Annotated in this window: 51 protein-coding genes and 2 tRNA genes (1 of these 53 running past the window's edge); 35 read left to right on the top strand and 18 right to left on the bottom strand. The window is 67.0% G+C overall.

What is annotated here, in order from left to right; genetic code table 11:
• Positions 1 to 85: the start of a DUF3089 domain-containing protein gene (locus tag AC07UH_RS14540; protein WP_495180818.1), read on the bottom strand. It extends 1,025 nt beyond the left edge of the window; the window shows 85 of its 1,110 coding nt (coding positions 1-85); its start codon is at positions 83 to 85; the stop codon falls past the left edge of the window.
• 131 nt (positions 86 to 216) lie between these two features.
• Between AC07UH_RS14540 and gatC the strand changes: the two genes are divergently transcribed.
• The 7 genes from gatC (at position 217) to AC07UH_RS14505 (ending at position 5,169) form a co-directional block, all read left to right on the top strand.
• Positions 217 to 519: an Asp-tRNA(Asn)/Glu-tRNA(Gln) amidotransferase subunit GatC gene (gene gatC, locus AC07UH_RS14535; RefSeq protein ID WP_495180817.1), complete on the top strand. Its 303-nt coding sequence runs from the start codon at positions 217 to 219 to the stop codon at positions 517 to 519.
• Positions 519 to 2,000: an Asp-tRNA(Asn)/Glu-tRNA(Gln) amidotransferase subunit GatA gene (gene gatA, locus AC07UH_RS14530; protein ID WP_495180816.1), complete on the top strand. Its 1,482-nt coding sequence runs from the start codon at positions 519 to 521 to the stop codon at positions 1,998 to 2,000. The genes gatC and gatA overlap by 1 nt, the downstream gene beginning before the upstream one ends.
• 82 nt (positions 2,001 to 2,082) lie before the next feature.
• Positions 2,083 to 2,343, top strand: a complete 261-nt coding sequence (locus AC07UH_RS14525; protein ID WP_495189880.1) for an AbrB/MazE/SpoVT family DNA-binding domain-containing protein — start codon at positions 2,083 to 2,085, stop codon at positions 2,341 to 2,343.
• Positions 2,340 to 2,750, top strand: coding sequence for a type II toxin-antitoxin system VapC family toxin (locus AC07UH_RS14520; RefSeq protein ID WP_495180815.1), 411 nt, complete (start codon positions 2,340 to 2,342; stop codon positions 2,748 to 2,750). Before AC07UH_RS14525 ends, AC07UH_RS14520 begins: the two co-directional genes overlap by 4 nt.
• Entirely contained in the window at positions 2,747 to 4,216 is a 1,470-nt protein-coding gene (gatB, locus tag AC07UH_RS14515; RefSeq protein ID WP_495180814.1) for an Asp-tRNA(Asn)/Glu-tRNA(Gln) amidotransferase subunit GatB, read from the top strand. The genes AC07UH_RS14520 and gatB overlap by 4 nt, the downstream gene beginning before the upstream one ends.
• 10 nt (positions 4,217 to 4,226) lie before the next feature.
• Positions 4,227 to 4,511, top strand: a complete 285-nt coding sequence (locus AC07UH_RS14510) for a barstar family protein (protein WP_495180813.1) — start codon at positions 4,227 to 4,229, stop codon at positions 4,509 to 4,511.
• Positions 4,512 to 4,527: 16 nt separating this feature from the next.
• A complete protein-coding gene (locus AC07UH_RS14505; protein WP_495180812.1) occupies positions 4,528 to 5,169 on the top strand; it encodes a peptidylprolyl isomerase in 642 nt (213 codons plus the stop codon).
• Positions 5,170 to 5,594: 425 nt separating this feature from the next.
• Here the strand turns inward: AC07UH_RS14505 and AC07UH_RS14500 are convergent, their stop codons facing one another.
• A complete protein-coding gene (locus AC07UH_RS14500) occupies positions 5,595 to 5,819 on the bottom strand; it encodes a hypothetical protein (protein ID WP_038661840.1) in 225 nt (74 codons plus the stop codon).
• A gap of 2 nt (positions 5,820 to 5,821) precedes the next feature.
• A complete protein-coding gene (locus tag AC07UH_RS14495) occupies positions 5,822 to 5,983 on the bottom strand; it encodes a hypothetical protein (protein ID WP_495180811.1) in 162 nt (53 codons plus the stop codon).
• 111 nt (positions 5,984 to 6,094) lie between these two features.
• Here AC07UH_RS14495 and AC07UH_RS14490 point away from each other — a divergent pair.
• The 7 genes from AC07UH_RS14490 (at position 6,095) to AC07UH_RS14460 (ending at position 13,055) form a co-directional block, all read left to right on the top strand.
• Positions 6,095 to 6,179 (top strand) — tRNA-Leu (locus AC07UH_RS14490).
• A gap of 72 nt (positions 6,180 to 6,251) precedes the next feature.
• The gene (tig, locus tag AC07UH_RS14485) at positions 6,252 to 7,913 is read left to right on the top strand and encodes a trigger factor (RefSeq protein ID WP_495180810.1); all 1,662 of its coding nucleotides are present in this window, start codon (positions 6,252 to 6,254) and stop codon (positions 7,911 to 7,913) included.
• Positions 7,914 to 8,184: 271 nt separating this feature from the next.
• Complete coding sequence (locus AC07UH_RS14480; RefSeq protein ID WP_495180809.1) at positions 8,185 to 9,117, top strand: glycosyltransferase family 2 protein; 933 nt, start codon at positions 8,185 to 8,187, stop codon at positions 9,115 to 9,117.
• Positions 9,118 to 9,173: 56 nt separating this feature from the next.
• Positions 9,174 to 9,863, top strand: coding sequence for an ATP-dependent Clp protease proteolytic subunit (locus AC07UH_RS14475; RefSeq protein WP_495180808.1), 690 nt, complete (start codon positions 9,174 to 9,176; stop codon positions 9,861 to 9,863).
• Positions 9,864 to 9,983: 120 nt separating this feature from the next.
• Positions 9,984 to 11,255 carry an ATP-dependent Clp protease ATP-binding subunit ClpX gene (gene clpX / locus AC07UH_RS14470; RefSeq protein WP_037533125.1) on the top strand — a complete coding sequence of 424 codons (1,272 nt, stop codon included), beginning with the start codon at positions 9,984 to 9,986 and terminating at the stop codon, positions 11,253 to 11,255.
• 538 nt (positions 11,256 to 11,793) lie between these two features.
• Positions 11,794 to 12,330 carry a hypothetical protein gene (locus AC07UH_RS14465; protein ID WP_137899664.1) on the top strand — a complete coding sequence of 179 codons (537 nt, stop codon included), beginning with the start codon at positions 11,794 to 11,796 and terminating at the stop codon, positions 12,328 to 12,330.
• Between the two features lie 137 nt (positions 12,331 to 12,467).
• The gene (locus AC07UH_RS14460) at positions 12,468 to 13,055 is read left to right on the top strand and encodes a hypothetical protein (protein ID WP_495180807.1); all 588 of its coding nucleotides are present in this window, start codon (positions 12,468 to 12,470) and stop codon (positions 13,053 to 13,055) included.
• A 42-nt stretch (positions 13,056 to 13,097) separates the two neighbouring features.
• Here the strand turns inward: AC07UH_RS14460 and AC07UH_RS14455 are convergent, their stop codons facing one another.
• A complete protein-coding gene (locus AC07UH_RS14455) occupies positions 13,098 to 13,958 on the bottom strand; it encodes a manganese catalase family protein (protein WP_495180806.1) in 861 nt (286 codons plus the stop codon).
• 268 nt (positions 13,959 to 14,226) lie between these two features.
• On the opposite strand from AC07UH_RS14455, the gene AC07UH_RS14450 reads away from it, so the two are divergent.
• Positions 14,227 to 15,315 (top strand): calcium:cation antiporter, encoded by a 1,089-nt coding sequence (locus AC07UH_RS14450; RefSeq protein WP_495180805.1) that lies wholly within the window; start codon positions 14,227 to 14,229, stop codon positions 15,313 to 15,315.
• A gap of 279 nt (positions 15,316 to 15,594) precedes the next feature.
• On the opposite strand, the gene AC07UH_RS14445 is transcribed toward AC07UH_RS14450, so the two are convergent.
• Positions 15,595 to 15,831 (bottom strand): hypothetical protein, encoded by a 237-nt coding sequence (locus AC07UH_RS14445; RefSeq protein ID WP_495180804.1) that lies wholly within the window; start codon positions 15,829 to 15,831, stop codon positions 15,595 to 15,597.
• Between the two features lie 14 nt (positions 15,832 to 15,845).
• Positions 15,846 to 17,549 (bottom strand): M1 family metallopeptidase, encoded by a 1,704-nt coding sequence (locus AC07UH_RS14440; RefSeq protein ID WP_495180803.1) that lies wholly within the window; start codon positions 17,547 to 17,549, stop codon positions 15,846 to 15,848.
• A gap of 150 nt (positions 17,550 to 17,699) precedes the next feature.
• Here AC07UH_RS14440 and lon point away from each other — a divergent pair, with 150 nt between their 5' ends.
• The 6 genes from lon to AC07UH_RS14410 all read left to right on the top strand — a co-directional run bounded on the left by lon (position 17,700) and on the right by AC07UH_RS14410 (position 26,149).
• Entirely contained in the window at positions 17,700 to 20,093 is a 2,394-nt protein-coding gene (gene lon / locus AC07UH_RS14435) for an endopeptidase La (RefSeq protein WP_495180802.1), read from the top strand.
• Between the two features lie 151 nt (positions 20,094 to 20,244).
• Positions 20,245 to 20,517, top strand: a complete 273-nt coding sequence (locus tag AC07UH_RS14430) for an HU family DNA-binding protein (RefSeq protein WP_038661816.1) — start codon at positions 20,245 to 20,247, stop codon at positions 20,515 to 20,517.
• A gap of 51 nt (positions 20,518 to 20,568) precedes the next feature.
• A tRNA-Val gene (locus AC07UH_RS14425) sits at positions 20,569 to 20,643 on the top strand.
• 169 nt (positions 20,644 to 20,812) lie between these two features.
• Positions 20,813 to 21,145, top strand: a complete 333-nt coding sequence (locus tag AC07UH_RS14420; RefSeq protein WP_137899658.1) for a hypothetical protein — start codon at positions 20,813 to 20,815, stop codon at positions 21,143 to 21,145.
• A gap of 421 nt (positions 21,146 to 21,566) precedes the next feature.
• Complete coding sequence (locus AC07UH_RS14415; protein WP_495180801.1) at positions 21,567 to 23,198, top strand: beta-helix domain-containing protein; 1,632 nt, start codon at positions 21,567 to 21,569, stop codon at positions 23,196 to 23,198.
• Positions 23,199 to 23,305: 107 nt separating this feature from the next.
• On the top strand, positions 23,306 to 26,149 hold the full coding sequence (locus tag AC07UH_RS14410) for a TonB-dependent receptor domain-containing protein (protein WP_038661808.1): 2,844 nt from the start codon (positions 23,306 to 23,308) through the stop codon (positions 26,147 to 26,149).
• Positions 26,150 to 26,310: 161 nt separating this feature from the next.
• On the opposite strand, the gene AC07UH_RS14405 is transcribed toward AC07UH_RS14410, so the two are convergent.
• A complete protein-coding gene (locus AC07UH_RS14405) occupies positions 26,311 to 26,967 on the bottom strand; it encodes a prolyl hydroxylase family protein (RefSeq protein WP_495180800.1) in 657 nt (218 codons plus the stop codon).
• 80 nt (positions 26,968 to 27,047) lie between these two features.
• On the opposite strand from AC07UH_RS14405, the gene AC07UH_RS14400 reads away from it, so the two are divergent.
• Genes AC07UH_RS14400 through AC07UH_RS14385 form a run of 4 tightly spaced genes read left to right on the top strand, consistent with a single transcriptional unit; the run spans position 27,048 to position 31,723 of the window.
• Complete coding sequence (locus tag AC07UH_RS14400; protein ID WP_495180799.1) at positions 27,048 to 27,974, top strand: bifunctional riboflavin kinase/FAD synthetase; 927 nt, start codon at positions 27,048 to 27,050, stop codon at positions 27,972 to 27,974.
• Between the two features lie 57 nt (positions 27,975 to 28,031).
• A complete protein-coding gene (ileS, locus tag AC07UH_RS14395) occupies positions 28,032 to 30,818 on the top strand; it encodes an isoleucine--tRNA ligase (protein ID WP_495180798.1) in 2,787 nt (928 codons plus the stop codon).
• Positions 30,811 to 31,320 (top strand): signal peptidase II, encoded by a 510-nt coding sequence (lspA, locus tag AC07UH_RS14390; protein WP_038666936.1) that lies wholly within the window; start codon positions 30,811 to 30,813, stop codon positions 31,318 to 31,320. Before ileS ends, lspA begins: the two co-directional genes overlap by 8 nt.
• Complete coding sequence (locus tag AC07UH_RS14385; RefSeq protein ID WP_137899769.1) at positions 31,313 to 31,723, top strand: DUF3035 domain-containing protein; 411 nt, start codon at positions 31,313 to 31,315, stop codon at positions 31,721 to 31,723. Before lspA ends, AC07UH_RS14385 begins: the two co-directional genes overlap by 8 nt.
• 147 nt (positions 31,724 to 31,870) lie before the next feature.
• On the opposite strand, the gene metC is transcribed toward AC07UH_RS14385, so the two are convergent.
• The 3 genes from metC to AC07UH_RS14370 all read right to left on the bottom strand — a co-directional run bounded on the left by metC (position 31,871) and on the right by AC07UH_RS14370 (position 35,526).
• Positions 31,871 to 33,073: a cystathionine beta-lyase gene (gene metC, locus AC07UH_RS14380; protein WP_495180797.1), complete on the bottom strand. Its 1,203-nt coding sequence runs from the start codon at positions 33,071 to 33,073 to the stop codon at positions 31,871 to 31,873.
• On the bottom strand, positions 33,063 to 33,917 hold the full coding sequence (gene sseA, locus AC07UH_RS14375; RefSeq protein ID WP_495180796.1) for a 3-mercaptopyruvate sulfurtransferase: 855 nt from the start codon (positions 33,915 to 33,917) through the stop codon (positions 33,063 to 33,065). Before sseA ends, metC begins: the two co-directional genes overlap by 11 nt.
• A gap of 64 nt (positions 33,918 to 33,981) precedes the next feature.
• Positions 33,982 to 35,526, bottom strand: a complete 1,545-nt coding sequence (locus tag AC07UH_RS14370; RefSeq protein ID WP_495180795.1) for a cryptochrome/photolyase family protein — start codon at positions 35,524 to 35,526, stop codon at positions 33,982 to 33,984.
• A gap of 29 nt (positions 35,527 to 35,555) precedes the next feature.
• On the opposite strand from AC07UH_RS14370, the gene queF reads away from it, so the two are divergent.
• The 3 genes from queF (at position 35,556) to AC07UH_RS14355 (ending at position 39,735) form a co-directional block, all read left to right on the top strand.
• Positions 35,556 to 36,002 carry a preQ(1) synthase gene (gene queF / locus AC07UH_RS14365; RefSeq protein WP_495180794.1) on the top strand — a complete coding sequence of 149 codons (447 nt, stop codon included), beginning with the start codon at positions 35,556 to 35,558 and terminating at the stop codon, positions 36,000 to 36,002.
• Between the two features lie 123 nt (positions 36,003 to 36,125).
• Positions 36,126 to 38,396, top strand: a complete 2,271-nt coding sequence (locus AC07UH_RS14360) for a glycosyltransferase family 4 protein (RefSeq protein ID WP_495180793.1) — start codon at positions 36,126 to 36,128, stop codon at positions 38,394 to 38,396.
• A gap of 55 nt (positions 38,397 to 38,451) precedes the next feature.
• The gene (locus tag AC07UH_RS14355) at positions 38,452 to 39,735 is read left to right on the top strand and encodes a glycoside hydrolase family 130 protein (RefSeq protein WP_495180792.1); all 1,284 of its coding nucleotides are present in this window, start codon (positions 38,452 to 38,454) and stop codon (positions 39,733 to 39,735) included.
• Positions 39,736 to 39,889: 154 nt separating this feature from the next.
• Here AC07UH_RS14355 and AC07UH_RS14350 read toward each other — a convergent pair whose 3' ends face one another.
• Entirely contained in the window at positions 39,890 to 40,078 is a 189-nt protein-coding gene (locus tag AC07UH_RS14350; RefSeq protein ID WP_038661776.1) for a hypothetical protein, read from the bottom strand.
• 113 nt (positions 40,079 to 40,191) lie between these two features.
• Complete coding sequence (locus AC07UH_RS14345; RefSeq protein ID WP_495180791.1) at positions 40,192 to 42,159, bottom strand: OPT family oligopeptide transporter; 1,968 nt, start codon at positions 42,157 to 42,159, stop codon at positions 40,192 to 40,194.
• A gap of 140 nt (positions 42,160 to 42,299) precedes the next feature.
• Here AC07UH_RS14345 and AC07UH_RS14340 point away from each other — a divergent pair, with 140 nt between their 5' ends.
• A complete protein-coding gene (locus AC07UH_RS14340; protein WP_495180790.1) occupies positions 42,300 to 43,595 on the top strand; it encodes a homoserine dehydrogenase in 1,296 nt (431 codons plus the stop codon).
• Positions 43,596 to 43,874: 279 nt separating this feature from the next.
• Here the strand turns inward: AC07UH_RS14340 and AC07UH_RS14335 are convergent, their stop codons facing one another.
• The 4 genes from AC07UH_RS14335 to AC07UH_RS14320 are packed head-to-tail and all read right to left on the bottom strand — an operon-like array spanning position 43,875 to position 46,067.
• Positions 43,875 to 44,270: a hypothetical protein gene (locus tag AC07UH_RS14335; protein ID WP_495180789.1), complete on the bottom strand. Its 396-nt coding sequence runs from the start codon at positions 44,268 to 44,270 to the stop codon at positions 43,875 to 43,877.
• Positions 44,267 to 44,614 (bottom strand): hypothetical protein, encoded by a 348-nt coding sequence (locus AC07UH_RS14330; protein ID WP_495180788.1) that lies wholly within the window; start codon positions 44,612 to 44,614, stop codon positions 44,267 to 44,269. Before AC07UH_RS14330 ends, AC07UH_RS14335 begins: the two co-directional genes overlap by 4 nt.
• A gap of 57 nt (positions 44,615 to 44,671) precedes the next feature.
• Entirely contained in the window at positions 44,672 to 45,103 is a 432-nt protein-coding gene (locus AC07UH_RS14325; RefSeq protein ID WP_495180787.1) for a CoA-binding protein, read from the bottom strand.
• A 10-nt stretch (positions 45,104 to 45,113) separates the two neighbouring features.
• Positions 45,114 to 46,067, bottom strand: coding sequence for an Mrp/NBP35 family ATP-binding protein (locus tag AC07UH_RS14320; protein WP_137899759.1), 954 nt, complete (start codon positions 46,065 to 46,067; stop codon positions 45,114 to 45,116).
• Between the two features lie 70 nt (positions 46,068 to 46,137).
• On the opposite strand from AC07UH_RS14320, the gene hflK reads away from it, so the two are divergent.
• The 5 genes from hflK to AC07UH_RS14295 all read left to right on the top strand — a co-directional run bounded on the left by hflK (position 46,138) and on the right by AC07UH_RS14295 (position 52,962).
• The gene (gene hflK, locus AC07UH_RS14315) at positions 46,138 to 47,262 is read left to right on the top strand and encodes an FtsH protease activity modulator HflK (RefSeq protein ID WP_495180786.1); all 1,125 of its coding nucleotides are present in this window, start codon (positions 46,138 to 46,140) and stop codon (positions 47,260 to 47,262) included.
• Positions 47,259 to 48,134, top strand: coding sequence for a protease modulator HflC (gene hflC, locus AC07UH_RS14310; protein ID WP_038661752.1), 876 nt, complete (start codon positions 47,259 to 47,261; stop codon positions 48,132 to 48,134). Before hflK ends, hflC begins: the two co-directional genes overlap by 4 nt.
• A gap of 116 nt (positions 48,135 to 48,250) precedes the next feature.
• A complete protein-coding gene (locus AC07UH_RS14305) occupies positions 48,251 to 49,807 on the top strand; it encodes a Do family serine endopeptidase (RefSeq protein WP_495180785.1) in 1,557 nt (518 codons plus the stop codon).
• 108 nt (positions 49,808 to 49,915) lie between these two features.
• Positions 49,916 to 51,541, top strand: a complete 1,626-nt coding sequence (locus AC07UH_RS14300; protein ID WP_495180784.1) for a helicase HerA-like domain-containing protein — start codon at positions 49,916 to 49,918, stop codon at positions 51,539 to 51,541.
• 206 nt (positions 51,542 to 51,747) lie between these two features.
• The gene (locus AC07UH_RS14295) at positions 51,748 to 52,962 is read left to right on the top strand and encodes a M20 metallopeptidase family protein (protein ID WP_495180783.1); all 1,215 of its coding nucleotides are present in this window, start codon (positions 51,748 to 51,750) and stop codon (positions 52,960 to 52,962) included.
• 69 nt (positions 52,963 to 53,031) lie between these two features.
• On the opposite strand, the gene AC07UH_RS14290 is transcribed toward AC07UH_RS14295, so the two are convergent.
• The gene (locus AC07UH_RS14290) at positions 53,032 to 53,988 is read right to left on the bottom strand and encodes an isopenicillin N synthase family dioxygenase (RefSeq protein ID WP_495180782.1); all 957 of its coding nucleotides are present in this window, start codon (positions 53,986 to 53,988) and stop codon (positions 53,032 to 53,034) included.
• 345 nt (positions 53,989 to 54,333) lie between these two features.
• Between AC07UH_RS14290 and AC07UH_RS14285 the strand changes: the two genes are divergently transcribed.
• The gene (locus AC07UH_RS14285) at positions 54,334 to 55,044 is read left to right on the top strand and encodes a M23 family metallopeptidase (RefSeq protein ID WP_081974387.1); all 711 of its coding nucleotides are present in this window, start codon (positions 54,334 to 54,336) and stop codon (positions 55,042 to 55,044) included.
• Positions 55,045 to 55,048: 4 nt separating this feature from the next.
• On the opposite strand, the gene AC07UH_RS14280 is transcribed toward AC07UH_RS14285, so the two are convergent.
• Positions 55,049 to 56,224, bottom strand: coding sequence for a BaiN/RdsA family NAD(P)/FAD-dependent oxidoreductase (locus tag AC07UH_RS14280; RefSeq protein WP_495180781.1), 1,176 nt, complete (start codon positions 56,222 to 56,224; stop codon positions 55,049 to 55,051).
• Positions 56,225 to 56,486 lie beyond the last annotated feature (262 nt).

Below are 56,486 nucleotides of genomic sequence, written 5' to 3'. Positions count from 1 at the left end.
CGACGCCGTAGAGCCGGTAAGCGAAGGCGCCGGCGATGACGAGCGCGATCAGGAACGCGAAGACGTAGAGGAATTTGCGGGCCAAGCGTGCGGGTTCCGGGCAGGGCAGGGAGGCCGCCTGATGAACGAGCCCCGGCGAACTGGCAACATACGGTTGCGCGCGGCCACGCAAGCGGAGGTTGCATCCGCCGAGCCGCCTCTGATAGGCGCAAGGCCATGTCCGTAGACACCGCCACCGTGAAGAAGGTCGCCGCGCTCGCGCGCATCGCGATCACCGACGAGGATGCCGCGCGCCTCGCCCCCGAACTCAGCAACATCCTCGGCTGGATCGAGCAACTGGAAGGGGTGGATACCGCCGGCGTCGAGCCGATGACCGCGGTCATCCCCAACCAGCTGCGCCTGCGCGAAGACGTGATCAACGCCGATCGGCTGACCGGCGGCGGCATCCGCGACGCGCTGATGGCCAATGCTCCCCAGGCGGAGCATGGCTTCTTTACCGTTCCCAAGGTGATCGAATAATGGCCGAGCTGACCGAATTGGGCGTCGCCGCCCTGCGCGACGGGGTGCGCAGCGGCGCTTTCTCCGCGGTCGAGGTCGCCGACGCCTTCGTGGTGAAGGTGGCGAAGGCCAAGCCGCTCAACGCCTTCCTCGTCGAGACGCCCGATCATGCGCTCGCCGCGGCGCGCGCCGCCGATGCCGCGCGCGCGGCGGGCGAGACGCTGAGGCCGCTCGCCGGCGTGCCGATCGGGATGAAGGACCTGTTCTGCACGAACGGCGTCGCGACGACCGCGGCGAGCCATATCCTCGAAGGCTTCGTGCCGACCTACGAATCGACGATCTCGCAGAAATTGTGGGATGCCGGCGCGGGGATGCTCGGCAAGCTCAACATGGACCAGTTCGCGATGGGCTCGTCGAACGAGACCAGCGCGTTCGGCAACGTGATCTCGCCGTGGCGGCGGCCGGGCAGCGACGCGCCGCTGGCGCCGGGCGGCTCGTCGGGCGGCAGTTCGTCGGCGGTGGCGGCGGGGCTGTGTCCGGGCGCGACCGGCACCGACACCGGCGGTTCGATCCGCCAGCCGGCGGCGTTCACCGGGATCAGCGGCATCAAGCCGACCTATGGCCGCTGCTCGCGCTGGGGGACGATCGCTTTCGCCTCGTCGCTGGATCAGGCGGGGCCGATGGCGCGCGACGTGCGCGACTGCGCGATCCTGCTCGAGGCGATGGCCGGGTTCGACGCCAAGGATGCGACCTCGCTCCAGCTCGACGTGCCGCGCTGGGAACAGGGGTTGTCGGGCAATCTCGCGGGCAAGCGCGTCGGTATTCCCAAGGAATATCGCGTCGACGGCATGCCCGAGGAGATCGAGGCGCTGTGGCAGGCGGGGATCGACTGGCTGCGCGATGCGGGCGCGGAGATCGTCGAGGTCTCGCTGCCGCATACCAAATATGCGCTGCCCGCCTATTACATCATCGCGCCGGCGGAGGCCTCGTCCAACCTCGCGCGCTATGACGGCGTGCGCTACGGCCTGCGCGAATTGCCCGAGGGGGCGGGGTTGCAGGACATGTATGCCGCGACGCGTGCCGCCGGCTTCGGGCCGGAGGTGAAGCGCCGCATCATGATCGGCACCTATGTGCTCTCGGCGGGCTTCTACGATGCGTATTACACGCAGGCGCAGAAGGTGCGGGCGCTGATCGCGCGCGACTTCGAGCGGGCGTGGGAGACGTGCGACGTGCTGCTGACGCCGACAGCGCCGTCGGCGGCGTTCGCGCTGGGCGAGAAGTCGGCCGATCCGATCGCCATGTATCTCAACGACGTGTTCACCGTCCCGTCGAGCCTTGCGGGCCTGCCGGCGATGAGCGTGCCGGGTGGGCTCGACAAACAGGGGCTGCCGCTGGGCCTGCAGATCATCGGCAAGCCGCTCGACGAGCAGGGCGTGCTCAACGCCGGGCTGGCGATCGAGCAGCGCGCGGGCTTCACCGCGCGGCCGCAGGCGTGGTGGTAGACGGTCGTCGCGTGAGGTGTTACCTTGGTAACACCGGAGGCGGGTGATGGCGACTTTACTTGACAAGCGCACGACGACGAACATGACGAGCAAGGGGCAGGTGCTGATCCCCAAGGACGTGCGCGACGCGATCGGGTTGGTGCCTGGCCAGCCCGTCGACGTTGGGCTGAACGATCGCGGCGAAGCGGTGGTCGTGCCGCGCAAGCGTTTGCAGGATGAGCCGCCCGACGTTCGTGACGCGCGCATCGAGGCAATGTTCGCCAGGATTCGCCGCAACCCGCAATTCACGCGGCCGACGGACGAGATCATGCGGGACTTGCGCGGCGACGAACCGCTGCCGTGATCCTGCTCGATAGCAACATCATCATCGATCTGCTCAACGTCGTGGATACGCCCGCGACCGTTTGGTCGCGCCAGACTTATGCGCGTTCGGTCGCCACCGATGTGCTCGGCTGCAATCACGTGATCGTCGCCGAAGTGGCGGCAGGCGCGCAACGGCCCGACGAACTAGCCAGTGATCTTGAAGGATTTCAGATCGAGACGCTGCCGTTCACGCAGGAGGCCGCATTGACCGCGGGCAAGGCCTTCGCGGCCTATCGAAAGCGGGGCGGCAACCGGCAATCGATTCTCGCCGATTTCCTGATCGCCGGCCACGCTCAGGTGCTCGGCGCGACGCTGATGACCCGCGATCGCCGGCTCGCGACCTATTTTCCAGACCTTACCCTCATCACCCCAGAGACGCATCCATGACCGAGACCAGCTACCGCATCCAGGGCGCCACCGGCGAGTGGGAGGTCGTGATCGGCCTCGAGGTCCATGCGCAGGTCACCTCCAACGCCAAATTGTTCTCGGGCGCGGCGACCGCGTTCGGGGCGGAGCCGAACACGCAGGTCAGCCTCGTCGATGCGGCGATGCCGGGGATGCTGCCGGTGCCGAACATGGAGTGTATCCGCCAGGCGGTGCGCACCGGCATGGCGATCGACGCGCAGATCAACCGCTGGTCGCGGTTCGATCGCAAGAATTATTTCTATGCCGATCTGCCGCAGGGCTATCAGATCAGCCAGCTCTATCATCCGCTGGTCGGCGAGGGCGCGATCGAGATCAGCCCCGACGACAAGAACCCCGACGCGACCAAGACGATCGGCGTCGAGCGCATCCATGTCGAGCAGGACGCGGGCAAGCTGATGCACGACCAGCATCCGACGCGCTCCTATGTCGACCTCAACCGCTCGGGCGTCGCGCTGATGGAGATCGTCAGCCGGCCCGACATGCGCTCGCCGGCCGAGGCGGGGGCGTATCTGCGCAAGCTGCGTGCGATCCTGCGCTACGTCGGCTCTTGTGACGGCAATATGGAAGAAGGCTCGATGCGCGCCGACGTCAACGTCTCCGTGCGCAAACCGGGCGGCGAGCTGGGCACGCGCACCGAGACGAAGAACGTCAATTCGGTGCGCTTCGTCATGGCGGCGATCGAATATGAGGCGAAGCGTCAGGTCGAGGTGATCGAGGACGGCGGCCGCATCGTCCAGGAGACGCGGCTGTTCAACGTCGAGAGCGGCACCACCCGCTCGATGCGCTCGAAGGAAGACGCGCACGATTACCGTTACTTCCCCGATCCCGACCTGCTGCCGCTCGAACTGGAGGAGGCGTTCCTCGCCGAGTGCCGCGCGAGCCTGCCCGAACTGCCCGACGCCAAGCGCAAGCGGTACGAATCGCTCGGCATCTCGGCCTATCAGGCGGACGTGCTGACCGCCGAGGTCGAGGCGGCGCGCTGGTTCGATGCGTTGCTCGACGCGGGCGCCAAGCCGGTCGCGGCGGCGAACTGGACGACGTCGGAGCTGTTCGGCGCGCTCAACCGCACCGGGCGCGACATCGCCGATGCGCCAGTGTCGCCGGCGCAGGCCGCCGAGCTGCTGGCGCTGGTCGCCGACGGTACGCTGTCGGGCAGCCTCGCCAAGCAGGTGTTCGAGGTGATGCTGGAGACGGGCGACGCGCCGGGAAGAATCGTCGAGGATCGTGGCCTCAAGCAGACCAGCGATACCGGCGCGATCGAGGCGGTGATCGCCGAGGTGATCGCCAAGAGCCCCAACCAGCTCGCGCAATATCGCGGCGGCAAGGAGACGTTGTTCGGCTATTTCGTCGGCCAGACGATGAAGGCGATGGGCGGCAAGGCCAATCCGGCGGTGGTCAATGAGCTGCTCAAGAAGGCGCTCGCCTGACCGCCGCGCGGTGACGACGATCGAGCTCGACGGGCGTGGCTGGCGGAGCAGGGCGGACTTCTACGCCGCGCTGCTGCCGCGGCTCGGCGCGGAACCGTGGGTCGGCGGCAATCTGGATGCATTGTTCGATTGTCTCGGCGGCGGGATCGCCGATCTGGCGCCGCCGTTCGAGGTGATCGTCCGTCATCTCGGCGATCTGCCGGCGGACGAGCTTGCCTATGTGCGGCGCGCGGAGCAGGTGTTCGAGGACGCCCGTGCGGAATTCGGGCGGGACGTGCGGTTGCGGTTCGTCTGAATTTGGGAGAGCAGGGATGATCGGTTTCGTTCGGGTCGCGACGCTTGCCCTGTCCCTCGTCGCGGTGCCGTTGGCGGCGCAACAGGCTGCGCCTGCGGCCGCGCCGGTACCCGCGCCGCAGCCGACGCCGGCGCTGCCGCGCGTCGCGTTGGAGACCAGCGTCGGGCGGTTCGTGATCGAGGCGGATATTGTGCATGCGCCGATCAGCGCGGGCAATTTCCTCAAATATGTCGACGGCAAGCGGCTCGACGGGGTGAACTTCTATCGCGCGGTGAAGATCGGCGACCATTTCGGCTTCGTGCAATTCGGGCCGGATGGCGAGATCAAGCGGCTGCTGCCGCCGATCAAGCATGAGCCGACGACGCAGACCGGCATCCGCCATACCGACTTCACCGTCTCGACCGCGCGGTTCGAACCGGGCAGCGCGCGCGGCGAGTTCACGATCAGCATCGGCGACCAGCCGTCGTTCGATGCGGACCCGAGCAAGCCGGGCGACAGTCTCGGCTATGCGGCGTTCGGCCATGTCGTCGAGGGGCAGGATACCATCCTGAAGGTCTTCGACGCGCCGGTGTCGCCGACCGCAACGCTGCGCGGCGCGTTCAAGGGCGAGGTGCCGGTGACCAAGGTGACGATCCTCACCGCGCGGCGGGTGAAATAGCGCTTCCCTAAATCCTCCCCCGCCAGGGGGAGGTGGCAGTGCGAAGCACTGACGGAGGGGGAGGATACGGTAAGCTTCGCGTTTGCGGAAACGCCCCCTCCACCACCGGCCTGCGGCCGGCGGTCCCCAGCACAGGGTCGATCATGCCCCCGGCATGATCTTGGATTGCCGGGGGGCAATCCAACCCTGTGCACCTGCTAAAGCGAGGGAGGAATCAGATGCCCTGATCGTGAGCATTATCAATGAGGCGCTTGCGATCCTTGCGTAGCTCGGCTGCGTTGCGCTCGGCGGGAACGCCTTGAGCCTCAATGCCCTCGACAGGCTCAGGGCGGACGGGGTGGGGTGGGACAAACGGGATTGAGGCGAGCGCTGGTAAGCGGAACGTCTTCCCACTAAAAAAAAGGCGGCCCCGCAGGGCCGCCTCGTCATTGTTGCGTCAGGTCCTGGTTCTTGACCTCGCCGCCGGTGCCGCTGTTGCCGTCGAAGGCGCCGGTGTCGGTGAAGCGCGAGGGTTCCTCGCCGCCTTCGCCGCGGGCAACCGCGTCGGCGCGGGCTTCGACCGCCTGTTCGATGTCGCTGCGCTCGTCCTCACGGGCGTCCGGATTGCTGTCCGGTGCGTCTTCGGGAAGGGCGTTGGGATCGGTGCTCATGCTCAGATCTCCGCCGGCTGCGCGGTGCCGGGATCGGTGGCGGGGATCGTCGGCGAGGGGACGTCGACGTCGGGCGCGGGCGTCTGGATCTCGGGCGGCGGTGAATCGGGCTGGACCGGTTGCGGGGTGGGGGCCGGCGTTTCGGGTGGGGGCTGGGTTGCCATGTCGGTCTCTCCTTCATATGACCCAACGTTCCGGGTGCGCGCCGGTTGCCTCTTCGCTTGCCCCCGGGCGCTACGCTGGTATAGACGCGCGCCCAACGGCGGGTCCTTTGTGCGGGCGTGGCGGAATTGGTAGACGCAGCAGGTTTAGGTCCTGCCATCGCAAGATGTGGGGGTTCGAGTCCCTTCGCCCGCACCAGTCCCGCCGCTTTCGGGCGGGACGGCAGCCTTATTGAATTTCCGTCAGATTTCTCAAGATTGAAGGCCGAACATGCAGACTGTCGAGACGTTGAACGAGGGCCTGAAGCGTGCCTACACGCTGACCATCACCGCCAAGGACATCGATGCCAAGGTCGATGCCGAAGTGAAGCGCATCGCGCCGCAGGTGAAGATGCCCGGCTTCCGCCCCGGCAAGGTCCCGGCCAATCTCGTGCGCAAGATGCATGGTGAATCGCTCGCCGCCGACGCGCTCAACAGCGCGATCCAGCAGGGCGTGCAGCAGCTGATCGCCGACAAGGCGCTGCGTCCCGCGATGCAGCCCTCGGTCGCGCTCAACGACGATTACGCACCCGGCCAGGACGCCGCGGTGACGGTCGAGCTGGAAGTGCTGCCGGCCGTCCCGGCACCGGCGATCGATTCGCTCAAGCTCGAGCGGCTGACCGTGCCGGTCGCCGACGAACTGGTCGACGAGCAGCTGCAGAAGTTCGCCGACCAGTCGAAGAAGTGGGATGACGCCGACGACAAGGCCGCCGAGACCGGCGACCTCGTCACCGTAGATTTCGTCGGCAAGACCGCCGATGGCGTCGCCTTCGACGGCGGCACCGGCACCGACATGGGCGTCGAGCTCGGTTCGGGCCGCCTGATCCCCGGTTTCGAGGAGCAGCTCGTCGGCGTGAAGCTCGGCGAGGAGAAGGTGCTCAACGTGACCTTCCCCGAGGATTACGGCGCCAAGGAACTCGCCGGCCAGCCCGCGACCTTCGAGATCACCGTCAAGAAGATCCAGGTCGCCGCGGAGAGCAAGATCGACGAGGACCTCGCCAAGAACCTCGGCCTCGAGAGCCTCGAGCAGCTGCGCGGCCTGATCAAGGGTCAGATCGAGCAGGAGCATAACGGCCTCACGCGCACCCATATGAAGCGCAAGCTGCTCGACCAGCTCGCCGAGGGTCACGATTTCGAAGTGCCGCCGTCGATGGTCGAGGCCGAGTTCGCGCAGATCTGGCAGCAGCTTGAGCATGAGGCAACGCACGAGGAAGATCCCGCCGCGGCGCTCGCCGAGATGGAAGCCGAGCGCGACGATTACCGCAAGATCGCCGAGCGCCGCGTGCGCCTGGGCCTGCTGCTGTCCGAAATCGGTCAGGCGAACGGCGTCGAGGTGTCGCAGCAGGAGATGAACCGGCTGATCGCGCAGGCCGCGCAGCAGTATCGCGGCGAGGACCAGCAGCGCTTCATCCAGTACGTCCAGCAGGAGCCGATGGCGGCCGCCCAGCTGCGTGCGCCGCTGTACGAGGACAAGGTCGTCGACTTCCTGTTCGACAAGGCCGAAGTGACCGACCGCGAAGCGACCCGCGAAGAGCTGGAAGCCGCGATCGAGAGCGAGGACGGTTTCGCGACCGGCACGCACACACACGATCACGACAACCACAAGCCCAAGGCGAAGAAGGCCGCGGGCGAGGCCAAGCCGAAGAAGGCCGCCGCCAAGAAGCCGGTCGCCGAGGGCGACAATGCGGCGACCGAGACCCCGGCCGAGGACGCCGGTGCCGAGGCGCCCGCCAAGAAGCCGCGCGCCAAGAAGGCCGCCGCGCCGGTCGAGGCCGAGACCGCGTTGACCGAATCGTCGCCGGTCGCAGCGGAAGCGGCGGAAGGCACCGAGGCCGCCGACGCTCCGGCGAAGAAGCCGCGCGCGAAGAAGGCCGCTGCGTCGAGCGAGGGCTGAGACTGATGGGGGAGGGGGCCGCGGTCCCCTCCCCACCATCGTCATCCCCGCGTAGGCGGGGATCCATAGGCGCTGACGCTGCGGCTCCATTGGAGACCTGCGCGTCTGGATCCCCGCCTGCGCGGGGATGACAAAACGCAGTGTATTATGCCAAACCCGTCGGTGCTGAGCCTGTCGAAGCATCGTGAGACTCACGGCCCTTCGACAGGCTCAGGGCAAACGGACGGATATCGGGTAGACGCATGCCGAGCGCCGCGATGAGGATTCACCCGTGACGCAACCGACGATCGCAGTCCTGCTGCCCTGCTACAACGAGGCGGCGGCGATCGCGCAGACCGTCGCTGGCTTCCGCGCCGCGCTGCCGGACGCCACCGTCTACGTCTACGACAACAATTCGACCGACGACACCGTGGCGGTCGCGCGGGCCGCCGGCGCCGTGGTCCGGACCGAGCGCATCCAGGGCAAGGGCAATGTCGTCCGCCGGATGTTCGCCGATATCGATGCCGACGTCTATGTGATGGCCGACGGCGATGCGACTTATGATGCAGCCTCCGCCCCCGCATTGGTCGCGCGGCTGCTAGACGAGCAATGCGACATGGTCGTCGGCAGCCGGATCAGCCAGGTGCAGGAAAGCTATCGCCGCGGCCATCGCTTCGGCAACGCGCTGCTCACTGGCATGCTCGCGCGGCTGTTCGGGCGCAGCTTCACCGATATCCTGTCCGGCTATCGCGTCTTCTCGCGCCGCTTCGTCAAGAGCTTCCCGTCGCTGTCCTCGGGGTTCGAGATCGAGACCGAGATCAGCGTCCACGCGCTCGAACTCAAGATGCCCTGCGCCGAGATCGAGACGCCTTATTTCGCGCGGCCCGAAGGCTCGGCGTCGAAGCTGAGCACCTATGGCGACGGCTTCCGCATCCTCAACACCATCCTGACGCTGTACCGGATCGAGCGGCCGCTGCTGTTCTTCGGGGTGATCGGCGCACTGCTCGCCGGCATCGCGGTGGCGATGAGCGTGCCGCTGGCGATCACCTATATGCACACGCATCTGGTGCCGCGCTTCCCGACCGCGATCCTGATCACCGGGCTGATGATCATCGCCGCGCTGTGCGGCTTCGCCGGTCTGATCCTCGATACCGTGGTGCGCGGGCGGCGCGAGGTGCGCCGGCTCGCCTATCTGACCCATCCCGCTCCGACCGCCAGGGCTTGAACTCCCCCGCGGGAGCGCCGATGTTGGCGATCTTCGGGGCATATAGAGAGATTTTCATGCATAATCCGTTCGAGACCGGCGACTTCACGAGCCCGATGGCCAGTGCCGGCCTTGGTTTGCAGCAGACCCAAGCGGGGCTCGTGCCGATCGTCATCGAACAGTCGAACCGCGGCGAGCGCTCGTTCGACATCTTCAGCCGCCTGCTGCGCGAGCGGATCATCTTCGTCACCGGCGGCGTCGAGGACGGCATGGCCAGCCTCATCACCGCGCAGCTGCTCTTCCTCGAGTCCGAGAACCCGAAGAAGGACATCTTCATGTACATCAACTCGCCGGGCGGCGTCGTCACGGCGGGCATGGCGATCCACGACACGATGCAATATATCCGTCCGCGCGTCGGCACGGTCTGCATCGGTCAGGCCGCCTCGATGGGCAGCTTCCTGCTCGCCAGCGGCGAGCCGGGCATGCGTGTCGCGCTGACCAATGCGCGGATCATGATCCACCAGCCGTCGGGCGGCGCGCAGGGCATGGCGTCGGACATCGAGATCCAGGCCAAGGAAATCCTGCGTATCCGCGCCCGGATGAACCAGCTGTACGCGCAATATACCGGCCAGCCGATCGAGGAGATCGAGCGCCGGATGGACCGCGACACTTTCCTGGAAGCGCATGAAGCCAAGGAATTCGGATTGGTCGACGAGGTGTTCGACAAGCGTCCGAGCCCCTCGGAAGACGTTGCCCAAGCGGCATAAAGGCGCAGTTCCGCGCCCGGCCGTGCCGTTAGGGACGTTTGGGCGTTGTGGTTTGCGTAACGGCCGGTCTACCATGACCGGCCTCACCAGCGGGGCCTCACCCGCGACAAGGAAGTTTGAATGACGAAACTGAGCGGTGGCGACTCGAAGAGCACCCTCTACTGCTCGTTCTGCGGCAAGTCGCAGCACGAGGTCCGCAAGCTGATTGCCGGACCCACCGTGTTCATCTGCGACGAGTGCGTCGAGCTGTGCAACGACATCATCCGTGAGGAGACGAAGTCGGCGCTGGTGTCCAAGAAGGATGGCGGCGTGCCGACTCCGCAGGAGATCTGCGATGTCCTCGACGATTACGTCATCGGCCAGAAGCGCGCCAAGCGCGTGCTGTCGGTGGCGGTGCACAACCATTACAAGCGGCTCAACCACGGCGCCAAGGGTGCCGACGTCGAGCTGAGCAAGTCGAACATCCTGCTCGTCGGCCCGACCGGCTGCGGCAAGACGCTGCTGGCGCAGACGCTGGCGCGCATCCTCGACGTGCCGTTCACCATGGCGGATGCGACGACGCTGACCGAGGCGGGCTATGTCGGCGAGGATGTCGAGAACATCATCCTGAAATTGCTCCAGGCGTCCGACTATAACGTCGAGCGCGCGCAGCGCGGCATCGTCTATATCGACGAGATCGACAAGATCAGCCGCAAGGCCGAGAATCCGTCGATCACCCGCGACGTGTCGGGCGAGGGTGTGCAGCAGGCGCTGCTCAAGCTGATGGAAGGCACCACCGCGAGCGTGCCGCCGCAGGGCGGGCGCAAGCATCCGCAGCAGGAATTCCTGCAGGTCGACACGACGAACATCCTGTTCATCTGCGGCGGCGCCTTCTCGGGCCTCGAGAAGATCATCGGCGATCGTTTGCAGGGCAAGTCGATCGGCTTTGGCGCCTATGTGGCGGCGCCGGAGGAGAAGCGCACCGGCGAGCTGCTGCGCCAGACCGAGCCGGAGGATCTGCTCAAGTTCGGTCTGATCCCCGAGTTCGTCGGTCGTCTGCCGGTGATCGCGACGCTGGAGGATCTCGACATCCCGGCGCTGGTCAAGATCCTGTCCGAGCCGAAGAACGCGCTGGTGAAGCAATATCAGAAGCTGTTCGAGATGGAGCAGGTCGAGCTGGACTTCACCGACGATGCGCTGGTGACGGTCGCCAAGAAGGCGATCGAGCGCAAGACCGGTGCACGCGGGCTGCGTTCGATCCTCGAGGCGATCCTGCTCGACACGATGTTCGACCTGCCCGGCATGGACGGCGTCGACGAGGTGATGATCGACAAGGACGTGATCGAGGGCCGCAAGGAACCGATCCGCGTCTATGCCGAGAAGAAGAAGGATGGGGCGGGCGCCGCGGCCTGATCCATTCCTATGGACATGATGAGGAGGGGCGTCGCGCGAGCGGCGCCCCTTTTTCGTGGGGCGGTGGCTGGTCACTGGTATCTCTGGCATTGCCACATTGGTCGAGAGGCGATGGCGCGTCCGCCCCATCTTTAGTGTCCCCGCGAAGGCGGGAACCCAGGGCCAAGCGGAACACCGTCCGGTAGCGTGCGGGACTCCTGGGCTACCGCCTGCGCGGGAGCACTGGCGAGGTTTTGCGCGGGAGCACTGGCGAGGTTTTGACGCGTGCTCGTGCCCGCGGGAGCGCGATAGCCAAAAAATTCCGCACCTTCGCAAGGTGCATTCGACGTTTTGCAGACGCCCGCCTTTGCCGGGTCGCCGGGAGGATTTGCAAAAGTCCGTGGCGGGCCGGGGTGATGGGTCGGGCGGGCCGCGCTTCCCATTCGAGAGGTCGTAGTTGCCGGCGAAAACGACGGCGTGACATCGTTCACGCGTCGCATCGCCTCATCCGGCGTTAACGTTGCCGGCCCCACGGGGGCGTTCAAACGACGGAGCGACGATGGCAACGACACGGATCGAGACCGCACCCGGCCTCAGCCCCTTATGGCACGAAGGCCGCGGACCGCTCGCGATACTGCCGCCGCTGCTGTTCCGCGACCGGCGGCCGTGGCTGGCGATCCTCGTCGGCTGGCTGCTGACCATCGTCGGCAGCATCGCGCTGAGCACCGCGATCGATCATTTCGTGCCGGGCAATCCCGGGCCGGATCTCGGCGACACCTCGGGACCGGTGAAGCTGTTCCTCGTCGCCGGCTTCAGTCCCGTCGTCGAGACGCTGATCATGGCGGGCGTCCTCAGCCTGTTGCTGCGCTGGCTGAGCGGGTGGCAGGCGGTCCTGGCGAGCAGCGCCTTGTGGGGAATTGCGCACAGCCTCGCCTCGCCGTGGTGGGGGGCGGTGATCTGGTGGCCGTTCCTGATCTTCTCGACGCTCTACGTGACATGGCGGCCGCGCGGCTTCTGGTGGGCAGTCGGCGTCGTGGTGGCGGTGCACGTCCTGCAGAATCTCTTTCCGGCGATCCTGCTCGTCATGGGCGACTGACCGCCGCCGGCGAAACAGGCGTGGCGCCCGCCGCGTCGGCGTCCTAGACCCGGAGCGACGCCAGAAAGACGAGCCGGACCACGACCTTATCGGAACGCTACCATCGCGACGGCCATGTCGGCCTGCCGCACCTGTTCGTGCCCGAGGTGCTGCTCGCTTTCTACCGGATGATGCAGGCCGATCTGCAGGCGGCGGGGCGCCCGTTGCAGAGCTTCACCGCTCGCGGGCCGTTGCTGCGCCAGCCGGCGATCGAGGTCTATGCGTTCCAATATGCGCCGATGCTCACCTTCCTGTGGGGGCTGACGCCGCGGGTCGCCGAGGTGGTGGGGTGCGAGCTGCTGCCGACCTATGCCTATTTCCGCGCCTATCAGCAGGGCGACGTCTGCCGGGTCCATTCGGATCGGCAGGCGTGCGAGCACAGCCTGTCGCTGACCATCGCTTACGGTGACGACCGGCCATGGGCGCTGTCGGTCGCGACCGAGCGAAGCGAGGTGCCGCAGCCGCAGGTCAGCGACGATTTCGGCACGCAACCCTATGCATCGGTGGCGATGCAGCCGGGCGACGGGGTATTGTATCAGGGGACGCACCACCGGCACGGCCGGCTCGAGGCCAATCCCAACAGCTGGTCGGCGCACCTCTTCCTGCATTGGGTGGAGAAAGACGGGCGCTATCGCGATCAGGCGTTCGACCGGCCGGCGCAGGCGCGCGCCGCACAGGGGCGGTAAACGGGACCGGCGACGCTTCCATCGCCACCGGCCCCGGAACGGTCAGGCCTTGCCGATCTGGTCGGTCTGCGCGGCGCTGTCCGGTCGCGCCGGGCCGAGGATCGGTTCCTCGCCGAGCGGTTCGTTGCGGAACACGGTATATTCGCCTTTGCCGTCGACCGAGGGACCGCTGGTCCAGCGTCCCTCCGGGAAGGTGCCGTCGACCGAGGTCGCGTAGAAATTATAGTTGTTCTGATTGTCCTCCTCGCTTTGCGGGAAGCTGTTCGGAACCGGCGCCTGCACGGTCATCCCGCCAAGTTCCTCGACCACCGCAAGCCATTGATTCTGGTGCATCGTATCGCGTGCGATCATGTAGTGGAGCATCTTCTTCATGCCCTCGTCATGCGCCGCGTTGAACAGGCGGACGGCAAGGACGCGGCCGGTACTTTCCGCCGCGACGTTCGCATACATGTCCGCCGCGATATTGCCGCTGGCGTAGATGTGACTCATGTTGAAGGGCACGCCGTCGGAATCGATCGGCATCGCGGCCAGACCGCTCGACAGCAGGTTCTTGTGGATCAGCCCTTCGATGATGTGCCGCGGCCGCTCGCCGCCCATCACCGCACCGACGATCCCGTCGGCTGCGCCCTCTTCCTGCAAGGAGGCAGGGGCCTTGTCGAGGTTGAGCGCGACTGCGGTCGCGAGCATCTCGATATGGCCGATCTCTTCGGTCGCGGTGTGCAGCAGCATGTCGCGGTAGCGCGTATCCGGCGCCCGATTGCCCCAGGCCTGAAAGAAATATTGCATGCAGACGCGGATTTCGCCTTCGACGCCGCCGATCGCCTGTTGCAGCATGCGCGCGAATTGCGGGTCCGGCTTCTCGACGGTCACGGGATATTGCAGGCGCTTGTCGTGATAATACATGGCGGAGTCTCCGGCTGTTCGGGAAGGAACGTGTCGGCCTCTCGCCGACTGTGATCCAACCCGCGATGCCGCCGTGGGTTTATTGCGCAGACAAAACAAAACCCAACAATCGTAGTAACTTAGATCATCAACGCGATGTCTTGTCGGTGGCCATTCGATTGCTCTTGATCCGTATCAAAGTGTTAATGGCAGTCCGCTGTGGCGATCATTGCGGACCTTTTCGCGGCGCAAAAGCATTGGCCTTGCGTAACGATCTGGAGACGAAAGCATGACCGTGACCAAGGGCTGGATGGGGCTGCCGCCATGGGCGATCCTGTTCCCGGCGCTCGGCGTGCCGGTGGTGCTGCTGTCCGTCTATGCGATGGGGACGGTCGGCACGATCGTCGCCGCGGTCGTGTTGATCGGCGCGGTCGTGGCGGCGGTGCATCATGCGGAAGTCGTCGCGCATCGCGTCGGCGAGCCGTTCGGGACCTTGGTGCTGGCGATCGCGGTGACCGTGATCGAGGTGTCGCTGATCGTCTCGCTGATGCTGTCGGGATCGGGCGACGTCGCCGCGCTGGCGCGCGACACGGTGTTCGCGGCGATCATGATCATTTTGAACTTCATCATCGGGTTGTGCCTGCTGACCGGCGGGATCACGCATGGCGAACAGCGCTTCACGCTGCGCGGGATCAGTGCCGCGCTGGCGACGCTCGCCGCGCTGGTCGTCCTGTCCCTGATCCTGCCCAATTACACGACCAGCGCGGCGGGGCCGACCTATGCGCCGTCGCAATTGATCTTCGTCGCGATCGTCAGTCTGGTGCTCTACGGCACGTTCGTACTGGTCCAGACGGTGCGGCATCGCGACTATTTCCTGCCCGCGGGCGATATCGCGCCGGAAGAACATGCACCGCCGCCGAGCGACCGCACCGCGTGGATCGCGTTCGGCATCCTGCTGGTCGCGCTGGTCGTGGTGGTGCTGCTCGCCAAGGGACTGTCGGCGCAGGTCGAGGCGGCGATCCTCGCCGCCGGACTGCCGCTGGCGATCGTCGGCGTGGTGATCGCGGCGCTGGTGCTCGCGCCGGAAAGCCTCGCCGCCTATAATGCGGCGCGGCGCGACCGGTTGCAGACCAGCCTCAACCTCGCGCTGGGATCGGCGCTGGCGACGATCGGACTGACCATCCCGGCGGTGGCGATCGTCAGCCTGGTGCTCGGTCTGCCGCTGGCGCTGGGGATCGGGGCGAAGAGCATGACGCTGCTGGCGCTGTCGCTGTTCGTGACGACGATCTCGCTCGGCACCGGACGGACCACGGTGCTGCAGGGCGTCGTGCATCTGGTGATCTTCGCGGCGTATCTGTTCACCACGGTGGTGCCGTAGAGGCGCGCGTCGCCTAGCGCGGGTCGCATATGAACGTTCATGTGGGCGCACCGCCTTCCAACCCCACCCCGTCACCCCGGACTCGTTCCGGGGTCCACCCTGCGGCGAGGAGAACGGCTTGAAGGGGGACCATTCTCTTGCGGCCCGGTAGACCCCGGAACGAGTCCGGGGTGACGAATAGAATGTGGAAGCGGCTCGATCCTCGTCCCCGCAGCCAAACGCGATAGCCCTGCCTTGGCGGGGAAGGAAGTTTCGCCAAGCTTGGAACGTCGATCCGGCCTATCGCGGCCGCTGGCGGCTGGCGAGCCACAGTCCGCCGGCGATCTGTGCGAGCGCATAGAGTTGCCGCCGGCCGGGACGGTCGACGAACGGCGCGACCGTCTTCTCCGCGCCGAGCGCCTCGTCCTTCCACAGATCGACGTGGCGACGCGGCTGGAGGAGGCCGACGAGGCCGTCGCCGACCATGAAGATTGCCGCCATTTCGGCAGCGCGGGCGGTCCAGGGCTGGGTCGTCATCGCAGGCTCCTCGGTCACTTGGGTTTGGGCTGCGCGGCCTTCCACGCCTGATAGGCGTCGATCGCGTCGTCCTGCTTGAGCACGCGTGCCATCGGATCGACGACGACGTGCGCGCCCGCCGGCACGGTGATCGTTGCGACGCCTCCGGTCATCGCCACCTTCTGGACGACGTCGTCGACCGACACCTCGACCGGCAGCGGGAAGGGCTTGTTGGTCGCCGAGGTCCATTTCAGCGTGAGCTGCGTCGCATTGCGCGTCGCGGTCAGCTTGGGCAGCGCCGCCTGGTAGAGATAGACGTCGAAGAACCACTGCCAATCCTGCCCCGTCACCTGCTTGACGTAGCCGATGAACTCGGGCGTCGTGCGGAACACGGGCTGGAAATTGCCCGGAGCGGGATCGGCGCGGCCGTAGACGGTCCAGCGCAGGATCTCGTCGAATTGCTTGTCGCCGATCGCGTTGCGCAGCGTGTGGAGTACCCACGCGCCCTTGTAATAGATGTCGCCGCCGCGGCCCGGCGCGGTCTTGTAGACGTCGTCGGCGGTCTGCGGCTTGCCGGCGACCAGCGCCGACTGGTTGAGAATCTTCGGCCGCATGTCGAGCATCATCGCCGCGTAGCGCGCGTCGCCGTCGCGCCAGCGGCCGTAGAGCGGCTGCATATATTCGGTGAAGCCCTCGTGCATCCAGAAGTCGTCCCAATTGGGCGCGGTCATCTGGTTGGCGAACCATTCGTGGCCGAATTCGTGCTGGAACAGCCAGTCGAAACCCTCGGGCGCCTTGGCATAGTCGTTGCCGTAGGCGTTGATCGTCTGGTGCTCCATGCCCTTGTGCGGGGTCTCGACGACGCCGACCTTCTCGTTTGCCCAGGGGTAGGGGCCGACGACGCTTTCGTAGAAGTCGAGCGTCGGCGCGAATTCGGCGAACAGCTTCTCCGCTTTCTCCTTCTCGCCGGGCAGATACCAATAATACATCGGTATCTCGTTGCCGTATTTGCTCTTGTAGGTGCCGGTCAGCTCCTCATACGGGCCGACGTTAAGCGCGATCGTATAGGGGTTGGGGTGCGCGACCTCCCAGTTCCAGGTGCTGCGGCCGTCGTCGAGATGGTCGACGCCGAGCAACTTGCCGTTCGACGGCGCCTTCAGCCCCTTGGGCACGGTGATGTGCAGCGTCACCTTCTGCGGCTCGTAGGTCGGATAATCGATGCACGGCCAGAACAGGTCGCAGCCCTCGCCCTGCACCGCGGTGGCGATCCACGGACTGCCGTCGGGCGTCTTGGCCCACACGAAGCCGCCATCCCACGGCGCGCGCACCGCGGTATGCGGGCGGCCGCCATAGGTGATCTTGACGGTGAGCTTGGCGTCCTTGGCGGCCTTCTTGACCAATTTGATCGTCATCCGGCCTTCGGGGTTGCTGAACCCCGCCGAATCGACGCCGTCGACGGTCACTGCGGTGACGGTGAAATTCTTGTCGAGATCGACCACCAGCCGGTCGATCCGCTCCTTGGCGGTGAAGACGAGCGTCGCGGTGGCGTTGATCACCTCGCGCTCGGGATCGACCTCGAACTGCAGGTCGGCGGTGTCGAACGTCACCTTCTTCTGCGCGGCGTCGAGCGGCCCGCCCGAGGCGGCGGTCTGTGCGCTGAGCGACGGCTTGCCCGGTTCGGCGGCATAAGCGCTGGCCGACAGCAGCAATAGGGCGGCGAACGGCAGGCGTAGCGGCATTCTGTACTCCCGGATGGAAGCGGCGGGTTTCGGCGCTCGGCGGAAGGATGACAAGACCTGCCGTGCCGTGAGCGCGACGATTGATGGATACGCCCCGATCCCCATATAGTGTATCAAAGCCACCCCGTTCGAGGTGGCACCGGAGTATCCATGATCACATTCCCCGTTCTGCCGCTGCGCGACATCGTCGTGTTCCCGCACATGATCGTGCCGCTGTTCGTCGGACGCGACAAATCGGTCGCCGCGCTGGAAGCGGCGATGGGCGCGGACAAGGAGATCTTCCTCGTCGCGCAGCTCGACCCCGCCGAGGACGATCCCGGCCGCGAGGACCTGTACGAGGTCGGCGTCACCGCGACCGTGCTGCAATTGCTGAAGCTGCCCGACGGCACCGTGCGCGTGCTGGTCGAGGGCAAGGCGCGTGGTCGCCTGGGCGAGCTGTCGGAGGGCGACGGCTTTCTGCAATCGACCGTCGAGATGCTCGAGGAGCGCGAGGCGGAGGGTATCGAGGTCGAGGCGCTGATGCGCTCGGCGGTCGAGCAGTTCGAAACCTATGCCAAGCTCAACAAGAAGCTGCCGGCCGAGACCGCACAGCAGCTCGGCGAGATCACGAAGGCGTCGAAGCTCGGCGACGCGATCATGGCCAACGTGCAGGTCAAGGTCGCCGACAAGCAGGCGCTGCTGGTCGAGCTCGATCCCGTCAAGCGGCTGGAAATGGCCTATGCGCTGATGGAAGGCGAGCTCGGCGTCCTGCACGTCGAGAAGAAGATCAAGAGCCGCGTCAAGCGCCAGATGGAGAAGACGCAGCGCGAATATTATCTCAATGAGCAGCTGAAGGCGATCCAGCGCGAGCTGGGCAATAGCGACGACGAAAGCGACGGCGACGAGATCGCCGAGCTGACGCAGAAGATCGCGACGCTGAAACTCAGCAAGGAGGCGCGCAGCAAGGCGACGTCGGAGCTGAAGAAGCTCAAGACCATGGCGCCGATGAGCGCCGAGGCGACCGTCGTGCGCAATTACCTCGACGTGCTGCTCGGCCTGCCCTGGGGCAAGAAGTCCAAGATCAAGAAGGATATCGCCGCGGCGCAGGCGGTGCTGGACGAGGACCATTATGCGCTGGAGAAGGTCAAGGACCGGATCGTCGAATATCTCGGCGTGCAGGCGCGCACCAACAAGCTGAAGGGGCCGATCCTGTGCCTCGTCGGCCCGCCGGGCGTCGGCAAGACCAGCCTCGGCAAGTCGATCGCCAAGGCGACCGGGCGCGAGTTCATCCGCCAGAGCCTGGGCGGCGTGCGCGACGAAGCCGAAATCCGCGGCCATCGCCGTACCTATATTGGCTCGCTGCCCGGCAAGATTGTCACCAACCTCAAGAAAGCCGGCACGTCCAACCCGCTGTTCCTGCTCGACGAGATCGACAAGCTCGGCCAGGATTTCCGCGGCGATCCGGCGTCGGCGCTGCTCGAGGTGCTCGACCCCGAGCAGAACGGCAAGTTCAACGACCATTATCTCGAGATCGACATCGATCTGTCCGACGTGATGTTCGTCTGCACCGCCAACACGCTCAACCTGCCGCAGCCGCTGCTCGACCGGATGGAGATCATCCGCCTCGAAGGCTATACCGAGGACGAGAAGGTCGAGATCGCCAAGGGCCATCTGATCGAGAAGCAGATCGAGGCGCACGGCCTGAAGCCGGGCGAATTCACGCTGACCGACGACGGCCTGCGCGCGCTGATCCAGAAATACACGCGCGAGGCGGGCGTACGCACGCTGGAACGCGAGATCGCGCGGCTGGCGCGCAAGGCGCTGCGCCAGATCCTCGAAGGCAAGGTGACGAGCGTCACGGTGACGCCCGACAATCTCGGCGAGTTTGCGGGCGTGCAGAAGTTCCGCCACGGGCTCGGCGAGACCGAGCATCAGATCGGTGCGGTCACCGGCCTTGCCTGGACTGAGGTCGGCGGCGAATTGCTGACGATCGAGAGCGTCACCGTGCCGGGCAAGGGCGCGGTCAAGACGACGGGCACGCTGGGCGACGTGATGAAGGAATCGGTGCAGGCCGCCTTCAGCTTCGTCCAGGCGCGCAGCCCGAGCTATGGCATCAAGCCGTCGCTGTTCCACCGCAAGGATATCCATATCCATCTGCCCGAGGGGGCGGTGCCGAAGGACGGTCCGTCGGCGGGTATCGGTCTGGTCGTCTCGATCGTCTCGACGCTGACCGGCGTGGCGGTGAAGAAGGATGTCGCGATGACCGGTGAGGTCACTTTGCGTGGCCGCGTGCTGCCGATCGGCGGGCTCAAGGAGAAGCTGCTCGCGGCGCTGCGCGGCGGCATCACCACGGTGCTGATCCCGCAGGAGAACGAAAAGGATCTCGCCGACATTCCGCAGAACATTAAGGACGGGCTGACCATCGTGCCGGTCGCGCATGTCGACGAGGTGCTCAAGCTGGCGCTGACCGAACCGCTGTCGGCGATCGAGTGGACGGATGCCGATGAACTCGCCGCATTGCCCCCGGCGGGGGTTGCGCCTGCGGGCGGTGAGTTGCATCACTGACCCAAGGGCGGCTAGGCCGTCGTTAACGTTTTGAAACCGCTGCGCCTTACAGAGCGCAACGGTATCGATTGACTCTGCCGGTCGGGGCGGCCTTATTGGTCGTTCTGGCTTGGCAATGATTCTTCTTAGGGTTCGAAGGGGGCAGTATTCCATGAACAAGCAAGAGCTGATCGCGACGGTCGCGGACACCTCGGGGCTCGCCAAGGGCGATGCGATCAAGGCGGTGGAAGCGGTCTTCGATGCGATCACCGACAGCTTGAAGAAGGGCGACGAGGTTCGTCTGGTGGGGTTCGGCACCTTCTCCGTCTCCAAGCGCAAGGCGTCGCAGGGCCGCAATCCCCGCACGCTGGAGCCGATGACGATCAAGGCGTCCAACCAGCCCAAGTTCAAGGCCGGCAAGGGGCTTAAAGATTCGGTGAACTGAGACTGGACAGCGGCGGCGGCTGCCCGTAAAGGCCCGCCTCCGACAAGTTTCGGGCGCGTAGCTCAGCGGTAGAGCACACCCTTCACACGGGTGGGGTCACAGGTTCAATCCCTGTCGCGCCCACCATATCAGCCCGTCCGATCGCATGATCGGCGGGCTTTTTGGTTTCTGGCGACGATGCGTCGCGGCCGGCGCGCCGGGCGTGGGGCAGTCCGGTCCTCGCTTTGGTCGTTGCGGATCGGGAACAATCGCCCGATCTCCGGATTAAGCTCTTCAGTTCAAAGGGAGAGAGATCATGGTAGACTATACGACCGACCGTAACGGCGACCGCGTCATCGTCGAGCGCCGCGGCGGCGCGGGCCGTGTGCTGGCGATCGTGGCCGTGGTGGCGATCATCATCGTCGCTCTGCTGTTCCTGACCGGCTTCTGGAGCGCGGACGTCACCAAGAAGGGCTCGCTGCCGACCGTCGACGTCAGCGCCAAGGGCGGCTCGCTGCCGGCGGTGGATCTCGATTCGAAGAAGGTCGTCGTCGGCACCAAGGAAACCACGGTCGAAGTGCCCAAGGTCAAGACCGAGAAGGAAACCGTCTCGGTCCCCGCGATCGGCGTGACGGAAGGCAAGAAGTAAGCTTCCCGGCTTGATGCGTGGCGGGCGTCCTCCGGAAGGAGGGCGCCCGTTTTGCGTTTGGGGGCAGGGGGCGAATTCCTCCCTCGCTTTAGCGGGGGTGGGGGGGCGCCCGCGTCAGCGGGTGGTGGAGGGGGCGTTTCCGCATAGGCCACGTTTACCGTATCCTCCCCCTCCGTCAGGCCTCCGACCTGCCACCTCCCCCTGGCGGGGGAGGAGTTTCACTGGCATTCAGTGGCTTGCGTCCCATGCGCCGCGCTGTCCCCCAGCCGCTGCCGTAACAAACTCGTCACATCATCGTCACCAAAACGTCTCCTGAATCTCATTCAGGAGTCATTTACCGCTCGTACCGGGGCTCCAGGGAACGGTCGAAGGGGGAGCCTCGGCCGGCCGTCACAACGACTACGACCGGGAGCTTTCGATCATGGCGAGCCACACGCGCATCGGCGCAATCCTCATGGCCTCAACCGCGTGCCTGGCGCTCGCCGGCTGCGGCGGTGCCGACAGCGTCGCCTCGCCGGGTGCGGGCAGCGTCGTCATCGTCAGCCCGACGCCGACGCCGACCGCGCCCACCCCGACGCCGACCCCCTCGGCGATCACCGCCGCGCAATTCGCCGCAGCGACGACCGTCAACAGCATCACGATCACCGCGGACGAGCAGCTCGCGATCGTCAACGCGGGCAGCAACAACAACGTCAACGGCACCGGCTCGACGCTCAACGGCGTCTATCCGACCTCCGCGACCTCGCTGACCACGGCGGCCGATCCGTCGGCGATCAACGCCTTCTTCACCCGGACGAATTACGTCGGTGCGCTGAGCGGGCCGAGCGATACCAGCTTCCAGGGCTGGACCTGCAATTCGACCGCAGCGGAGTTCGGCGGCAGCGGTGCGCGCTGCACGGCGGTGCCGGCGATCGGTACGCTGGCGAGCGGCGCGGCCTGCCCGACCGGCACCACCACCGCGAGCGGTGCGGCGAACACCGCCACCGCGGCGACGATCGGCGGCTTCAAGGTCTGCGACATCCCGCAGGCGATCACCACCAGCCTGACGCTGCCGCGCATCGCCGGCATCGCCTATCGCTTCACCGGCCAGACCGAGGTCGGCACCGATCTCGGCGCGAGCGGCGGCACCGGCGTGACGCTGACCGTCGAACCGGGCGTCACCGTCTTCGCCAACGCCAATGAATCGACCAACGACCTGCTGCTGATCAACCGCGGATCGAAGCTCAACGCGATCGGTACCGCCAGCGCGCCGATCATCTTCACCTCGCAGCAGAACGTCAGCTCGGCGACCGGCGAATCGGAGACCAGCCAGGGCCATTGGGGCGGCATCATCCTGCTCGGCCGCGCACCGACCGCGGTCTGCGCCACCGGCAGCGGCGGCAGCAACGCGACGCCGTGCCAGCTCGCGATCGAGGGCGTCACCGGCCGCTTCTACGGCGGCACCGACACCGCCGATTCGAGCGGCACGATGTCCTACGTCCAGATCCGCTATTCGGGCATCGCGATCAGCGACGGCAACGAGCTGCAGGGCCTGACCCTCGGCGCGACCGGCTCGGGCACGACGCTGGACCATATCCAGAGCCACAATTCGGCGGATGACGGCATCGAGATTTTCGGCGGCACCAGCAACCTGAAATATATCGCGATCACCGGCGCCGACGACGACGGCTTCGATATCGACAACGGCTATCGCGGCTTCATCCAGTTCATGATCGCGGCGCAACGGACCAGCGGCGCGACCGTCGACAGCTTCTCGACCGAGATCGACTCGAACAACGCCGAGGACCTGCTGCCGCGCACCTTCGCGACCTACGCCAATTTCACCTTCATCCAGACGGCGCTGGCGCCCGCCGCGATCCGCCAGCGTGGCGGCTCCGACATGCGCTTCGTCAACGGCGTGGTGAAGACGGTGAACAACGTCGCCTGCGTCAACATCATCGCCGGCGAACAGACCAGCGGCGGCCGCAGCACGGTCCGTCCCGCCGACTCGGCGTTGCAGGACTTCGGGCCGCCGTCGTTCAACTCGGTCTATTTCGCCTGCCAGGGCCGCTGAGGCCATGGGGTGCCTGACGGCGCCCCATCCCAGCATCGATGCCGCAGGTGGCGATCCCGTCACCTGCGGACACCTGTATCCAGACTCCTGATCCGGGATTGACGGTCATGCCGCAGCGGCTCGCTTTCGCCACCCTTCTACTGATGTCCTCCACCCTCGTGGCGCCGGCGGTTCTCGCGCAGACCGCGGGCGGCACCGCCGCGCCGGCCCCGCCGCCGGCGCAGACCTCGACCCCCGCGACGTCGAGCCCCGGCGGCGCGACCGATCCGCAGACCGCGGCGCCGACCTCCACCGACCAGCAGGAGGCGCCGGTCGAAGTGTCCGCGCCGGGCATGAACGGCGATGTCGAGGACATCGTCGTCGTCGGCCGCAACATCCCCAACGTCGTCCGCTCGACGCCGCAGATCGTCTCGGTGCTGTCGAGCGCCGATATCGCGCGGACCGGCGAAGGCGACATCGCCGGCGCGCTGACCCGCGTCACCGGCCTGTCGGTGGTCGGCGGCGGCTTCGTCTACGTTCGCGGCCTCGGCGATCGGTACTCCTCGTCGCTGCTAAACGGCTCGCCGCTGCCGAGCCCCGAACCGCTGCGCCGCTCGGTGCCGCTCGACATCTTCCCGACGACGATCGTCGGTTCGGCGCTGGTCCAGAAGACCTATTCGGTCAATTATCCCGGCGAGTTCGGCGGCGGCGTCATCAACCTGACCACCAAGGCGATCCCCGACAAGAATTTCGTCTCGTTCGGCGCGACCATCGCCGCCGACGACGCGACGACCAGCGAGCTGGGCTATACCTATGCCGGCGGCGACGCCGACTGGATCGGCTATGACGACGGCACGCGCAAGGTGCCGGCGTTCATCAAGAACGCGCCCAATGGCAGCGGCATCATCCCCGCCGCGCAGGTCGCGCAGCTGTCCAACGCCTCGACCACTTTGCTCCAGCGCAACAACCAGCTGCCGGCCAATTGGTCGGGCGAGATCAGCGGCGGCTCGGTCTACGACATCGGTTCGTCGCGGCTCGGCGTGATCGCCTCGCTGAGCGCCAGCAACACCTTCCGCACCCGCTTCGCCAACCAGCAGGACAGCGTCTCGGCCGACGGCACGCTGCGCAACGATTTCAGCACCCTGCTGACCGACAATCGCATCGTCGCCAATGCGCTGATCGGCGTCGGGCTGGAGTTCGGCGAGAATACGCTGCGCTGGACCAACGTCTACATCCACGACACGCTGAAGCAGGGGCGCGGCTCGGCGGCGACGCTGTACAACAACGCCAGCGGGCTGCGTTTCCAGCAGAACACCAACTGGTTCGAACGCCAGCTGATCGAGACGCAGCTGGTCGGCGAGTTCAAGCTGACCGACGCGCTGAAGCTCGACGTGCGCGGCGCCTATGCCAATTCGAAGCGCAACGCACCCTACGAGCGGCAGTTCGACTACCTCTGCTCGGCGACCACCACCACCGGTCTGCCGATCACCAGCGACGGCGCGCAACAGGCGGGCGGCTTCCAGTGCAACGGCGCCTATCAGGTGACGCAGCGCTTCACCCCCTTCGCCTCGATCATCTTCAGCGAGCTGAACGAGAACCTTTGGACCGGTCAGGCGGACACGTCGTACAAGATCGACGGCGATCGCCCGATCACGCTGTCGGCGGGTTATTTCTACCAGGGCACCGACCGCACCTCGTCGCGCCTGCAGTTCAATTATCAGACGTCGAACGGCGGCGGCACCGCGCCGGGCTATCCCTATAATCTGCTGCGGCCTGACTATCTGCTGAGCCCCGACGTGCTCAACAACGCCTGTCCGTCGACCGCCAATACCGCGCCCTGCACGATCCAGTTGCAGTTCAACACCGCGGCGGGCGCCTATCGCTACGACGCCACCCTCGACGTCCACGCGGGCTACGTGCAGGCCGAGGGCGAGGCGTTCGACGGGCTGCGCGCGGTGATCGGCGTGCGCTACGAACGCGGCGACGAGCGGGTCACGCCGTTCGGCGTCACCACCGGCCTCGCGCGGCTGAAGAACGATTACTTCCTGCCGGCATCGACGCTGACCTGGAATTTCGCCGCCGACATGCAGCTGCGCGCCAGCGCCGCCAAGACGATCTCGCGGCCGCAGTTCCGCGAGCTCGCGCCGCAGCAGTTCCGCGATCCCGATTCGGATCGCCTGTTCTTCGGCAATCCATTGCTGCGCGATTCGAAGCTCTACAATCTCGAGGCGCGCTACGAATGGTTCTTCAAGCGCGACCAGCGCTTCACGCTGGCGGGCTTCTACAAGCGGATCGACAATCCGATCGAGCAGGTCGGCTTCTACACCGGCGCCGACGACCGATTGCAGACCGGCTTCACCTATCTGCCCAAGGCGACGCTGTACGGCGGCGAGGTCGAGCTGCAGAAGTATTTCCCGCTCGCCGACGTGTTCGGCAGCGACTTCTTCGCGACGCGGCGCGCGCTGCTCGTCGCCAATTACACCTATACCAAGTCGAAGATCACCGCGGACAGCAATTGCGCGCCCTCGGTCGCCTCGTCGACGCAGGCGGTGGGCAATTGCGCGGTCGGCTTCGCACCGGCCTCGTCGCTGTTCCGCGACGGTGCGCCGCTGACGGGGCAGTCGGACCACCTCGTCAATCTGCAACTCGGCATCGAGGACAGCGCGGCGCTGTCGCAGATCACCTTGCTGTTCAACTATGCGAGCAAGCGCGTGACCAATCGCGGTCCGTCGCTGCTGGGCGGCACCGGTTTCCAACCCGACATCGTCGAGCATCCCGGCATCCGCCTCGATCTCGTCGCACGGCAAGGCGTCGAGTTGATGGGCGGCAAGTTCGAGATCAAGGCCGAGGCGCGCAACCTGACCCGCACCCGCTATCGCGAGAGCCAGACCTTCGCCAACGGCAACGAGGTGTATATCAACCGGTATAACCTCGGCCGCGTGTTCAGCCTGGGCGTGAGCGCGACGTTCTGATTGAAAATCCTCCCCCGCAAGGGGGAGGGGACAGCTCGGCGTTAACCGAGTGGTGGAGGGGGAGGATGGGGCGGGAGGCTCGTAACAGGGCTCCCGCCCCATCCTCCCCCTCCGTCAGTGCTGCGCACTGCCACCTCCCCCTAGCGGGGGAGGAATTGGGATCACGCCCACACCCGTTCGCGATACCATTTGGTGATGACGTATTTCACCCCTTCGCGCACCTTCATCCCCTGATGCAGCGTCGCCGGGTTGAGCGAGCCGTCGGGCCGGCGGTTGTTCCACGCGACCAGCTTGCCGGTTTCCGGCTGGATGATCTTGTCGGCCGCCTTGAAGCGCGTCGCGCCGCCCGCCTCGGGCGTGTTGAGATAGACCATCACCGTCCACGTCCGGTTGCCCGCCACCGAGCAATAGCGGTCGAAGTCGGCGCCCTGCGGCTCGAAATAGTCGGTATGGCCCTTGAATTCCTGCCCGACCGCATAGCGCTGGCCCTGCAACGGCTCGCCGTGCGCGGGGTCGAGGCCGGTGAACGCGGCCAGCCGCGCCTCGACCGCCTGCACCACCGGGTCATCGGCCGACAGGTCGCCGGTCTCGCTGGTGCGAAAGGCGGAATCGCCATTGGGGTCGGCGATCGTCGAGGGGCGGCGCACCGCGTCGATCCGCTCGATCAGCGCGTCGCACAGCACCGGTCCGATGAAGCCGCGGGCGATGAACAGGTCGAGCTTGGGACTCGGCACCTTCTGCACGCCGGCTTGCGACAGGATGCGGGCGACGATCGGCTCCGGCGTCAGGCCGTTGCCGAGGGAGGGGAGGGTGGTCATGCCACGATCTTACTATAGCGTCAGCCTATGTCGCCAGCCGCCTGTTGCTCCGTGGCGGCGCGCGTCCTAAGGCCGCGGCGATGGAGCGGCTGGACGGTGGCTCGGCGGTGCCGTCGCATCTGGCGGGCGGGATCGTCGCGCTCGGCAATTTCGATGGCTTTCACCTCGGACACCAGGCGGTGGTCGGGCGGGCGGTGGCGCGCGCGCGTGCCGAGGGGCGTCCCGCGCTGGTCGCGACCTTCGATCCGCACCCGGTGCGCCACTTCCGCCCCGACGCGCCGCCGTTCCGGCTGACCACGCTCGACCAGCGCGAACGGCTGTTCGCCGCGGCGGGTGTCGATGCGATGGTCGTCTTCCCCTTCGATGCGGCGCTCGCCGCACTGTCTGCCGAAGCGTTCATCGCCGAGCGGCTGCACGTCAATCTCGCCGTTGCCGGGGTGGTCACGGGGGAGGATTTCACCTTCGGTCATCGCAAGAGCGGTGACGTCCGCCTGCTCGCCGAGCGCGGCCGCGCGCATGGCTTCGTCGCGGAGACGGTCGGGGCGGTGACGCTCGACGGCGAGCCGGTGTCGTCGACCCGCATCCGCAGCTTGCTGTGCGACGGCGACCCGCGCGGCGCGGCGCGGCTGCTCACCCGCCCGTTTGCGATCGAGGGGCTGGTGCAGCACGGCGACAAGCTCGGCCGCACGATCGGCTATCCCACCGCCAATGTCGACATGGGCAAATATCTGCGCCCCGCCTACGGCATCTATGCGGTGACCGCGCGGCTGGCCGGCGGGCGCGTGCTCAAGGGCGCGGCGAACCTCGGCATCCGGCCGACCTTCGATCCGCCCAAGGAATTGCTCGAACCCTATTTCTTCGATTTCTCCGGCGACCTGTACGGGCAATCGATCGAGGTGGCGCTGATCGACTATCTGCGGCCCGAGGCGAAATTCGACGGCCTCGATGCGCTGACCGCGCAGATGGAGCGCGATTGCGCGCGGGCCCGGGTGTTGCTCGATGCTTAACCCATCTCGTTTATGCGCTTTGTGCTGACCGACACTCACGATAAGACCGCCAGACATATGACCGACGCCCCCGACACGCCGAAAGATTGGCGCGACACCGTCTTCCTGCCGAAGACCGATTTCCCGATGAAGGCGGGCCTCGCCGCCAAGGAGCCGGCGATCCTCGATCGCTGGGCGCGGATCGGCGTCTACGACCGGTTGCGCGAGCAGCGTAAGGGGCGCGAGCTGTTCATCCTCCACGATGGCCCGCCCTATGCCAATGGCGACATCCATATGGGCCATGCGATGAACAAGGTGCTGAAGGACATCATCGTCCGCAGCCAGTCGCTGATGGGCAAGGACGCGCCCTACGTTCCCGGCTGGGACTGCCACGGCCTGCCGATCGAGTGGAAGGTCGAGGAGGCGTATCGCGCCAAGAAGCAGAACAAGGACGAGGTGCCGGTCGCGCAGTTCCGCGCCGAATGCCGCGCCTATGCGGATCGCTGGGTCGGCGTGCAGCGCGACCAGTTCCAGCGGCTGGGCGTGATGGGCGACTGGACCAATCCCTATCTGACGATGAACTACGACGCCGAGGCGGCGATCGTCGGCGAGTTGCTCAAATTCGCCGAGAGCGGCCAGCTCTATCGCGGCGCCAAGCCGGTGATGTGGTCGCCGGTCGAGAAGACCGCGCTCGCCGAGGCCGAGGTCGAATATGAGGATGTCGTCTCGACGCAGATCGACGTCGGCTTCGAGATCGCCACCGCGCCCGAGGGCGAATTGCTGGTCGGTGCGACCGCGGTGATCTGGACGACGACGCCGTGGACGATTCCCGTCAACCAGGCGCTCGCCTATAATCCGGCGCTCGACTACGTGTTGTTCGAAAGCGGCGGCCGGCGGTTCCTCGTCGAGGAGAACGTCGTGCCGGCGTTCGGCAAGCGCACCGGCATCGCACTCGAAACCGTGATCGCTCTGGTCAAGGGCAGCGCCTTGGAGGGCGCGACCGCACGTCACCCGATGCATGCGCTCGGCGGCTTCTTCGCGCGGCCGCGGCCGTTCCTGTCGGGCGATTTCGTCACCAGCGACGCCGGTACCGGCCTCGTCCACATGGCGCCCGATCATGGCGAGGACGACTTCCTGCTCTGCAAGGCCCATGGACTGGAACCGGTCTTCGCCGTGGATGGCGCCGGCTTCTACCGGCCCGACTGGGCGTGGCTCGGCGGGCAGGGCAGCGTCATCAACAAGAAGTTCGTCGGCGCCGACGGCCCGATCTGTTCGGACCTGCGCGCGGTCGGCGCGCTGCTCGCCGCGTCGGACGATTTCGCGCACAGTTATCCGCATTCGTGGCGGTCGAAGGCGAAGGTGATCTTCCGCGCGACGCCGCAATGGTTCATCCCGATGGACCGGCCGATCCTCAACGGCGGCGAGGGTGCGTCGAACGGCGCGACGCTGCGCGAGACTGCGCTCGACGCGATCGAGCACACCCGCTGGGTGCCGGCGCGCTCGCAGAACCGCATCCGCTCGATGGTCGAGGGGCGGCCCGACTGGGTGATCAGCCGCCAGCGGGCATGGGGCGTGCCGATCGCACTCTACGTGCATCGCGAGACCGGGGACTATCTCAACGATGCCGCGGTCAATGCGCGGATCGTCGCCGCCTTCCGCGACGGCGGTGCCGATGCGTGGTTCACCGCGGATCACCAGACGTTGCTCGGGCCGGATTATGATCTCGCCGATTACACGCCGCAGAACGACATCCTCGACGTCTGGTTCGACAGCGGCTCGACGCATGTCTTCACCGTCGAGGCGCGCTATGGCGAGGACGTCCGCGCCAATCTGTATCTCGAGGGCAGCGACCAGCATCGCGGCTGGTTCCAGTCGTCGCTGCTCGAAAGCTGCGGCACGCGCGGCCGCGCGCCGTACGATGCGGTGCTGACCCATGGCTTCGCGCTCGACGGGCAGGGGCGCAAGATGTCGAAGAGCCTCGGCAATGTCGTCGATCCGCTCAAGGTGATCGGCGAGAGCGGGGCGGACATCCTCCGCATGTGGGTCGCCTCGACCGATTATTTCGACGACGTGCGAATCGGTAAGGAAGTGCTCGGCACCGCCTCCGACGGCTATCGCAAGCTGCGCAACACCTTCCGCTATCTGCTCGGCGCACTTGACGGGTTCGACGAGAGCGAGCGGGTCGAGGTCGAGGCGATGCCCGAGCTGGAACGCTACGTGCTCACCTCGCTGGGCCAGCTCGACATGGACCTGCGCGAGGCGGCGGACGGCTATGAGCTGAACCGCTATCTGCGCCGCCTGACCGACTTCGCCAACGAGGATCTGTCGGCCTTCTTCTTCGATATCCGCAAGGACTCGCTCTATTGCGACGCGCCGGGCGATCCGAAGCGGCGCGCCTATCGCACCGTGCTCGACACGCTGTTCCACGCGCTGGTGCGCTATGCCGCGCCGATCCTCTGCTTCACCGCGGAAGAAGTGTGGCAGGCGCGATTCCCGAGCGAGGACGGTTCGGTGCATTTCCTCGAATGGCCCGAACTGCCGGCGCTGCCCGGCGACCAGCCGCTTGGTACCGACTGGGCCGACGTGCGCCGGCTGCGCACCAGCGTGACCGAGGCGATCGAGCCGCTGCGTCGCGAGAAGACGGTGCGCTCCAGCCTCGAGGCGGAGGTGACGGTGCCCGAGCTGCCGCTGTCGGCCGAGGCGCTGGCCGAGACGTTCATCGTCGCGAAGGTCGACGCCGGCGAGGAGGTGGCGGTGACGCGCACCGACTATCGCAAATGCGGCCGCTGCTGGCGCCATCTGCCCGAAGTGACCGTGGACGGCGATCTGTGCGCGCGCTGCGAGGATGTCGTCGCCCATGCGTAAGGCCCCGATCGCCGGGCTGCTGACCGCGGCATTGCTGTTCGTCGTCGATCAGGTGACGAAGGTGACGATCACCGACGTGTTGCAGCTCGACGAGCTGACCGCGGAGCGGACGATCACGCCGTTCTTCAACCTGCGCTTCGTCGCCAACCACGGCATCTCGCTGGGGCTGCTCCACGCCGACACGAATACGATGCGCTGGGCGCTGGTCGCGATGACTGGCGCGATCGCGGTAGCGGTGGCGGTGTGGATGACGCGCGAGCCGCATCGCGCCGACCAGATGGCGCTCGGCGCGATCCTGGGCGGTGCGCTCGGCAATATCGTCGACCGCGTGCGCTTCGGCTATGTCGTCGACTTCGCCGATCTGCATTTCGGCGACTGGCGGCCGTTCCTCGTGTTCAACGTCGCGGATGCGGCGATCACCCTCGGCGTGCTGGTGCTGCTTGTCCGCGCGCTCCTGATGCGCGACAAGCGCGACATCCCCTCGGAGAATCCCCATGCGTAAGTCAGTTCCGATTCTCGCCGGCCTCGCCTGCGTCGTCCTCCTCTCGGGCTGCGGCAAGCGCGGCTATGATCGCGCCCGGCCAGACGAATTCGCCGTCGCGCGGCAGGCGCCGCTGGTGATCCCGCCCGATTATTCGCTGGTCCCGCCGCAGCCCGGCGCCGCCCGCCCGCAGGACAATGCCTCGCAGGCGCAGACGCTCGACGCCTTGTTTGGCGGCAACACGCAGCGCAGCGCGGCGGAGAATGGCGTCGTCAACCAGGCCGGTGGCGACGCGGCCGACACCGGCATCCGCTCGTCGGTCGGCGACCCCGCGACCAACGTCGTCGACAAGGGCGCGACGACACGCGACATCGTCGCGGCGCCGGAAGGTGACGGACAGGACGCCAAGGCATCGGCGCAGTAATCAAGTCCTCCCTCGCTTTAGCGGGGGAGGGGGACCATTCGCGTCAGCGAATGGTGGAGGGGGCGTCTCCGCATACGGCGAGGTTCGCCATATCCTCCCCCTCCGTCACCGCTTCGCGGCGCCACCTCCCCCTGGCGGGGGAGGAATTTAAGCTTTTGCCCGGAACGCCGCCAATCCCCGCTCCAGATCGGCGATCAGGTCGGCCGGATCCTCGAGTCCGATCTGCAACCGCACCATCGGTCCGGCATAGTCCCGCGGCGCCGCGGTCCTGATCCGCGCCGGATCGGCGGGGATGGCGAGGCTCTCGAACCCGCCCCAGCTATAGCCGATTCCGAACAACTCGAGCGCATCGATCAGCGCCGCACGTGCAGTCTCGCCGCCGCCGTTCAGGACGAACGAGAACAGCCCGCTCGATCCCTTGAAGTCGCGCACCCACAGATCGTGGCCGGGGCAGGAGGGCAGGGCTGGGTGGAGCACCTGCGCCACTTCGGGCCGTTCGGCCAGCCAGTGCGCGATCTCCAGCGCGCTGCGCTGGTGCTGCGCGAGCCGTACCGCCATCGTCCGCAAGCCGCGGCTGCCGAGCCAGCTGTCGTCGGGCGAGGCGACCTGCCCGAGCTGATAGCTCGTATCGCGCAGCCGCGCAAAATGGCCCGGCGCCGCGGTCACCGCGCCGAGCATCGCGTCGGAATGGCCGACGACATATTTGGTCGCGGCGAGGATGGTGAGGTCGATGCCCTTCTCGATCGCCCGGAAGAACAGCGGCGTCGCCCAGGTGTTGTCGAGCAGCGTCGTCAGCCCGTGGGCCTTGGCGACCGCGACGATCGCCGGCACGTCCTGCACCTCGAAGGTCAGGCTGCCCGGGCTTTCGAGGAAGATCGCCTTGGTCGCCGGGCCGATCAGCGCCTCGATCCCCGCGCCGATCAGCGGGTCGTAGAAGCGCGTCGTGATCCCGAAGCGCTTGAGCAACTGCATCGCCTGGCCGCGCGTCGGGTCATAGGCGCTGTCGACCAGCAGCAGTTCGTCGCCGGGCGACAGCACCGACAGCAACGCCGCCGCGATAGCCGCGACACCAGACGGGTAGAGGAAGGTCGCCTCCGCCCCCGGCTCCAGCGCGGTCAGCGCGTCGGCGAGGCTCCATTGCGTCGGCGTGCCGCGACGGCCGTAATAGAGGCGGTGATGCGTGTCGGGCCGGGCATTGGCGCGCAGATCGGCGATGCTGTCGTAGAGGATCGTCGAGGCACGCCAGACCGGCGTGTTGACGATGCCTTGCGTCCATTCGGAGCGCCGGCCGGCCTGGACGACGCGGGTCGCGTCCCCCAAAGGCCGGCCGGTCGTGGTGTCATCCGTCAACGGTTTCCTTGGCTCCCATGGCCTTGGGCGTCGAGCGATCCGCTCCCCATTCCGACCAGCTGCCATCGTAGAGCGCGGCGTCCTTGCCGAGCAAGTGCAGACCGAAAGCGAGCGTCGATGCGGTGATCCCGGAGCCGCAGGTCAATGCGATCGGCCGGTCGAGATCGACCCCCGCCTGCGCGAACGCCGTCGTGAGCGCATCGCCCCGCTTCCACGTGCCGTCGGGGTTGAAGAGACCGGTATAGGGCAGGTTCTTCGAGCCGGGGATATGACCGGCGTGCGTCGCCGGACGCGGATCGGGTTCTTCGCCGGTGAAGCGCGCCGCCGAGCGGGCATCGACCACCTGTTCGTCGCCGCTGGCGAGATTGGCCTTCATCTGGTCGAGCGTGCGGACGCCCTTGTGATCCGCCCAGACGGTGAAGTGGCGGTGGCGCAGCGTTTCCTTGCCGCTCGCCGTCTCGCGCCCCTCGGCGCGCCATTTGGCGAGGCCGCCGTCGAGGATCGCGACGTCATGTGCGCCGAAGGTGCGCAGCATCCACCACGCCCGCGCCGCGGTATGCCAGGGCGAATCGTCGTAGAGCACGATGCGGCTGCCGTCGCCGAGCCCGAGGCTCTGCATGCGGCTGGCGAACTTCTCCGCGCTCGGCAGCATCATCGGCAGCGGATTGTCGGTATCGCGCAGCTCGCCGAGGTTCAGGAACACGGCGCCGGGGATATGCGCCGCCTCATAGTCGGCAGCGACGTCGCGGCCGAGCGCCGCATCGACATAGGTGGCATCGACGATCCTGAGATCGCTCGCACCGAGTTCCCCGGCCAGCCATTCGGTGGTCACCAACGCGTCCATCACTCTCTCCATACGTTCACACGTGTTAGTCGGGCCAACGACTGGGGAGGAGTGCCCGGCATCGTCAATAGCCGTCTTCACCGGCCGTGTCGAGGGCCTGCAAGAATGTTGCGGCTTGCGCGCGTGTATCCTTTTGAGATTGCGCGGATTGCTTCGCCCACGTACTATATGGCATGCGCAGCCGCATGTTGCTGCCCAGCTTGTCCTCGTGGCGGACGAGGAAATCCCAGTATAGCGCATTGTACGGACAGGCGTTTTCGCCGACGCGCTGCTTCACCTCGTAGCGGCATTTGCCGCAATAGTCGCTCATCCGGTCGATATAGGCGCCCGACGAGATATAGGGCTTCGAGCCGAGCAGCCCGCCGTCGCCGAACTGGCTCATGCCGAGCGTATTGGGCAGCTCGACCCATTCATACGCGTCGATATAGACTTCGAGATACCAGCGATGGACTTCGGCCGGATCGGCGCCGATCAGCAGCGCGAAATTGCCGGTTACCATCAGCCGCTGGATGTGATGCGCGTGCGCGGTGGCGAGCGTCTGGCCGATCGCTTCCTTGAGGCAGTGCATGTCGGTCTCGCCGGTCCAATACCAGCCGGGCAATTTGCGGTGATGATCGAGGAAGTTGCGCTCGACGTAGTCCGGCCCCTCGCGCCAGTAGATGCCGCGCATATATTCGCGCCAGCCGATGATCTGGCGGACATAGCCCTCGACCGAATTGAGCGGCGCGCGGCCGGCGCGATATTCCGCCTCGGCGCGCCGGCACAGGTCGAGCGGGTCGAGCAGCCCGGAATTGATGTAGGGCGACAGGATCGAGTGCCACAGATAGCGCTCGCCGGTCAGCATGGCGTCCTCGTAATCGCCGAATTGCGGCAACGCCTTTTCGAAGAAATAGGCGGCCTGTTTCTCGGCATCCGCCGCGGTCACCGCATAAGCGAAGCCGTCGAGCGTGCCGGGATGATCCGCGAACCGCTCGGCGACCAGCGCCAGCACCTCCTGCGTGACCGCGTCGGGGGCGAAGGCGTGCGGCCGCGGCATGAACAGGTCGTTCTTCGCCGGCTTGCGGTTTTCCTTGTCGAAATTCCAGCGCTCGCCCGCAGGCTGCTTGCCGTCCATCAGCAGCCCGGTCTTGCGGCGCATGACGCGGTAGAAGAATTCCATCGTCAGTTGCTGGCGGTCCTTCGCCCAAGCTTCAAACTCGGCATGGTCGCAGACGAAACGGTCGTCGCTGCGGATCTCGACGGGGATGCCGAAGACCGTTTCCCACGAGTCGATCATCGCGACGACGCGCCATTCGCCGGCCTCGGTGACGACGATCCGCTCCGGGGCGTGACGCTGGACGGCACGGGCGATCTCGCCGGTGAAGCTGCCGCTGTTGTCGGGGTCGTCGAGCCGGACGTAATCGACCGTCCAGCCGGCGTCGGCCAGCGCCGCGGCATGGTGGCGCATCGCCGACAGGATATAGGCGATCTTCTGCTTGTGGTGGCGGACATAGGTCGTCTCGTCGCCCACCTCCATCATCAGCACGATCGTTTCGGCCGGATCGGCGCCGCGCAGCGAGGAGAGGGACAGGCTGAGCTGGTCGCCCAGCACCGGAACCAGCGTTTTCATATCGGGATCGACATCCTACATGGCGGGGCATGACCCCAATGCACCTCGGCCAAGCCAGCCAGCTGCCCGCCTCTCCCGACGAAGCGGTGCTCGATTATGTTCCCAATCCGCGTGCCGGGACGACCTATCTCGTCCGGTTCGCCGTGCCGGAATTCACCTCGCTGTGTCCGGTGACCGGCCAGCCCGACTTCGCGCATCTGGTCATCGACTATGCGCCCGGCGAGACGATCGTTGAATCCAAGTCGCTCAAGCTGTTCCTCGGCTCGTTCCGCAACCACGCCGGCTTCCACGAGGATTGCACCGTCGGAATCGGCCAGCGCCTGTTCGACGAGATGAAGCCGCAATGGCTACGGATCGGCGGCTATTGGTATCCGCGCGGCGGCATCCCGATCGACGTCTTCTGGCAGTCCGGACCGCCCCCGTCCGACCTGTGGCTGCCCGACCAGGGCGTGCAGCCGTATCGCGGCAGGGGTTGATCAAAATTAATCCAATATCCGGGTTGCGGTGCAACATCACTGCAACCTTTGCCGCCCGAGCGTGTTCATCTGCAGGCAAGGTTTGCGGTACAGCCGTAATGTTGCAACAGCGAAGGAACAGGCATGGGACCGACTGCGGCTAACGGAGAGACAATCCGGCATCTGGCGATGATCGGCAATTTCCTGCCCCGCCAGTGCGGTTTGGCCACCTTCACGACGGACGTCTATCAGGCGATGCGCGACCGGTTCCCGGACGTGCACGTCGACGTCTATGCGATGGACGATCATCCCGGGCGCTACGACTATCCGCCCGCGGTGACCGGCACGATCCCGCAGACCGACCTGTCCGCCTATCTGTCGACCGCGCGCACGATCGAGGCAAGTGGCGCGCAGGCGATCTGGGTGCAGCACGAATATGGCATCTACGGCGGTCCCGCCGGTGAATATCTGCTGGCGCTGCTCGACCGGACGACGCTGCCGGTGATCGTCACACTGCATACCGTGCTTGAGAAGCCCAATGCCGACGAGCGTCGCGTGCTCGAAGGCCTGCTGCGCCGCGCCGCCAAGGTGGTGGTGATGGCCGAGCGTGGCCGCGACATCCTGCGCCGCGTCTATGGTGCGGCGCCGCGGCAGATTGCGATGATCCCGCATGGCGTGCCCGATCGCCTCTTCGTCGATCCCGAGACGCTGAAGCCGCGCTTCGGCTGGCAGGGTCGTGACGTGGTGCTGACTTTCGGACTGCTCGCCCCCAACAAGGGGATCGAGACGATCATCGATGCGCTGCCCGCCGTCACGGCGCGGCACCCGAATCTGCTGTATGTCGTGCTCGGCGCGACCCATCCCAATCTCGTCGCGCATGAGGGCGAGGCCTATCGCGATCGTCTGAAGGCGCTGGCGGAAGAGCATGGCGTCGGCGACAATGTCGCGTTCATCGACGCGTTCGTCGAACATGACGAGTTGATCGATTATCTCCAGGCCGCCGACATTTATGCGACGCCTTATCTGAACCCGGCGCAGATCACCTCCGGGACGCTGTCCTATGCGGTCGGCGTCGGCAAGGCGGTGATCTCCACCCCTTATGTTCATGCGACGGAGATCCTCGCCGACGGCCATGGCGTGCTCGTTGACTTCCGCGATGTCGCCGCCTTCGCGCGCGAGATCGACCGCTTGCTGTCGAGCGCGCGCGATCGCACGCGGCTGGCGCAGCGGGCCTATGATCGCGGCCGGACGATGATCTGGCCGCGCCTCGCCGAAGCGACGCTGCACGAGACCGAGGTGGCGGTCGCCGCGCGGCCCCGGCGTCTGGCGCAGGTCCAGCAGGGCGTGCGCGCCTTGAAGCCCAATTTCGCCGCGGTCGAGCGGATGAGCGACGCGACCGGCATGTTGCAGCATTCGATCTATTCGGTGCCCGATCGCCGTCACGGCTATTGCATCGACGACAATGCCCGCGCGCTGATGCTGATGAGCGCGATGGATGACATCGATCCGGTCGAGCGCGACAAATGGACGACGATCTACGCGTCGTTCGTGCAATATGCGTGGAATCCCGATGAGCGCCGGTTCCGCAATTTCATGAACTTCGACCGGTCGTGGTGCGAGGACGTGGGGTCCGAGGATTCGAACGGCCGCGCCATCTGGGCGCTCGGCGTCACCGCGCGCGACGGCAAGGACGCCAAGCACCGCGACTGGGCGCGCAACATGTTCGACGCGACCGCCAGCCTGGCGCTCGATCTGGGTTCGCTGCGCGCGCAGTCGTTCGCGATGCTGGGCGCGGCGGCGATGCTCGAGGCGTCGCCCGGCCATGATCTGGCGCGCTCGATCCTCGAACGCTTTCCGGACGATCACCTCGCTCTACTGGCCGAGGCACGCCGGCCGGAATGGAAGTGGTTCGAGATCGTCCTCGCTTATGACAACGCCCGTCTGCCGCAGGCGCTGATCGTCGCCGGGCAGGCGCTGGAACGGCAGGACCTGATCGATTGCGGACTGGAGACGCTCGACTGGATCGTCGGCAGGCAGACCTCGCCCGAGGGGCGTTTCCGTGCCGTCGGCACCGAGAGCTTCGGCCGGCCCTATGCCGAGCCGCTGCAATTCGACCAGCAGCCGCTGGAAGCGCAGGCGACCGTGGATGCCTGTCTGGCAGCCTGGCATGCGACCGGGGATACGCGCTGGGTAGCGGAGGCGGAGCGGGCCTATGCCTGGTATCTCGGCCAGAACGATCTCGACCTGCCGCTCGCCAGTCCGGCGGACGGTGGCTGTTTCGACGGGTTGATGCCGACCGGTCTCAACCGCAATCAGGGTGCCGAGTCGATTTTGGCGCTCCAACTGGCGAGTTGCGCGATTTCGGGGCTTTCAAAGTCGGTCCAAGGCGTGGCAGGGACGACCCGCGTCGCCTGATCGGTTCGGGCGGCGGCTCAGTCAACGACCCGACCGGCGAGGCTTAACAATCGCGATGGACCTGTTCACCCACCGCTTGCGGCTCCATGCCGATCCGTCCCGTGTCGTCGTTCGGCCGTTCCACATCGCGTGGGGCGGCAAGGGCGGCCCACCCAACCGGACCGAGCGTCTGGTCGGTGAAGTGCTCGAAATGTCGCCGGAAGAGGCGCGCGAGCAGCTCGAGACCGTGCTCAAGGATTTCGAGGCGCGCCATTGGCAGACGCGCCGCGTCTTCATGACGCGCTACGACGAGATCGAGGATCTGCTCGGCCTCGACGGTGCCGAGATCAGCGACGAGAAGCGTCAGCTGATCGGCGCCTATTTCTGCCACGAATACAGCTATGCCGCGGCGGCGCTGATGAATCCCAGCGCGGTACCGCATTTCGACCAGACGGGCATGCCCGAGGGATCGATGCGCATCCTGATGAGCCTGCGCTCGGTGGGCGAGGGGCATATCTCCTCGGTCGCCTTCCGCGAGGGGATCATCACCAGCGGCAACGAGCTGAAACTGGCGCCCGAGCCGCCCTTCGCCACCGCGACCGACGTCGTCGGTGCCGGCGAGGACGAGATTCCCGAGGGGCCGGTCACCGTGTGGCGGCATCGCGATTCGACGCTGTCGGGCACCGTAATCTTCCCGATCACCCAGGCGCAGTCCAAGGGGCTCGAGGACCTGCGCATCGTGCATTTCCAGCACGAGGACGGCAGCTACGAATGGATCGGCACCTATACCGCCTATAACGGCTCGGTGATCCAGTCCGAGCTGTTGCGCACGCGCGACTTCCGCGCCTTCGACCTCGTGCCGATGTCGGGGCCGGCGGCGCGCAACAAGGGCATGGCGCTGTTCCCGCGCAAGGTCGCTGGCCAGTATATGATGATCGGCCGGCAGGACGGCGAGAATCTGTTCCTGCTCAAGTCGGACAGTCTCGAGCATTGGGACGAGGGCGAGAAGATCCTGACCCCCGTCTTCCCATGGGAGCTGGTGCAGATCGGCAATTGCGGTCCGCCGATCGAGCTCGACGAGGGCTGGCTGCTGCTGACCCACGGCGTCGGCGCGATGCGCAAATATTCGATCGGCGCGGCGCTGCTCGACAAGAACGATCCGTCGAAGGTGCTCGGCCGCACGCGCGAGCCGATCCTCGCCGCCAAGGATCAGGACCGCGAGGGCTATGTGCCCAACGTCGTCTACAGCTGCGGCGCTATCAAGCACGGCGACACGCTGTTCCTGCCTTATGGCATCGCCGACAGTTCGGTCGGCTTCGCCTTCGTCAAGATCAAGGACATGCTCGCCGCGATGGTGTGAGGGATGGCCCTCTACTGTGGGGGGCATCCCAAATTTTCGTCATCCCTGCGAAGGCGGGGATCCAGACGCGCAGGGTTGAGATTGATCCGCTACGTCAGCGTCTATGGATCCCCGCCTTCGCGAGGATGACATTTGAGCTGTGGGACGTGGCCGTTCAGTCCGCGCCGTCGCTACGCTTTTCACCCCGCTTGGCCGGGATCTGCGAGAGCTTGGTCAGCAGCAGCGGAATATCGTCGGTGATGAAGGTATCAGTCGGCACGGCGACGCTGGAATTGAGCGCCTCGCTTACCCTCGCCAGTCGGTCGCGCTTCTCTTGTGCTGACGATGTCACGACGAACCCCATGATACGCTAACGGAAAACCCGGCAATCACCGGCCGGGGGGGATGGCAGGGTGATCACCGGGTTCGCCGTGTTCAACGGCCGATCGTGCGCCGCGTTCCAACGCTTGGCCGCATTTAGGCGGCGACGGATCGCCGCGTGTAACGGTACAGACCGGCGATCAGCGCGAGGAAGGCGATCGTCCCGCCGATCAGCGCCACCGTCCCGAACCCTGCCGGCGCGATCGCCAGCGGTGCGTCGGAATTGGTGGCGTAGACGATGACCGCGAAGCCGACGCCCCACAGGCTCTCGCCGACGATCATGCCGGTGGCGGTCAGCACCCCCATACGCTTGGCGAGCTCGACGTCCGGCGTCCGCTCCGCCCAGCGATCGTAAAAAGCGCCGATCACCGCACCGATCACCACGGGCAGTGTCACCGCCATCGGCAGATAGACGCCGAGGCCGATGCCGAGCGGCGGCAGCCGCAGCTTGCCGAGCCGCCCCAGCGTCTCGTCGAGCAGGATCACGCCGACGCCGACCAATGCGCCATAGCCGATCATCGCCCAGTTGAGATCGCCGCCGAGCACGCCCTTGGCGAGTGCGGAGATCAGCGCCGCCTGCGGTGCGGCGAGTGCGTTGGGACCGGCGCCGGGCGCCCCCTGGAAGCCGAGCGTCGTCGCCAGCAGTTCGAGCACCGGCGGCACGACGAGGCTGCCGAAGATGACGCCGAAGATCAGCGCGACCTGCTGCTTCCACGGCGTCGCGCCGACGAGCTGGCCGGTCTTGAGGTCCTGAAGATTGTCGTTGGAGATCGTCGCGACGCCGAAGACGATGCCGGTGACGATCAGCGCATAGGCGACCAGCGCCTGCGTCGTATCCGGCCCGGCAGCGCGGCCGAACAGGCCGACGAGCATCAGGCTGGCGGCGAGCACCGAAAGGATGCCGATCCCCGATACCGGGCTGTTCGACGCGCCGATCAGGCCCGCCATATAGCCGCACACCGCGGCGATGACGAGGCCGAGCACCAGGACGAACACCAGCGCGCCGGCGATCAGCACCAGCGCCGACCCCTGCAGCGGCCCGCCCGCGATCACCGACCACAACAGCCCGGCGATCGGCACCAGCGTCGCCAGCGTCACCGCGACGACGATGCCGATCGACAGGTCGCGCTCGCCCAGTTCGAGCACGGCGCCGCCGCGCTTCGCCTTGCTCGCCGCGATCGACGAGCGGATGCCGCCGAGCACCGGCCCGATGATCTTGAGCAGCGTCCAGATCGCGGCGACGCCGATCACGCCCGCGCCGAGAAAGCGCACGTCGGTACGGAACACGCCGCCGACCCACGCCTCGATCCCGACACCAGCCGCGGCCGGCGACAGGCCGGTGAGGATCGGCAACGCGATCCACCAGCCGATGATGACGCCGGCGAACATCGCGAGGCCGACCGACAGGCCGACGAGATGCCCCGCGCCGATCAGTGCGAACGACAGGCCGCCCGAGATCGCGGTCGCGCCGGCACCGGCGCGGAAGAAATGCGCCGCCTCGGCGACGACCAATTTGGTCTGGGTCAGCACGGCGAAGCCGGCCGAGACCAGCGCGTTGACGACGATCAGCCGCAGCCCGCGGCCGCTCTCCGCCTCGCCGGCGCGGCTGCCCGCGCCGACCATCAGTACCTCGGCCGCGGCACGGCCTTCGGGATAGGGCAGGTCGGTATCGACGACGAGCGCGCGGCGCAGCGGCACCGAGAACATCACGCCGAGGATGCCGCCGGTCATCGTGATCCCGGCGGTGAGCAGATAGGGAAAGCCCTGCCACCAGCCGATCATCACCAGCCCGGGCAGCACGAAGATGATCGCCGCGAGCGTCCCCGCCGCCGAGGCGACGGTCTGGACGATATTGTTCTCGAGGATCGTCGCGCCGGGCAGATAGCGCAGGATCGCCATCGAGATCACCGCCGCGGGGATCGAGGTGGCGAAGGTCAGCCCCACCTTCAGCCCGAGATAGACGTTGGCGGCGGTGAACAGCAGGGTGATGAGCCCGCCGAGCAGGATGCCGCGGACGGTCAGTTCGGCGACGGGCCGGGTGGTGGGGCTGGGGGCGGTGGCCATCAGGGAAATGCGCTCGCTGGCAAAATGGAAGTGCGGCGGGTTGTGGCACGGTACGCGGCGGTCGGGCAATGGCGGCGCGGTACACGACATAAAGCTGCGCCGTCTCGACAGGCAACGCGCCTTTCCGCTAGGCGGCGGCCATGGATAGCAACACACCCTTGCGCGTCGCCCTTGCCGGGCTCGGTACGGTCGGCGGCGGCGTCGTCCGCCTGCTCGATGCCAACCGCGATTTGATCACCCGCCGCGCCGGCCGCCCGATCGAAATCGTCGCCATCTCGGCACGTGACCGAAACAAGGATCGCGGTATCGATCTGACCCGTTTCGCGTGGATCGACGACATGCGCGATCTCGCTGGCCATGCCGCGGCGGATGTCGTCGTCGAGTTGATCGGCGGGTCGGACGGCCCGGCGCTGACGCTGGCGCGGCAGACGATCGCGGCGGGCAAGGGCTTCGTCACCGCCAACAAGGCGATGATCGCGCATCACGGCCTCGAACTCGCGCAGGCGGCCGAGACCGCGGCGGTGCCGCTCAAGTTCGAGGCGGCGGTGGCCGGCGGCGTGCCGGTGATCAAGGGGCTGCGCGAGGGCGCCGCGGCCAACCGGATCAGCCGTGTCTACGGCATCCTCAACGGCACCTGCAATTTCATCCTGTCGAAGATGGAAGCCGAGGGGCGCGACTTCGCCGAGGTGCTCGCCGAGGCGCAGGCGCTCGGCTATGCCGAATCGGACCCCAGTTTCGACATCGACGGCGTCGATGCCGCGCACAAATTGTCGATCCTCGCCAGCCTCGCCTTCGGGACGCGCCCGGCGTTCGGCGACGTGTTGGCGACGGGGGTGCGCCACGTCATCGCCGCCGACATCGCCGAGGCGGCGGCGCTGGGTTATCGCGTGCGGCTGGTCGGGGTGGCCGAGGCGGATGCGCACGGCCTGTTCCAGCGCGTGCATCCGCATCTCGTGCCGGTCGATCATCCGCTCGCGCACGTCACCGGCTCGCTCAACGCGGTGGTGGCGGAGGGCAATTACGTCGGCCGCCTGTTCTTCCAGGGCGCGGGCGCGGGCGAGGGACCCACCGCGAGCGCGGTGGTCGCCGACCTGATCGACATCGCGCGCGGGGAATATGGCTCGCCCTATGCGATGCCGGCGGCGGCGCTGACCGTCGAGCCGGCCGCGGACACCGGCGAGCGGCGCGCGCGATCCTATTTGCGGTTCACCGTTCAGGACCGGGTCGGCGTGCTCGCCGAGATCGCCGCGGCGATGCGCGATGCCGGCGTGTCGATCGAGAGCCTGATCCAGCGTGGCGTCGCGGCGGACGGCAGCGCGATCGTCGCGATCGTCACGCACGAAGGCCCGGAACGCGCGGTGGTCCATGCTTTGGAGAAGCTGCGCGGATCGCAGAGCCTGTCCGGCCAGCCGCTCTGGATGCCGATCCTGGGGTGATCCCATATTCCTCTCCCGCCAGGGGGAGGGCTATCGCATACGGCTACGGTGATGAGGCTCGATCGGCTTCCTCGTCAGATCCGTCACCCCGGACTCGTTCCGGGGTCCACCGGGCCGCGAGAGAACGGTCCTGCATCGGGCCTTTCACCTCGCCGCAGGGTGGACCCCGGAACAAGTCCGGGGTGACGAGGTGGGTTTGGAAGACGGCGGACTCGCACAATTCCTCATGGGCGATAACCCTGCAGGGTGACCGTTCGACGTCAGCCGCATGTGGTGGAATCAAGGTTCGCTGAGGTCGATCGCCACGCGGCCGCGCTTGTCCGGTTTCCTGGCGAAGGCGGATTTGGCGACCTTCGCAAGCGCGCTCACGATCGGCACGATCGGTGGCCCGAAGCCCACGGTGCAGCCGCCGAGCGACGCCGCGCAGGGCGGGGCTTCCAGCGCCAGCGCCGTTGTCGCCTTCAGGTCGCGGTTGGCGCCGCGTCCGGGGGCCGGGCCCGCTTCGTCGGGGAGCGGCAGCGTCTGCGACGATTTGCCGTCGGCGCAGACGACGATGTCGCTCTTGTCGGCCTGCGGCGGACACGGCTGCGGGGTGAGGAACGACCAGCGTTGTGGAGCCTCCGGCGCCGGCGCGCCGGCCGCCGCGGTCTGGAGGGCGATCGCCAGCCAGATCATGGCGCGAGCGGCCGGTTGGTGACGCCGCTGACACCGGTCGCACTGCTCACCGTCACGCCCGACATGCCGCCACCGACGAGGAACGGGCTGTGCTCCTGCACCGGATTGGTGCGGTTGAGCAGCCGGTCGCGCTCCACGCGCACCGCCTCATGCTTGGGATCGCCCGCGTCGTGGACGACGAACGGCACACGGAAGCGATCGGCGCGGCGCCGGCCGCAGACGGTGATGTCGGTCTTGTCAGGATCGGTGGTGCAGCGATCACCGGCGATCAAGGACAACGATCGCGCGATGACCGTCGCGGGGTCTTCGGTCGGGGCGGCAAACAGCAACAGCAGCGCAAGCATCCAGCCCTACTCCCACAGCGAGCGGTGCCGCCATCCTCGCCGAGCCGTGCTGTCGAATCAAGCCTCGATCGGGGCGACGCCGAGCCGCGGGATCTCGATCGCCGGGCAACGGTCCATAACCACCTGCAGCCCGGCCGCCTCCGCCCGTGCCGCCGCCGCCTCGTTGATCACCCCGAGCTGCAGCCAGACCGCCTTCGCACCGATCGCGATCGCCTCGTCGACCGCCTCGCCGGCGGCTTCGGGACGGCGGAAGATGTCGACGATGTCGATGGGGTCGCCGAGCTGATGCAGGTCACGAAAGACGAATTCGCCGAGGACATGCTCGCCGGTGATCTGCGGATTGACCGGGATGACGCGATAGCCGTGCTGCTGCAACCGCGCCATCACGCCATGAGACGGCCGATTTGGCCGGTCGGAGGCGCCGACCAGCGCGATCGTCCGTGCGCCTTCCAGCAGTGCCTTGATCGCGGCATCGTTGGTCAGCGGCATGATCGTCTCCTCAATGGGTGCGCAGCCAGTCGTCGACCTGACCCGCTATCGCATGGAACGCGGTCGCATCGGCGCCGTTCCCCGCCGCTGGCGGCTGGCCGGCGTCGGAGGCGGTGCGGATGCCGATCGCCAGCGGCACGCGGCCGAGGAAGGGCAGGCCGAGCCGCTCCGCGGTCGCTTGCGCGCCGCCGTTGCCGAACGGATCGGACAGCTCGCCGCAATGCGGGCAGACATAGCCCGCCATATTCTCGACGATGCCGATGATCGGAATGCCCGCCTTGTCGAACAGGTCGATCGCGCGCGTCGCGTCGATCAGCGCCAGATCCTGCGGCGTCGAGACGATGATCGCCCCCGCCGGCTTGTGCTTCTGCACCATCGTCAGCTGGACGTCGCCGGTGCCGGGCGGCAGGTCGAGCACCAGCGTGTCGGTCGCGCCCCAATCGGCGTCGACCAGCTGGGTGAGCGCTCCCGCCGCCATCGGCCCGCGCCACGCGATCGCCTTGCCCGGCTGGATAAGCTGGCCCATCGACAGCATCGGCACGCCATAAGGGGTGGGGACGGGGTCGAGCACCTTGTCCTTGGCGGTCGGCCGCTGGTCTTCCGCCGCCATCAGCCGCGGCTGCGACGGGCCGTAGATGTCGGCGTCGACCAGACCGACGCGCCGCCCGCGCGCTTTCAGCGCAATGGCGAGATTGGCGGCGAGCGTCGATTTGCCGACGCCGCCCTTGCCGCTCGCCACCGCGAGCAGGCGACGATGGATACGCTCGGCGGTGACCACCAGCCGCACCTCGCCCGTCCAGGCCGCGCTCGCCGCGGCGCGGACCGCGGCTTCCAGCGCATCGCGCTCGGCGCCGCCGAGCCCGGTCGCGTCCAGCACGATACCGGCGCGCGTACCCTCGAAGCGGACCGTTGCCCGCTCGCCCGCGGCGGCGCGGACCGCGGCAATCGTTACGTCTTGTGTCATGCGGCACCAGATAGGCCCGCGCCGGCGGCTTGCCACTGTTTTTCCGCGTCCGCCTTCTTATAAGGAAAGGATGAATATCCTGCCGGGCCGCAAAAGCCGCCCTCCCATTCTCGCTGCCGAGACGCCCAAGGGTCCCTGGGGACAGGGCGATGACGCCAATGGCGGTGCCAACGGCGGTCCGCGCAATCCTTGGTCGCTGCCGCCCGGCGCCCGCAAGACCGGTGCCAAGCCGACCGCGCTTGACGACTTCCTCCGCAAGGCGCGCGGCGGCGGCGGGGGCGGCAATGGCGGCGGCATGGGTGGTCTGCCCGGCGCGCCCAACGCGCGCGCGCTGTGGTTGATCGGCGCGGGGATCATCCTGCTGGTCTGGATCCTCTACACTTCGATCCACCCGATCGCGCCGCAGGAACGCGGCGTCGTCACCTATCTCGGCCGCTATTCGGGCACGCTCGATCCCGGCATCGCGATGACGATGCCGGCGCCGATCGCACGGGTCGTCAAGGTCGACGTGCAGAATATCCGGATCGAGAATTTCCCGGAGAGCGGCACCGAGAATCTGATGCTGACCCGCGACCAGAACATCATCGATCTGGCCTATGCGGTACGCTGGAAGATCTCGAGCCCGCAGAACTACGTGTTCCAGATCGACCGGCCGCGCGACACCGTCCGCGCCACCGCGGAGAGCGCGATGCGCGAAGTGGTGGCGAACGTCAGCCTCGACTCGGCGCTCGGGCCGGGCCGCGCGTTGATCGAGAACCAGGTACAGGAGCGGATGCAGAAGGTGCTCGACGATTATAAGTCGGGCATCGTCGTCGTCGGCGTCGGCATCAAGCAGGCCGATCCGCCCGCGCGCGTCAACGATGCGTTCAAGGACGTCACCGCCGCGCAGCAGGATGCGCAGGGCGTCCGCAACCAGGCGCAATCCTATGCCAAGCAGGTCGTCGCCCGCGCCGAAGGCGAAGCGTCGCAGTTCGACAAGGTGTACGAACAGTATCGCCTCGCCCCCGAGGTGACGCGCCGCCGCATGTATTACGAGACCATGGAGGCCGTGCTGGCCAAGTCCGACAAGACGATCGTCGAAGCCAATGGCGTCGTGCCCTATCTGCCGCTCGACCGCGCGCGGCGACTGCCCGATGCCGCGCCGGCGACGGCGACCCAGGTGCAGCCCGCACCCGCGACGGGAGGCGGCCAGTGAACGGCCTTTGGCGTCACCCGATCGCGCTCGGCCTCGCCGCGCTGGTCCTCGTCATCCTGTTCTCGGCGACGATCACCATCGTGCCGGAGACGCAGCAGGCGGTCATCCTGCGCTTCGAGCAGCCGGTGCGCACCGTCAACGCGTGGAAACCGAACGAGCAGTTCGGCCGCACCGGCGCCGGCCCGATCCTGCGCATCCCGTTCATCGACCGGCTGGTCTGGCTAAACAAGCGCGTGCTCGACGTCGATTACGACAACCAGCAGGTGCTCTCGTCCGACCAGCTCCGGCTCGAGGTCGATGCCTATGCGCGGTTCCGGATCATCGATCCGCTGAAGGCGGTGAACGCCACCGGCAGCACCTCGCAGACCGAGGCGGCGATCACCGAGGCGCTGCGCCCGCTGCTCGGCAGCTCGATCCGCAACGAGCTCGGCAATCAGCCGTTCGCGACGCTGCTCAGCCCCGAGCGTGACCAGGTGATGGACAATATCCAGACCCGCATGCAGCGGCTCGCCAGCCAATATGGCGTGCAGATCGTCGACGTGCGGATCAAGCATGCCGATCTGCCCGACGGCAGCCCGCTTGACCGCGCGCTCGCCCGGATGGCGACCGCCCGCCAGCAGCAGGCGACGACGATCCGCGCGCAGGGTCAGAAGGAAGCGCAGATCATCCGCGGCGAGGCGGATGCGGCGGCGGCGCGCATCTATGCGCAAAGCTTCACCAAGGATGCCGACTTCTACGACTTCTACCGCGCCATGCAGTCCTACCGCCACACCTTCGGGGCGGATGGCGGGCCGGCGCCGAGCGGTTCGACGTCCATCATCTTGTCACCCGGAAACAGTTACTTGCGTGAGTTCGAGGGCAGGGGGCGTTGATCCGCAAGGATTGAGCCCCCAGCTTTCGGGCGTATGAACATTCAAGCGGCGTTCAGGCGTTTGGGTCCACTAAGGCACCAATTCCGATCGCCCTTCATGAAGAGGATTTTCTCCTAGTGCGCTACGCCTACGCCATTACCAGTGCGCTTCTCCTCGGTGGCGCGACCGCCACGCTGGCGCTGCAGCCGAGCACCGCGCAACAGGCCCAGAACGAGCCCGGTGCGATCCAGGCGGCGGCGCCCAAGGCCGGTGCGCCGATGAGCTTCGCCGACATGGTCGCCAAGCTGCAGCCCGCGGTGGTCAACATCTCGACCAAGCAGACGATCGTCCAGCGCCAGCCGGCCAATCCCTTCTCGGGCACGCCGTTTGGCGATCTGTTCGGCGGCATGGGCGGTGGCCAGGGTGGCGCCCCGGTGAAGCGCGAGGGCGCGTCGCTCGGCTCGGGCTTCCTGATCTCGCCGGACGGCTATGTCGTGACCAACAATCACGTCATCGCGCCGGGTGCGGAGGGCGCGACGGTCAATTCGATCACCGTCACGCTGAGCAACAACAAGGAATATACCGCACGCGTCATCGGCAAGGACCAGGATTCGGACCTCGCGCTGCTCAAGATCGATGCCGCCGGCCTGCCGTTCGTGAAGTGGGGCGATTCGAGCCGTGCCCGCGTCGGCGACTGGGTGCTGGCGATCGGCGAGCCCTTCGGCCTCGGCGGCACGGTGACCGCGGGCATCATCTCGGCGATCAACCGCGTCACCGGGCAGGGCGGCGCCTACGATCAGTTCATCCAGACTGACGCCTCGATCAACCAAGGCAATTCGGGCGGCCCGATGTTCGACCTCAACGGCAATGTAATCGGCGTCAATTCGCAGATCTTCAGCCAGTCGGGCGGCAATATCGGCATCGGCTTCGCCATTCCCGCGGCGACCGCCAAGCCGATCATCGAGACGTTCATGAAGGGTGGCAAGATAACCCGCGGTTATATCGGCGTGTCGATCGGCGGTGCGGTGAACGACGATGCCGCGGCGGCGCTCGGCATTCCGAAGAACCAGGGCGAGCTGATCGCCCGGGTCGAGCCGGCGGGTCCGGCGGCCAAGGGCGGCCTGCGCGCGGGCGACGTGGTCACCAAGATCAACGGCCAGCAGGTCACGCCCGACCAGACGCTGACGCGTCTCGTCTCGAACCTCCAGCCGGGCACGACCGCCCGGTTCGAGGTGCTGCGCGCCGGTCAGCCGACGTCGCTCAACATCCAGGTCGCGACGCGTCCGTCGAACGACCAGCTCAAGGCGCTGGCCAATGGTGGCGAGGATTCCGGCGGGTTCGGGCCGAACGATTCGCAGACGGACGGCAATGACGATGACGACGCCGGCACGACCCAAAGCGGCTCAGCGCCGCTCGGCCTCAACGTCCAGCCGCTGACCCCGGGGATCGCCCGCGCGGTCGGCGTCGATCCCACCGTACAGGGCGTGGTGGTCGCCTCGGTCGACGCCTCGAGCGACGCCAACGGCAAGATCAAGCGCGGCGACGTGATCCAGGCGGTCAACAGCACGCCGGTCCGCACCGCGGCCGACGTCGCCCGTCTCGTCGCGCAGGCGAAGGCGGCGGGTCGTCCGCAGGTCCTGCTGCTGGTGCAGCGCGGCCGGATCCCGGGCTTCATCCCGGTGAAGATCAAGTAAGCCTGGCCATACCGGTGCAGGTGAAGGGTCGTCGCTCTCCCGAGCGGCGGCCCTTTCCTTTTGCCCGCACGCCGGGGTAGGTCTCCGGCACCAGCACAGGAGCGGGACATGAGCGACGGCATCTTCATCGGCCTCGGCGGCGGCAAGCCGCAGCTGCTCGATCTCAAGCGCGCCAACCGCCACGGCCTGATCGCCGGTGCGACCGGCACCGGCAAGACGGTGACCCTGCAGGGGATCATCGAGGGCTTCGCGAAGGTCGGGGTGCCGAGCTTCGTCGCGGACGTGAAGGGCGACCTGTCCGGCCTCGCGATGGCAGGCTCGCCGCAGGCCAAGACGCATGCCGCCTTCGCCGCGCGTGCCGCCGAGATCGGCGAGACCGACTGGGCCTATGCCGATACGCCGATACAATTCTGGGACCTGTACGGCGAACAGGGCCACCCGATCCGCACCACCGTCAGCGAAATGGGGCCGCTGTTGCTCAGCCGGCTGATGGATCTCAACGACGTGCAGGAAGGGGTGATGACGATCGCCTTCCACGTCGCCGACAAGGAGGGGCTGCTACTCCTCGACCTCGACGACCTTCAGGCGATGCTGGCGCATTGCGCGAGCCGTGCCGACGAACTCACCACCACCTACGGCAACGTCTCCAAGCAATCGATCGGCGCCATCCAGCGCGCGCTGCTCCAGTTGCGCACGCAGGGCGGCGACCATTTCTTCGGCGAACCTGCGCTGGAGATGGACGACTTCCTCCGTACCGACGACAAGGGCAGGGGGATCGTCAACATCCTCGCCGCCGACAAACTCATGGCCGCGCCGAAGCTCTACAGCACCTTCCTGCTGTGGTTGATGAGCGAATTGTTGGAGCATCTCCCCGAGGTCGGCGATCCCGACAAGCCCAAGCTCGTCTTCTTCTTCGACGAGGCGCATCTGCTGTTCGACGACGCGCCCAAGGCGCTGCTCGACAAGATCGAACAGGTCGTTCGCCTGATCCGCTCCAAGGGGGTGGGCATCTATTTCATCACGCAGAACCCGATCGATATCCCCGACACGGTCGCCGGCCAGCTCGGCAATCGCGTCCAGCATGCGTTGCGCGCCTTCACGCCGCGCGATCAGGCGGCGGTGCGTTCGGCGGCGGAGACGTTTCGCGCCAATCCGGGCGTCGACGTCGCCACCGCGATCACCGAATTGAAGGTCGGCGAGGCGCTGGTGTCGCTGTTGCAGGCGGACGGGTCGCCGGCGCCGGTGGAACGCACGCTGATCAAGCCGCCCGCCAGCCGCGTCGGCCCGGTGACGCCGCAGGAACGCGCCGTGATGATCCAGACCGACGCGGTCGGCGACAAATACGATACCGCGATCGATCGCGAATCGGCGGAGGAGATTCTCGCGGCCAAGACGCAGGAGGCCGCGGCTTCCGCGGCGGCGGCGCGGGCGCAGGACGATGCCGCCAAGGCGGCGGCGGTGCAGGCCAAGGCCGAAGCGCAGGCCGCCAAGGAAGCGGCGCGCGCGCAGGCGGCGCAGGCCAAGGCGGACGCGGCGGCGGCGCGCGAGGCGGCCAACTCGCCCTGGTCGAAGGCGATGACCTCCGCCACGCGCGCGGCGAGTTCGTCGATCGGGCGGCAGGTCGCCAACGAGATCGGCAAGCAAGTGTTCGGCTCGGGTTCGCGGCGCTCGTCGGCAGGCGGTGGTCTGGTCGGAACGGTGCTGCGCAGCGTGCTGGGGAATCTGATGCGGTGAGGGCGGGGGCGTTTGTCCCCATCTTCGTCATCCCGGCGAACGCCGGGACACACGGTCACGGCGCATTTGCGGTTTCGCGCCACTATCGACATTCCGCATCCATGGGTCCCGGCCTCCGCCGGGATGACGGGTTAAGTGGAGCACACCCCAAAGCTCGACAACCCTCCCGCTCCGGCGCAAACTGGCGCCCGAAACGGAGCCTCATCATGTCCCTCGACGACCCCATTCTCAGCGACTGGACCGCGGCCGGCGAAGCCGAGCTCGCCGACATCGTCACCCTGCGCCGCGCGATCCATGCCGAGCCGGAGATCGGCCTCGACTGCCGCCGCACCACCGACAAGATCAAGGCGGCGCTCGCCGGCCTGCCGCTCGAATATCACGAAGGCAAATCGACCAGCGGCCTGATCGCGATCCTGCGCGGGCAGAAGGGCGACAACGGCCGCACCGTGCTGCTGCGCGGCGACATGGACGCGCTGGCGATGGAAGAGGAAACGGGCCTGCCCTTCGCCAGCACCATCCCCGGCCGCATGCACGCCTGCGGCCATGATTCGCACACCGCGATGCTGGTCGGCGCCGCCCGTGCGCTCTCCGCGCGCCGCGATCAGCTTCCCGGCACCGTCGTCTTCATGTTCCAGCCGGGCGAGGAGGGCCATCACGGCGCGCGTTTCATGATCGACGACGGCCTGCTCGACGTCGCGGCGCCCGACGCCGCCTTCGCGTTGCACATCACCCCCAACGCCCCCGCCGGCGTCGTCATCACCCGCGCCGGATCGATCATGGCATCGGCGGATACGGTGCACGTCGTCGTACGCGGCGCGGGCGGCCACGCCGCGATGCCACACGATTGCATCGATCCGGTGCCGGTGGCTTGCGAGATCGTCACCGCCTTCCAGACCTATGTCGCACGCGCGATCGCGGTCACCGACCCCGCGGTGCTGTCGATCACCAAGATCGAGGCCGGCTCCGCGCACAATATCATCCCCGGCGAGGTCCAAATGCTCGGCACCTTGCGCACCTTGTCGGAAACGACGCGCACGACGATGCGCGCCGCGGTCAAGCGGATCGCCGAGAATATCGCCGCGGCGCATGGCGCCACCGCAGAGGCGTGGATCGACGAAGGCTATCCGGTGACGGTCAACGACCCGCGTGGTGCGGCGCTGATCGAGACGGTGGCGGGCGAGCTCGGCCGGCCCTTCGCACCGATGCCGCAGCCGATGATGGGCGCGGAGGATTTCTCCTACGTGCTGCGCAAATTCCCCGGCGCCTTCGCCTTCATCGGCGTCGCCCCGGCCGGCAGCGATCCGGCGACCAACCCGCCGCTCCACAACACGCGGATGACGATCGAGGAATCGGTCATGGCGAAGGGCGTCGCGATGCATTGCGCGGTCGCAACGCGCTATCTCGAACGCGGGTTCGACTGACGAGAACCGCGATGAACCGGTGGGGCGGAAGTTTCCGTCCCCATCGCTCCGATCCGGCCGCCGCCGCGCCTACCCCTTGATCAAGCCGATCTCCACCAGCCGCTGGTGCAGATAGTCGTGCGCCGTGATCGGCTGCGGATAGCGGTTCGGATTCTCCGCGCTGATCGTCTGCGGCAGCGTCTCGATCAGGAAATCGGGCGCGGGGTGCAGGAAGAAGGGCATCGAATAGCGTGAATGGCCGCGGCGCTCGACCGGCGGATTGACGACGCGATGCGTCGTCGACGGCAGCACGTGGTTGGTCAGCCGCTGCAGCATGTCGCCGACGTTGACCACCATCGCGCCCTCGGGCGGCTTGATCGCCAGCCACTGGCCGGTCGCGCGATCGAGCAGCTCCAGCCCTGCCTCCTCGGCACCGAGCAGCAGCGTGATGAGGTTGATGTCCTCATGCGCGCCGGCGCGCACGCCCTCGGCATCCGCGGGGATCGGCGGATAATGGAGCAGGCGGAGCACCGAATTGCCGTCCTTCACTGCCGGATCGAACCAGTCGGGCGCGAGGCCGAGATGCCGCGCGATCGCCGACAGCAACCGGTCGCCCGCGCGGTCGAAGGCGGTGAACAGTTCGAGGAACGTGTCCTTGAAGCCCTCGGGGCGCGTCGGCCAGATATTGGGCGCCATCGTGTCGGCGTAGCGATGCCCCTCCGGCAGCTCGCGACCGATGTGCCAGAATTCCTTGAGATCGACGTGCTTGGCGTCCTTGGCGATCTCGGTCTTGAACGGCGTGTAGCCGCGCGCGCCACCGCCGCCCGCGACGAAATAGTCGCGCTTCTCCGCTTCGGGCAGCGCGAACAGCGCCTCGGTCTCGCGCCAGGCGCGGGTGATCAGATCCTGCGGCACGCCGTGATCGGCGACGATGGCAAACCCGAACCGCTCGAACGATTCGCCGAAGGCTGCGGCGAAGCCATCGGGGTCGCCGGCCTGATCGGCGAGGCTGAGCGTGGGAACCTGGGCGGAAGTGGAGTCGAGCATGCAAGCCATCCATTTGATGAAGCGCGCGTTATAGGCCGCCCGATCGGGCGCGTCATGCCCCCCGGCCTGCCGTCCCGGCCACCCGGCCGACTGCCGTTGGCACGGACCGAACCGCCGGCACCGTTCCCCGTCTTCTAACCGGCGCAATCTCGACGATGTGACGGTGTCGCATCGACTCGGCGCAGCCCCAAGCCGCTTGATCGCGGCGACCGGCGGCGGCTCTTGTGGTTGCCGGCGAAATGCGGGCACATATCGACCGTCAGGGACGCGGTGGGGCTGCGGTTTCGAGACGAGGGAATAGGTCGCACCCGTCATCACGGGCGCGGCGCATCATATTGGGGTCCGATGAGCATTTTCGCCCGTACAGCCACGATCGTCGCCACGCTCGGTGCGATGACCCTCGGTTTTGGCGCAGCACAGGCGGAAGACGGCACCCCGCGGGCCACGGTCGCGGCGCAGGGCAAGGGCGGCCCGATGCTCGATGCCAACGGCGCCGAGGCGCAGGCCGATCTCAAGGCCGACGCGCAGTTCCGCACCCTGTTCCAGAGCTGGAAAAAGCTCGATACCCGGCCGCAGGGCGCGATCGCCATCCCCTCGGTCCAGCCGGTCCAGCATCTCCAGTTCACCAGCAACTTCGGCATCCGCTCCGACCCGTTCCGCGGCACTGCGGCGATGCACGCCGGCGTCGACATCCCCGGTCCGGTCGGCACGCCGATCTACGCTACCGCCGACGGCATCATCGATCACGCTTCGCGGCTCGGCGGCTACGGCAATATGGTCGAGATCAACCACGGCAAGGGCATCGCGACCCGCTATGGCCATCTGTCCAAGATCCTCGTCGAGGACGGCGCCCGCGTCACCCGCGGCCAGTTGATCGCGCTGATGGGCTCGACCGGTCGCTCGACCGGTCCGCATCTCCATTATGAGGTCCGCATCGATGGCCATGCGGTCAACCCGATTCCATTCCTGACCACCGCCGACTATCTGCTCGCGTCGCAGGACCGCGCCGTCCACGCCATCCCGGTCTCGACCGACGGCCCCGCCGCGCAGGATTGATCGTCTAGAGCGCCTGCGCCGCGGCCCAGCCGCTCGCCCAGGCCCATTGGAAATTATAGCCGCCGAGCCATCCGGTCACGTCGACCGCCTCGCCGATCGCATGCAGGCCGGGGACGCGGCGCGCTTCCAGCGTCTGGGACGACAGATCGGCGGTGCTGATCCCGCCGACGGTCACTTCGGCCTTGGCGAATCCCTCGCTGCCGTTGGGCATGAACCGCCAATCCGACAAGCGTCGTCCCGCCTCGTCGAGCCGGCGGTCGGGAACGTTGCCCAGTTCGGCCGGCAGGTCGAGCCGTTCGGCCAGGGCCTCGGCGAGACGGTCCGGCAGCGTCGCGGCCAGCGCCCGCCGCAGTGTCGCACGGGGCTGCATACGCTTTGCGGTCAGCAGCCAGTCGCGATCTGCATCCGGCACGAAGTCGATGCCGATCGGCTCGCGTGGTCGCCAATAGCTCGACACCTGCAGGATCGCAGGGCCCGATAGGCCGCGATGCGTGAACAACGCCGCCTCGCGGAACCGCGCCTTGCCGGCGCTCGCCACGACATCGGCGGCGACCCCCGACAAGGTCCGAAACAACGCCTCGTCGCCGCCGAGCGTCAGTGGCACCAATGCGGGCCGCGGCTCGACCACCTTGAGTCCGAATCGTCGGGCGAGATCGTAAGCGGCACCGGTGGCGCCGAGCTTGGGGATCGATGGTCCACCGGTGGCGATCACCAGCCGCGGCGCGCGAACGACGCGGTCCGGCAAAGCGACGGTGAACGCGGCGCCGTCATGGCCGATTTCGCCGAAGGGCGTGGACAGCGCGACGTCGACGCGTCCCGCGTCGCATTCGTCGAGGAGCATCGCGACGATCTGCCGGGCCGAGCCGTCGCAGAACAATTGCCCCAGCGTCTTCTCATGCCAGGCGATCCGGTGGCGCTCGACCAGCGCGATGAAATCGCTCGCGGTATATCGCCCGAGCGCCGATTTGGCGAAATGCGGATTGGCGGAGACGTAGCGGTCCGGCGCAGTGTGGAGGTTGGTGAAATTGCACCGACCGCCGCCCGAGATCAGGATCTTCTTGCCGGCCGCTTCGGCATGATCGACGAGCAGGACGGACCGGCCGCGTTGGCCGGCGACGGCGGCGCACATGAGTCCGGCCGCGCCGGCGCCGAGGATGATCGCGTCATAAGGGGAAGCCATGCGGTCAACTACCGCGAACCGCAGGCTTTGTCGCGTGGGCTAGGGGAGGGGTTCGGAACCCGTCCAGAACCGCGCAGGACGCCTGCTGGGGAACTTTTCCCCCACAAATGTCGTAAAAGTGCAATTTGGTGTTGACGGGCTGGGGCGGCCCGCCTAGATGGGTGTCACCGCAGCGGTGGCCGACATGGTCGCCGAGGCAGTCACAACAGACCTGGCGCGCTGACCGCCCCGAGAAAAAGGGGTAAGGGAGCTGTGCCGGTGT

Source organism: Sphingomonas sp. GW821-FHT04B01, assembly GCF_059420425.1.
Note: the sequence above shows the minus strand (reverse complement) of the source record. Positions and strands in the feature narration are given on the sequence as shown.

What these genes read in the sequence shown, in the direction of transcription:
- gatC (WP_495180817.1), top strand. Translation starts at nt 217, where the DNA reads ATGTCCGTAGACACCGCCACCGTGAAGAAGGTCGCCGCGCTCGCGCGC.
- gatA (WP_495180816.1), top strand. Translation starts at nt 519, where the DNA reads ATGGCCGAGCTGACCGAATTGGGCGTCGCCGCCCTGCGCGACGGGGTG.
- AC07UH_RS14525 (WP_495189880.1), top strand. Translation starts at nt 2,083, where the DNA reads ATGACGAGCAAGGGGCAGGTGCTGATCCCCAAGGACGTGCGCGACGCG.
- gatB (WP_495180814.1), top strand. Translation starts at nt 2,747, where the DNA reads ATGACCGAGACCAGCTACCGCATCCAGGGCGCCACCGGCGAGTGGGAG.
- AC07UH_RS14505 (WP_495180812.1), top strand. Translation starts at nt 4,528, where the DNA reads ATGATCGGTTTCGTTCGGGTCGCGACGCTTGCCCTGTCCCTCGTCGCG.
- AC07UH_RS14500 (WP_038661840.1), bottom strand. Translation starts at nt 5,819, where the DNA reads ATGAGCACCGATCCCAACGCCCTTCCCGAAGACGCACCGGACAGCAAT.
- AC07UH_RS14495 (WP_495180811.1), bottom strand. Translation starts at nt 5,983, where the DNA reads ATGGCAACCCAGCCCCCACCCGAAACGCCGGCCCCCACCCCGCAACCG.
- tig (WP_495180810.1), top strand. Translation starts at nt 6,252, where the DNA reads ATGCAGACTGTCGAGACGTTGAACGAGGGCCTGAAGCGTGCCTACACG.
- AC07UH_RS14475 (WP_495180808.1), top strand. Translation starts at nt 9,174, where the DNA reads ATGCATAATCCGTTCGAGACCGGCGACTTCACGAGCCCGATGGCCAGT.
- clpX (WP_037533125.1), top strand. Translation starts at nt 9,984, where the DNA reads ATGACGAAACTGAGCGGTGGCGACTCGAAGAGCACCCTCTACTGCTCG.
- AC07UH_RS14465 (WP_137899664.1), top strand. Translation starts at nt 11,794, where the DNA reads ATGGCAACGACACGGATCGAGACCGCACCCGGCCTCAGCCCCTTATGG.
- AC07UH_RS14455 (WP_495180806.1), bottom strand. Translation starts at nt 13,958, where the DNA reads ATGTATTATCACGACAAGCGCCTGCAATATCCCGTGACCGTCGAGAAG.
- AC07UH_RS14450 (WP_495180805.1), top strand. Translation starts at nt 14,227, where the DNA reads ATGACCGTGACCAAGGGCTGGATGGGGCTGCCGCCATGGGCGATCCTG.
- AC07UH_RS14445 (WP_495180804.1), bottom strand. Translation starts at nt 15,831, where the DNA reads ATGACGACCCAGCCCTGGACCGCCCGCGCTGCCGAAATGGCGGCAATC.
- AC07UH_RS14440 (WP_495180803.1), bottom strand. Translation starts at nt 17,549, where the DNA reads ATGCCGCTACGCCTGCCGTTCGCCGCCCTATTGCTGCTGTCGGCCAGC.
- lon (WP_495180802.1), top strand. Translation starts at nt 17,700, where the DNA reads ATGATCACATTCCCCGTTCTGCCGCTGCGCGACATCGTCGTGTTCCCG.
- AC07UH_RS14430 (WP_038661816.1), top strand. Translation starts at nt 20,245, where the DNA reads ATGAACAAGCAAGAGCTGATCGCGACGGTCGCGGACACCTCGGGGCTC.
- AC07UH_RS14420 (WP_137899658.1), top strand. Translation starts at nt 20,813, where the DNA reads ATGGTAGACTATACGACCGACCGTAACGGCGACCGCGTCATCGTCGAG.
- AC07UH_RS14415 (WP_495180801.1), top strand. Translation starts at nt 21,567, where the DNA reads ATGGCGAGCCACACGCGCATCGGCGCAATCCTCATGGCCTCAACCGCG.
- AC07UH_RS14410 (WP_038661808.1), top strand. Translation starts at nt 23,306, where the DNA reads ATGCCGCAGCGGCTCGCTTTCGCCACCCTTCTACTGATGTCCTCCACC.
- AC07UH_RS14405 (WP_495180800.1), bottom strand. Translation starts at nt 26,967, where the DNA reads ATGACCACCCTCCCCTCCCTCGGCAACGGCCTGACGCCGGAGCCGATC.
- AC07UH_RS14400 (WP_495180799.1), top strand. Translation starts at nt 27,048, where the DNA reads ATGGAGCGGCTGGACGGTGGCTCGGCGGTGCCGTCGCATCTGGCGGGC.
- ileS (WP_495180798.1), top strand. Translation starts at nt 28,032, where the DNA reads ATGACCGACGCCCCCGACACGCCGAAAGATTGGCGCGACACCGTCTTC.
- lspA (WP_038666936.1), top strand. Translation starts at nt 30,811, where the DNA reads ATGCGTAAGGCCCCGATCGCCGGGCTGCTGACCGCGGCATTGCTGTTC.
- AC07UH_RS14385 (WP_137899769.1), top strand. Translation starts at nt 31,313, where the DNA reads ATGCGTAAGTCAGTTCCGATTCTCGCCGGCCTCGCCTGCGTCGTCCTC.
- sseA (WP_495180796.1), bottom strand. Translation starts at nt 33,917, where the DNA reads ATGGACGCGTTGGTGACCACCGAATGGCTGGCCGGGGAACTCGGTGCG.
- AC07UH_RS14370 (WP_495180795.1), bottom strand. Translation starts at nt 35,526, where the DNA reads ATGAAAACGCTGGTTCCGGTGCTGGGCGACCAGCTCAGCCTGTCCCTC.
- queF (WP_495180794.1), top strand. Translation starts at nt 35,556, where the DNA reads ATGACCCCAATGCACCTCGGCCAAGCCAGCCAGCTGCCCGCCTCTCCC.
- AC07UH_RS14360 (WP_495180793.1), top strand. Translation starts at nt 36,126, where the DNA reads ATGGGACCGACTGCGGCTAACGGAGAGACAATCCGGCATCTGGCGATG.
- AC07UH_RS14355 (WP_495180792.1), top strand. Translation starts at nt 38,452, where the DNA reads ATGGACCTGTTCACCCACCGCTTGCGGCTCCATGCCGATCCGTCCCGT.
- AC07UH_RS14350 (WP_038661776.1), bottom strand. Translation starts at nt 40,078, where the DNA reads ATGGGGTTCGTCGTGACATCGTCAGCACAAGAGAAGCGCGACCGACTG.
- AC07UH_RS14345 (WP_495180791.1), bottom strand. Translation starts at nt 42,159, where the DNA reads ATGGCCACCGCCCCCAGCCCCACCACCCGGCCCGTCGCCGAACTGACC.
- AC07UH_RS14340 (WP_495180790.1), top strand. Translation starts at nt 42,300, where the DNA reads ATGGATAGCAACACACCCTTGCGCGTCGCCCTTGCCGGGCTCGGTACG.
- AC07UH_RS14335 (WP_495180789.1), bottom strand. Translation starts at nt 44,270, where the DNA reads ATGATCTGGCTGGCGATCGCCCTCCAGACCGCGGCGGCCGGCGCGCCG.
- AC07UH_RS14330 (WP_495180788.1), bottom strand. Translation starts at nt 44,614, where the DNA reads ATGCTTGCGCTGCTGTTGCTGTTTGCCGCCCCGACCGAAGACCCCGCG.
- AC07UH_RS14325 (WP_495180787.1), bottom strand. Translation starts at nt 45,103, where the DNA reads ATGCCGCTGACCAACGATGCCGCGATCAAGGCACTGCTGGAAGGCGCA.
- AC07UH_RS14320 (WP_137899759.1), bottom strand. Translation starts at nt 46,067, where the DNA reads ATGACACAAGACGTAACGATTGCCGCGGTCCGCGCCGCCGCGGGCGAG.
- hflK (WP_495180786.1), top strand. Translation starts at nt 46,138, where the DNA reads ATGAATATCCTGCCGGGCCGCAAAAGCCGCCCTCCCATTCTCGCTGCC.
- AC07UH_RS14300 (WP_495180784.1), top strand. Translation starts at nt 49,916, where the DNA reads ATGAGCGACGGCATCTTCATCGGCCTCGGCGGCGGCAAGCCGCAGCTG.
- AC07UH_RS14295 (WP_495180783.1), top strand. Translation starts at nt 51,748, where the DNA reads ATGTCCCTCGACGACCCCATTCTCAGCGACTGGACCGCGGCCGGCGAA.
- AC07UH_RS14290 (WP_495180782.1), bottom strand. Translation starts at nt 53,988, where the DNA reads ATGCTCGACTCCACTTCCGCCCAGGTTCCCACGCTCAGCCTCGCCGAT.
- AC07UH_RS14285 (WP_081974387.1), top strand. Translation starts at nt 54,334, where the DNA reads ATGAGCATTTTCGCCCGTACAGCCACGATCGTCGCCACGCTCGGTGCG.
- AC07UH_RS14280 (WP_495180781.1), bottom strand. Translation starts at nt 56,224, where the DNA reads ATGGCTTCCCCTTATGACGCGATCATCCTCGGCGCCGGCGCGGCCGGA.